This is a genomic window from Flavobacterium anseongense, from assembly GCF_021608185.1.
Taxonomy (GTDB): Bacteria; Bacteroidota; Bacteroidia; order Flavobacteriales; family Flavobacteriaceae; genus Flavobacterium; species Flavobacterium anseongense.
Window position 1 is genome coordinate 171,310 of sequence record NZ_JAKIHN010000003.1, and the last position, 57,671, is coordinate 228,980.

The following is a 57,671-nucleotide window of genomic DNA, read 5'->3' on the forward strand; positions in this document are numbered from 1 at the left end:
AGTTTGGTAACAGTATAAAAAAATAATTAATTGAACCATATAAGGCATATAAGTCCATTTAAGTTATTCTTATCTGATTTATATGCCTTATATGGTTTAAAAACAATTGCATTATGAAAAAAATAATTCTCCTTTTACTGCTTTCCGCTTCTGCATTCGCGCAGATTGACCGTGTTGAACCGCCCTTTTGGTATTCCGGAATGAATTTGTCAAGCGTTCAGATCATGTTTTATGGTAAAAACATTGCGCAATATGATGTTACTATTTCAAATAACATCGTTATCGAAAATATCAAAAAAACAGAAAATCCAAATTATGTTTTTGTAACTATTGACACTAAAAATGTAGCTGCTTCTGAATTAACGTTTAGCTTCAAAAGCAAAAACAAAGTAGCTTTTACCAAGAAATATGAGCTGAAATCGAGAAGAGAAAATTCCAAATTCAGAAAAAGTTATGACTCATCAGATATGATTTATTTGATAATGTCCGACCGATTTGCTAATGGAAATCCAAACAATGACAGCGACAAATCAGTAACTGAAAAATTCGACAGAAGCAATCCTAACGGGAGACATGGCGGCGATATCGAAGGCATTATCAAAAATTTAGATTACATAAAAGAACTTGGCGCAACTGCCGTTTGGCCAACGCCACTTTGCGAAGACAACGATGCCAAAGGTTCCTATCATACTTACGGGCAATCCGATGTTTATAAAATCGATCCACGTTTCGGAACTAATGAAGATTACTTGCGATTGAGTGCCGAATTACACAAGCGAGGCATGAAAAACATTATGGATTATGTAACCAATCATTGGGGTTGGCAGCATTGGATGTACAAAGATTTACCAACGTATGATTGGGTGCATCAATTCCCAACCTTTACAAACTCTAACTACAGAATGACAACTCAATTCGACACAAACGCTTCGGCTATTGATGCTGAAAATTGTATGGATGGTTGGTTTGTCCCTTCGATGCCCGATTTAAATCAATCAAATCCTTTAGTGCTGAACTATCTGACTCAAAATGCGATTTGGTGGATTGAATACGCCGATTTGGATGGATTTAGAGTGGATACCTATTCATACAATGACAAAGAAGGCATTTCAAAATGGACAAAAGCCATTACTGATGAATATCCTAATTTTAATATCGTAGGCGAAGTCTGGATGCACGACCAGGCACAAATGGCTTTTTGGCAAAAAGACAGTAAAATTGGCGCCATTCAAAGTTATAATTCCAATCTGCCAAGCGTAATGGATTTTACGTTACACGATGCTTTTGGCTCTGTTTTTAATGAAGATAAAAGTGAATGGGATAAAGGAATGATAAAAATCTATGACAATTTCACAAACGATTTTCTGTATCCAAACATCAATAATATAATGGTTTTTGCCGAAAATCACGACACCAATCGTTTTAATCAGGCATATAAAAAAGACTTTAAAAAGTATCAGATGGCAATGGCTTTATTGGCTACTATTCGTGGAATTCCACAATTGTATTATGGTTCCGAAATTGGTATGGATGGCGATAAAGGCAAAGGTGATGGTGATATTAGAAGAGATTTTCCAGGTGGCTGGAGTGGTGATAGAAATAACGCTTTCACCAAAGCCGGAAGAACAGAAGAACAAGAGAAATTCTACAATTTCACAGCCAAATTATTCAACTGGAGAAAATCAAAAGATGTGATTCATTTCGGGAAAATGAAACACTATGTTCCCGAAAATAATGTGTATGTTTATTTCCGTTATAACGAAAAAGAAAGCGTTATGGTGATTATCAATAACAGCAATGAAAGTCAAACTTTCAAAACCAAACGATTTGCCGAAAGCATCCAAAACTATCAAACCGGAAATGATATTCTTTCCGGAAAAACAATCGATTTAAAAAACGATATTACAGTCGATGGAAAATCAACTTTGATTCTAGAATTGAAATAAAATAATGAAAAAACTATTTATACTTTTACTGATAACCACGGTTTCATTTGCCCAAAACGCAAATAGAAAATACATCTCCCATTCCTGGAAAAACAACATCCTTGAAATTAAAACATCGGATGGTTTGTATTTGATAAAACCGTATTCGGATAAGATTGTCGAAACTTCATTCATTCCAAATGGGGAAAATTTCAATCCTAATTCGCATGCTGTAGTTAAGACACCTGAAAAAGGCTGGGGAAGTTTTTCAAAAAATGACAATTCGCTATCGCTGATAACAAAAGGAATTACAGTTGTTGTAAACAAATCGCCTTTTAAAATTACTTACTCCAATCTTGGAAAAGTGCTGTTATCCGAAAAATCAGGCTACACCAAGATCAACGATTCCACTCAAACTTTATCTTTCAATCTCGACAACTCAGAAGCACTTTATGGCGGTGGCGCTAGAGCTCTTGGCATGAACCGTCGTGGCAATCGACTGCAATTATACAATCGTGCTCATTATGGTTATGAAACCAAAGCCGAGCTGATGAATTTTTGTATTCCTTTAGTAATGTCATCAAAATTGTATGCCGTACATTTTGATAATTCAGCCATTGGTTATCTGGATTTGGATAGCAAAAAAGACAATACCTTAACCTACGAAACCATTTCGGGAAGAAAGACTTATCAGGTTATCGTTGGCAATACTTGGACCGATTTAGTTTCGAATTACACTGATTTAACGGGAAAACAACCACTGTTGCCACGTTGGGCTTTGGGTAATTTCTCGAGCCGCTTTGGCTATCATTCGCAGGAAGAAGTTGAAAATACGATTAAGAAATTTGAGCAAAATAACATTCCGGTTGATGCTATTATTCTCGATTTATATTGGTTTGGAAAAGGAATAAAAAACACGATGGGAAATCTCGATTGGGACAAAGACAATTTCCCAAATCCTGATAAAATGATAACTGATTTGAATGCCAAAGGTGTAAAAACAATTCTGATTACCGAGCCTTTTATCCTGACAACCTCATCAAAATGGCAGGAAACTGTCGATAAAAATGTATTGGTAAAAGACAAATCCGGAAAACCGGCAACCTGGGATTTCTATTTCGGAAATACGAGCGTTGTAGATATTTTCAAACCGGAAGGAAAAGATTGGTTTTGGAATGTTTACAAACGATTAATCAACCAAGGCGTTGGCGGCATGTGGGGCGATTTAGGTGAACCTGAAGTTTTTCCATCAAAAGTCATAACTGCTGGCGGAAAAGCTGATGAAGTGCATAATATTTACGGACACAATTGGGCCAAACTAATCGCTGAAGGTTATAAAAAAGATTTTCCAGCCCAACGACCATTTATATTAATGCGTGCCGGATATTCGGGTTCGCAGCGTTTCGGAATGGTGCCTTGGAGCGGTGACGTAAGCAGAAGTTGGGGCGGATTGCAAAGCCAAATGGAAATTGCACTTCAAATGGGAATGCAGGGTTTAGGTTATATGCACTCAGACCTTGGCGGATTTGCCGGCGATTATTTTGACAACGAATTGTATTTGCGTTGGCTTCAATATGGTGTCTTTAATCCAATATTCCGTCCGCATGCACAGGAAGATGTTGCTTCGGAAGTTGCCCGAAAAGATGTTGCCACAATGGCAAAAGCCAAGAAGCTGGTAGATTTGCGTTATCAATTAATGCCTTACAATTACACTTTGTCTTTCGATAACAATCAAAAAGGAACGCCATTAATGCGTCCGCTGTTTTTCGAAGAATGGGATAATAAAACCCTGACATCTGTAGCCGGAACTTATTTTTGGGGTAATGACTTTTTGGTTACGCCAATTACAAAAGCAGGAGTAACATCCACGGAAGTGTATTTTCCAAAAAGCAGCAATTGGTTTGATTTTTATACCAACGAAAAACACACAGCAGGAACAACCGAAAGCATAAATATCAACGAAGATTATATTCCAACCTTTGTTCGTGGCGGAAGTTTTATCCCAATGATTGAAACCATTCAGAACACATCGAAATATTCGTTGGCCAATTTTAAGCTTCATTATTATTTTGATGAAAGTGTTAAAAGTTCTTCGGGCAAATTGTATAACGATGACGGCGCAACACCTAATGCTTTTGAAAAAGGTCAATATGAAATAATTAATTTCAACAGCACTAACAATAACAAATCATTAGTTATTAAATTGGCTACTGTCACAGGAAAAAACTATACATCAACTGATAAAAATGTATCGGTATTAATCCACAACATCAAAGCCAAACGGATTTTTGTTAATGGTCAGGAGCGCGTTTACAAAACCTTTCACGAACCTTTACAGGTAAACGTTTCCATCACCAAAGGAACAACTTCAGAAGTTAAAATTGAATATTAAAATCATGAGAAAGACAAGCCTTCTAATAATAATTACTATTCTTTTCAGCGGAGCGACATTCAGCCAAAAGAAAAAAATCGAAACTCCAAAAACCCCTTTTGTTTGGGAAGCCGCCAATGTCTATTTCATTGTAACCGACAGATTTAACAACGGTGACAAAACCAACGATCATACTTTCAACAGAAACAAACCAACCGGAAAACTGCGCGGTTTTGATGGCGGCGATATTCGGGGTATTATTCAAAAACTGGACGAAGGGTATTTCACTAATCTTGGAATCAATGTCATTTGGATGACGCCAATTGTAGAGCAAGTCCATGATGGCGTTGATGAAGGAACCGGATTTACGTATGCCTTTCACGGTTATTGGACACGTGATTGGACTGCGCTTGACCCAAGTGTCGGCACCAAAAAAGATTTAGCAGAATTGGTTCAGAAAGCACATGCCCGTGGCATCAGAATTATGCTTGATGCTGTTATTAATCACACCGGACCGGTAACTCCGGAAGATTCTGTTTATCCGAATGATTGGGTTCGTACTTCGCCAAAATGCACTTATAAATCATACGATACTTATATCAATTGTACGTTGGTTGACAATCTTCCCGATGTGAAAACAGAAAGCAATGACAATGTTGAATTGCCAACTTTTTTAGCCAACAAATGGAAAAAAGAAGGCCGTTATGATAAAGAAGTAGCTTCGCTTGACGCTTTTTTCAAAAAAACGGGTTATCCAAGAGCACCGAAATATTATATCATGAAATGGCTGGCGGATTACATAACTGAATTCGGAATTGATGGTTATCGAGTAGACACAGCCAAGCACACAACTGAAGATGTTTGGGCTGATTTCAAAAAAGTATGTGACAGGGCTTTCGCCGAATACAAAAAAAATAATCCAAAAAAAGTCTTGGATAACAATCCGTTTTTTACCGTTGGAGAAGTTTATGGATATAACATTGGTAACAAAAAATTCTATGACTTCGGCGATAAAAAAGTCAATTATTTCGAAAATGGGTTTACAGGTTTAATCAATTTTGATTTTAGAAACGAAGCCAAAATGAACTATGAGGAATTGTTTTCCAAATACTCCGGCATCTTGCAAAATGACTTGAAAGGCAACACGGTGATGAACTATGTTTCCTCTCATGATGATGGTTATCCCTTTGATAAGAAAAGAGAAAAGACCTTTGAAAGCGGCACCAAATTATTATTGGCTCCGGGAATTTCGCAGGTTTATTATGGTGACGAAAGCGCACGTTCGCTAGATATCGAAGGAACTCAAGGCGATGCCACTTTGCGCTCGAATATGAATTGGGACGACATTGCAAACAACGCAACAACTAAAGAAGTTTTATTGCATTGGCAGAAATTAGGCAAGTTCAGAAAAAAACATCCTGCTGTTGGTGGCGGAATTCACACTCAAATTTCGGCTTCTCCTTATGTGTTCAGCAGAACATTTACCAAAGGGAAATATTCGGATAAAGTTGTGGTTGGATTGGATTTAGCCAAAGGCGAAAAAACTATTTCAATTGGAACTGTTTTTCCAAACGGAAGCAAAGTAAAAGATGCTTATTCGGGGAAAACAGCAACGGTTGTTAAAGGAATGGTTTCTCTGAATACTGATTTTGGAATTTTGTTATTAGAAAAACTATAAGATGCACAAAATTGGTCATCGCGGTGCGAAAGGACATGTTGCCGAAAACACTTTGGCTTCTTTCCAAAAAGCGATTGACTTAAACGTTGACGGAATTGAACTCGATGTCCATTTAAGTTTGGATGGAAAAGTAATGGTGATTCACGATGATACTGTTGACCGAACAACTTCAGCAAAAGGTTTGGTAAAAGATTTCAGTGCCAAAGAATTAAAGGAGTTTGGCATACCAACTCTGGAAACTGTCTTTGAACTAGTTAATAAAAAATGCTTTATCAATATCGAACTCAAAACCTTTGAAACTGCCGATAAAGTTGCTGTACTAATCGAACGTTATATTTCAGAAAAGCATTGGAAATACGAAGACTTTATCGTTTCGAGTTTCGATTGGAATGCCTTGCAGCAGGTTCATTTTCTGAATGATAAAATCCGAATTGGTGTTTTGACAGATACTGATTTAGATTTAGCATTGGCTTTCGCCAAATTCATAAAAGCCTATTCGGTTCATCCGTATTATCATTTGCTGACTGCAGAAAATGTTAGCCAGATGCAATCCAAAAATTTTAAAGTCTATCCTTGGACCATCAATGAGCAAGAAGATATTATCTTTGTTAAATCGTTAAACGTTGACGGTATCATTACAGATTTTCCGGATAGAATATGAACTCAAACTTCGATATTATAATTGTTGGTGGTGGCGCAGCTGGTTTTTTCACGGCAATTAATATCGTCGAAAATAATCCGAAGCTTAAAGTTGCTATACTTGAAAGAGGCAAAACTGTTTTGGAGAAAGTACGTATTTCGGGCGGTGGACGATGTAATGTTACGCATGCCTGTTTTGTTCCGAATGATTTAGTGAAGTTTTATCCGCGTGGCGAAAAAGAATTACGTGGGCCTTTTCATCAGTTTTGCTCTGGCGATACTATTGAGTGGTTTGAGAAGCATGGTGTGGAATTAAAAATCGAAGATGATGGACGTATGTTTCCTGTTTCGGATAATTCTCAAACCATAATTGATTGTTTTCTTTCGGCAACACAAAAATTGGGAATCCAAGTATTGACAGGTCAAAGCGTACAATCAATATTCCATGCTGATGCGTATTGGAAAGTGGAAACCAATCACCAAACCTTTGTTTGTCAAAAACTGATTATGACTACCGGAAGCAATCCTAAGATTTGGGATATGCTTACGCAACTTGGACACAATATTGTTTCGCCAGTTCCTTCCCTATTCACATTTAATATAAAAGATGCCCGCATAAAAGATTTGATGGGCGTTTCGGCTTTCGCCAAAGTAAAAGTAAAAGGCAGTAAACTTGAAGCTTCGGGGCCATTATTAATAACGCATTGGGGAATGTCAGGTCCAGGAATTTTGAGATTATCTGCTTGGGGTGCCAGAGAATTATTTGATAAACATTATCAATTTATAATTCAGGTGAATTGGCTTAACGAAGTCACTTTCGAAGAAGCTATAGATTCTTTAAAAGAACTCAAACAAGAACATGCTAAAAAAGCTGTAAGCAAAAAATCCCCATTTGAGTTTCCCAATCGTTTGTGGGAAAGTTTGGTACTAGCTTCAGAAATAGACAGTGAAAGAAAATGGGCAGATTTATCCAAAAAAGAATTAAACAATTTAGCCAACCAACTTACCAATGGTGAATTTCAGGTAAATGGCAAAAGCACTTTCAAGGAAGAATTTGTTACCGCTGGCGGTATTGATTTAAAAGAAATCAATTTCAAAACCATGGAAAGTAAACTGCATGAAAATCTTTTTTTTGCTGGAGAAATTGTAAATATCGATGCGATTACGGGTGGATTTAATTTTCAAAATGCCTGGACTTCGGGTTTTATAGTAGCGCAAAGAATTACAGAAGATTTCCTATAATTTAATGTTGTAGTTTGTTCAAAATCAGTTAAATTTGGTTTCCTTAAAACTAAATCATGAAAAAACCATTACTTCTATTGTTGATTTTTTTCAGTATTTGTATTAATGCCCAAACACCTGCTGTTCCTCCACCATTATTGGCTTGCGATGATAATAATGATGGCTTTGCAGTTTTTGATTTGACCTCAATAATCCCAACGATTGGTCTACCAAATCCTGCGGCACTTGTTGTGACTTATTACACCACTCCTACTGACGCCGAGAACCAGACCAATCCTATAGTCAATCCGACCAGTTATGTAAACCTTTTTCAAGGTCAATTTATTCACTTACGCATTTTAGACACTACTGATGGTCAGATTTATTATTCAACCTACAATCTTACAGTAATGCCATCACCCCCTGCTAATCCGGCAGAATTGGCTTTTTGTGATATGATGGAGTTGCCAATCTATAATTTGTCCGATGCTAATACTCAAATTACCGGAGGAGCGACCGGGTTTACCATTACGTATCATGAAACGTTGACCGATGCTGAAATAGGGGCTAATCCGGTTGGTCCGGGTTATATCCCAATAAATCAACCAATACAAACACTTTATGCTAATGTTGTAAATCCGACAACAGGTTGTCGCAGTATTACAACCCTTACTTTGAATACTCATAATTGTGCTCCGTGTACGAGCTCTGCCCCTACGAATTTGAGTGCTTCCAACATCACGGATACTACATTGACGTTAAACTGGCAAACCACCTTCGGAATGGGAACACAGGCAAGTCTGATTGCAGCGGTTCCTTATGGATCACCTCCTCCCGCTTCGTATGAAGGTACCATTACCGTTACATCAATAGGAAATACCTTTACAATTAACAGCTTGGTGTCTGAGAGCTGCTATTCGATTTACATGAAAGGTTTTTGCGGTAGCTCAGGTTATAGTAACTGGTCGGAACCATTAGATATCTGCATGCCAAATTGTGCTAGTGCCGGCGCCTGTACACAGGCATTGGTTTTGAATGCTTTTTTAGACAGTAACGGTAATGGTATAAAAGATTCAGGCGAAGTTAATTTTAATAATGGTTCTTTTGTATACCAAATAAATGATTCTGGAAATAATCTATACGGGGCCTCTAATAATGGTTCATACTACATATATGATGCAAATCCGGGAAATTCTTATGACATTAGTTTTTCAATAAATGGCAGTTGGAATCTTTATTACAGTTCATCAACTACATATACTAATATAACACTTCCAACCGGTAGCGGTGCCCAATATTTAGATTTCCCAATATTGGAAATTGCTCCTTTTGTAGATGCTGCTGTTTATCTTAATCCAACAGGGCAACCCAGACCGGGATTTACTTATAGCAATACGATATGGTATCAAAATCTTGGTTCACAAAACATCACTAACGGAACAATTACATTTACCAAACACCCAACTTTGAGTATCACGTCTATATCTCAACCCGGAACAACTGCAACAAGTACTGGGTTTACCTATGATTTTACGAATCTAGCTCCTTTAGAATCAAGATTTATTACAATTTACTTGACTGTACCCACTATTCCTACTGTCAGTCTTGGTGATTTAGTAACCAACAGCGTTTCTGTTCAAATTGCCAATGATACCAATGTTTCCAATAACACTGCAACAATGACTCAGACAATTATTGGTTCATATGATCCAAATGATAAAATGGAATCGCATGGCGGAAAAATTGTTTATGCTGATTTTACATCTAATGATTATCTGTATTATACCATTCAGTTTGAAAATACCGGAAGTGCCAGCGCCGAATTCATAAGAGTTGAAGACGCGCTAGACAGCCAATTAGATGAGAGCACTTTTGAAATGCTCAATGCCAGCCATACTGTAAATACAAAACGTATCGGCAGTCAATTGACATGGCATTTTTATAACATCGATTTACCACCAACTTCATCAAACCCAAGTGGAAGTCACGGTTATATTACATTTAAAATAAAACCTAAAACAGGTTATGCGATTGGTGACATTATTCCAAACACGGCTTCTATTTATTTTGATTATAATCCACCAATAGTAACGAATACATTTGACACCGAATTTGTAGAAACATTAGGCAATCCGACTTTCAATGCCAATACAATTTCTTTATATCCAAATCCGGCAAATGATAGCGTTACCATTTCAAATTCTAACAGCAATGACAAAATAGCGACTGTTGTGATTTATGAAGTATCCGGAAAAAGAGTTTATACTCTAAATAAAAATACACTTAGCAATATTAGCATTGATGTATCTCATTTTGCCAGAGGATTGTATTTAGTAGAATTAATTTCTGAGGACAATACTAAAATCACTAAGAAGCTATTATTGAAATAGTTCACTATATTTGAATGTCAAAAAACCAAACAAGCATGAAGAAAATTCTACTCCTAACTTTTTCCCTTTTTTTAGGAACACTAACTGCTGTTCATTCGCAGGGATGTGGAGGTACTTTTACCGATCCTGCAGGTCCTACTGCTAATTATGCATTTAACAGCGATTACACCGTTACCTTTTGTCCTGAAAATCCGGGCGATGTAGTAACAGTGACTTTTACATTATTTGATATAGAAGCTGAATGGGACGCCCTATATGTTTTTGATGGGCCATCAATAGCATCTCCTCAAATTTCAAGCGCAAATCCGGCAGCGGGTGTTCCGGGAGGCTTTGCTGGTGGGTATTGGGGAACTGCAATTCCTGGTCCATTTACTTCAACGAGTGCGGATGGTTGTTTGACTTTTAGATTCAGAAGTGATAATATCATTAACAAAGCCGGATGGATTGCCGAGGTATCTTGCGGACCGCCAACGACATGTCCTTCTCCCGTAAACCCAATCGTAACATCAATAACTGCAACGAGTGCTGTTTTAGGATGGACAGATACTAGTGGAGCTACTTCATGGGAAGTATTTGCACTAGCTTGTGGTTCTGCTCCTCCAACTGCCTCAAGTGTTGGACAAGTTGTTTCTGTTAATCCATATGTAATAACAGGGTTAACCCCAGGAACATGTTATAATTTTTATGTTAGGGCTATTTGTTCTCCAACGGACAACAGTACTTTGTGTGTTTTTAATCCTGTAACTACAGCTACTCTTCCTCCTATTTGCGGTGGACAATTTATTGACAATGGCGGTTTAGCCGGAAATTATACTAATAGTTCTGATAACACTACTACTATTTGTCCAACCATTACCGGCGATGTGGTCACAGTAACCTTTACATCATTTAACATCGAAACCGGTTACGACGCTTTATATGTCTTTAACGGAAACTCATTAGCATCAGCACAAATTGCAAGTTCAAATACGGGAGGAAATGTTCCGGGTGGATTAGCCGGAGGATATTGGGGAACCACTATTCCTGGCCCATTTACTTCAACTAGTGCGGATGGTTGTTTGACTTTCAGATTCAGAAGTGACACTTCTATTAACAGAGCCGGATGGGTTGCCAATGTCACTTGTGCACCACCACCAGCTTGTAGTCTTCCAACAGCATTAACCATTAACAATGTTACTTCTGATTCTGTTACAATAAACTGGACACAACCTCCAAACCCTGATTCGAGCGTTGCCTCTGCTTGGCAAGCTTTATTATTACCTTGTGGACTTGAACCATCGCCTAGTTCGACAGGCTTTTTTGAAGTAGCAACAAACCCTTTTACAATTACAGGATTAAATCCAACGACCTGTTATGCTATTTATCTTAGAGCTGTTTGTTCGACTTCACCTTTAGTAGTTTGTCCTTGGGTTCCTTTTAATCCTGTTACGACGATTCCGGCTCCACCCGCTTGTGGAGGTCAATTTTTTGACAATGGTGGTAACGGTAATTATGCTAATAATTCTGATAGTATCAATACCATTTGCCCAACAATACCCGGAGAAATTGTAACTGTAACATTTAGTTCATTTAATACTGAAACCAATTGGGATGCTTTATATGTTTTTGACGGAAACTCAATAACATCACCACAAATTGCAGGTATGAATCCTGCAGGGAATGTTCCCGGTGGATTAGCAGGCGGATTTTGGGGAACTACAATTCCTGGGCCTTTTTCTTCAACAAGTCCTGATGGTTGTTTGACTTTCAGATTTAGAAGTGATGGCAGCGTTACTTATCCTGGTTGGGTTGCCAATGTTACCTGTGCACCCGATGCTGATAAAATACTTTTGGTGGCTTTTGTAGATCAAAATAGTAATGGCATTCGTGATACCGGAGAACCGCTATTTCCTAATGGTTCGTTTATTTATCAGCAAAACAGTGACGGAATAAATGTAAATGGTTATTCTCCAACAGGTCAATTTGCTTTGTATGATTCCAATCCTGCAAATACATATGCTTTTAGTTATCAAATCCAGCCTGAATATGCTGGCTATTATGATTCGGGAACAACAACTTATAACAACATTAGTATTCCTGTTGGAAGCGCTACACAATTTTTATATTTTCCAATTACGCTAACAAATCCTTATAATGATGTAACCATATCAATTGCTCCAATAAGTCCGCCGAGACCTGGATTAAGTTATTTAAACCAAATCACCTATAAAAACCTGGGAGTAGCAGCTACCGGCGGAACAATAGCTTTTGTAAAACCACCTGAAATTACTGTTTTTGGAACTACCCAAACCGGAACAGTAACGAATGGAACGGGTTTTACTTATGCATTTACCAATCTTTTACCAGGTGAAACCAGGATTTTCTATGTTACTATGACTGTGCCAACTACACCAACGGTAAGTTTGGGAGACTTGCTTACAGATAGTGTTACCATTTCGGCTCCGGCCAATGATATTGATTTGACAAACAACGCAAATACCAATTCTCAAATTGTGGTTAATTCTTATGACCCTAATGATAAAATGGAATCCCGTGGTAAAAACATTCCGATTAGCTCGTTCGCTGAAGATGATTACTTCTTTTACACCATTAGATTCCAAAACAACGGAACAGCAGATGCTCTTGATGTCAGAGTTGAAGATGTGCTCAATTCACAGATAGATGAAGAGACTGTAAGAATGGTGAGTTCAAGTCATAACTATACCATGAAAAGAATTAACAATCAACTCGTTTGGAATTTTAAAAATATTCATTTACCACCTTCAAGTGTTAACCCAACAGGCAGTATCGGTTATATTCAGTTTAAAGTACAGCTCAATCCGGGGTTTCAAGCGGGCACAATAATTCCGAACAACGCCTCAATATTTTTTGACAGCAATCCGGCGATTGTAACCAATACGTTCTCTTCTAAATTTACCGTACCATTAAGTATAGCTGATTTTGATGCTAACAGCCTGGTTTTATATCCAAATCCGGCAAAACATGCGGTTCAAATTGGATTAATGAATAGTAATGAACAGATAAACAAGCTAGTTTTTTATGATGTGTTGGGGAAAGTGATTAAAACAGTTTCTTCTATCGTTACGGAAAGTGTGACTGTTGATGTTTCGGATTTGGCAAAAGGAGTTTACCTAGTAGAAATAGGATTGGATAACAATCTGAAACTGACTAAAAAACTTATTATTCAATAATTTATAAGTAAATATAAAAGTCCCGTCTCGTTAAAAAAGACGGGGTTTTTTATTTATTCAACCACCAAATACTTCCGTTTAATATGGTGGCAAAGCTTACCCATGCCAAATAAGGAAGTAATAAAAGTCCGGCTGTTTTGTCAATCTTTTTGAACAAATTATAGGTTTCTATAATCATTAACCAAAGCAAAATGATTTCGATTAGAGCTAAAAATGGATTATGCAAACCAAAGAAAATGTACGACCAAAGCGCATTCAAACCAAACTGTATAGCAAAAAAGCCAAGTGCTTTTTTAGTTGTTTGTTCATCAGAACCTTTTGTCCAGACTAAGCCAGCGGCAATTCCCATCATGATATACAACAAAGTCCAAACGGGTGCAAAAATCCAGTTCGGTGGATTAAAAACAGGTTTTATCAAAGTTGGATACCAAGTGGTAATACTATCTCTTGTCACCATTCCTGATAAATAACCAACTGTTACACACACTACAACAACCGAAACTATTTTTAAAATCTTTTGCATTTTTGTTTTGTTTGAATTTTATTCAAATATAATAAACAAACTGGTAAATCTTTTTACAAAAAAAGTATCTTTGCTCACTCGAGACCTTTTTTAGGTCGAACTGAACGAAGTTAAATTTCAAACGTATGTCCGAAAAGGATTTTATTTCAAAACCATTTTCATCTACAATCGAAAACGGAAGTTTTCAATGGAGCGCACCAAGTAATATTGCTTTGGTAAAATATTGGGGCAAAAAAGAAAATCAGATTCCGGCAAATCCTTCTATTAGTTTTACTTTGAATAACTGTAAAACGATTACCAAATTGGCTTTCGCCAAACACATCGACAAGCTCAGTGTGACAAATAATGGGTTTTCATTTGACTTATTATTTGAAGGCAAACCCAAAGAAGATTTCAAACCCAAGATTCAAAAGTTTTTCGAGCGTATTGAAATCTATTGCCCTTTTCTAAAAGACTATCATTTTACGATTGATACCGAAAATACATTTCCACACAGTTCGGGCATTGCTTCTTCAGCATCAGGCATGGCGGCATTGTCTATGAATATTATGAGTTTGGAAAAAGCATTAAATCCAAACATGACCGAAGAATACTTTTACAAAAAAGCTTCTTTCCTCGCACGATTGGGTTCGGGAAGTGCGTGTAGAAGCATAAAAGGAAGTGTTGTTGTTTGGGGAAATCATGCTGAAATTAATGGCAGTTCTGATTTATTTGGCGTCGAATTCCCATCAAATATACATCCTAATTTCAAGAATTATCAGGATACGATTTTGTTGGTTGACAAAGGTGAAAAACAAGTTTCGTCAACAGTTGGTCATGATTTGATGCACAATCATCCATTTGCCGAGCAACGTTTCGCGCAAGCGCATCACAATTTATCAGCCATAAAAACTGTTTTAGTAAACGGAAATTTAGATTCGTTTATCGAAATAGTAGAAAGCGAGGCCTTGACATTACACGCGATGATGATGACATCGTTACCGTACTTTATTTTGATGAAACCAAACACTTTGGAAATTATCAATAAAATCTGGAAGTTTAGAAATCAAACGAATATTCCTATATGTTTTACGCTTGATGCAGGAGCAAATGTCCATGTTTTGTATCCCGAAAACGTTAGAGAGGAAGTATTGCAATTTATTGCAGCCGAATTAGTTGGCTATTGTCAAAATGGTAACTATATTTGTGATGAAATTGGAACAGGAGCAATTAAAATATGAAAGGACCACTTTTTTACTCAAAAATTCTTCTCTTCGGAGAATACGGAATTATAAAAGATTCAAAAGGTTTATCTATTCCTTATAATTTTTACAATGGCGCTTTGAAAGTGGATGAGAATCCATCACAGGAAGCTATTAAATCCAATGCAAGTTTGAGACGATTTGTCACTTATTTGGAGCAACTTCAAAACGAACAAGCTGAATTAGTAACTTTCAACTTAGATGCCTTAAAGGCCGATGTTGAACGTGGCATGTATTTCGATTCGAGCATTCCACAAGGCTATGGAGTTGGAAGTAGCGGTGCATTAGTTGCTGCTATTTATGACAAATATGCCAACAACAAAATCACTGTTTTAGAAAATCTTACCAGAGAAAAGTTGTTGCAACTCAAAGCTATTTTTTCTCAAATGGAATCCTTTTTTCACGGGAAAAGTTCCGGACTTGACCCATTAAACAGTTATTTGAGTATTCCAATTCTTATTAATTCAAAAGATAATATCGAAGCTACCGGAATTCCGTCACAAAGCACAACCGGAAAGGGTGCTGTGTTTTTGTTAGATTCAGGAATCGTTGGCGAAACAGCTCCGATGGTAAACATTTTCATGGAAAACCTAAAAGAAGAAGGCTTTCGTAAAATGCTTAAAAATCAATTCGTGAAATATACCGATGCCTGCGTGGAAAATTTCCTTGGCGGCGATATGAAATCACTTTTTGCAAACACCAAACAATTGTCTAAAGTTGTTTTGAATCACTTTAAGCCTATGATTCCGGAAGCTTTTCACGGAATTTGGCAACACGGAATAGACACTAACGATTACTACTTAAAACTTTGTGGCTCTGGTGGTGGTGGCTATATTTTAGGTTTTACTGAAGACTTAGAAAAAGCAAAAAAATCCTTGAAAGATTATAAATTAGAAGTGGTTTACCAGTTTTAATTTTCTCAAAATGCTAAGCCGAAAAACCAAACATTTGCTGCTGAAAATTGTCAGTATGCTTTCGGTAGTTCGTGGCTACAACATTGCCATTATTGTTTTGGCTCAATATTTATCAGCCATTTTTATTTTAGCGCCTGAAAAAAAACGCGCACTCGATGTTATCCTCGATTTTAATTTATTTATGATTGTCATCGTTTCCAGTTTGACGATTGCTTCGGGTTATATCATCAATAATTTTTACGACAGTGAGAAAGATTTAATCAATCGCCCTAACAAATCGCAACTTGATAGATTAGTAAGTCAGAAAACAAAACTTAACGTTTATTTTACCGTCAATTTTATTGTTTTTCTGTTATCCTTTTTAGTTTCGATTCGCGCTGTTTTATTTTTCTCAGCCTACATATTTCTAATTTGGTTTTACTCTCACAAACTCAAAAAAATGCTGGTTGTCGGAAATTTGACTTCGGCTTTTCTGGCCGTTTTACCTTTTTTCGCCATTTTACTTTATTACAAAAACGTCTATCCGCAAATTTTTGCACATGCTTCTTTTCTTTTTCTTTTGCTGCTAATCCGTGAAATAATAAAAGATTTGGAAAATATAAAAGGTGATATTGCCAACGATTATCAAACTATTCCGGTAATGTTCGGCGAAAGCACTGCAAAAAAAATAATAACACTGCTAACCGTTTTGACCATAGTTCCGATTTATTTCCTAGTCGAAATTTTTGAAGTTGGTTATATGGATATTTACTTTTATGTTAGTTTAATTATCTTGATTTTCTTTCTGCAAAAACTCTGGAAATCTGACTCCAAACCCGATTATTTAAAACTGCACAACATCCTCAAATTCCTAGTCGTTTCGGGTGTTTTTTGTATTGTTTTAATCAATCCTGAAGTCTTGGTTCACGGTAGAAGATTGCTTCGATTTTAGCTTTATTCCAGCCCAGATAGGAACGGCATCCTTTTGTCTCGTTTCTAAAACGAGACAAAAGATATAGTGGATAGCTGGAAATAGCTCCTAAAAAAGCATCTGAAATACGTATCTTTGCTGCAAATTAAAGAATTATGAATAATAAGGAAGGCAATAACAAACGAAACAGCTCGCGACCAAACAGTTCGCGACCAAATTCGAATAAGCCAAAACCTGCTATGCCGAAACGCGCTCAGGGACCAAAAAAGGCTAAGCCAACTTCTGATGCTGCTCCAAAAAGAGCTCCAAAATCGGCACAAAATAATGTGGCAAAGCCATTAAAGTCGGACGATATTCGTTTGAATAAGTATATTGCTAACTCAGGTGTGTGCTCACGTCGTGATGCTGATATTTATATTCAGTCGGGCAATGTGAAAGTGAATGGCGAAGTAATTACCGAAATGGGTTATAAAGTAAAACCCGGAGATGTTGTGAACTTTGACGGTGCCACTTTAACTCCGGAGCGCAAAGAATACATTTTGTTGAACAAGCCAAAAAACTTTACTACTTCAAACGAAGATGATGCCGATCACAGAAATGTATTGGAATTAGTTCGAGCAGCAACCAATGCCAAAATTCAGCCTATTGGGAGAATGGATAAAAACACCACCGGTTTGTTAGTTTTTACCAATGATACCGATATGATTAGAAAATTTAGTCTGCCTAATCAAAAATCGACAAAGATTTATCAGGTTACTTTAGACAAAAATCTGAAGTTCGAAGATTTGGAAAAAATCTCCAACGGCGTTACGCTTGACGGACACAAATTATATGTTGACGAAATCACCTATGTTGAAAACGAACCCAAAACCGAAATTGGTTTGAAATTGAGAACGGCAAACGTAAAAGTTGTCCGTGCTATTTTTGAAAGCTATAAATACAATGTGATAAAAATTGACCGTGTTTCTTTTGCCGGTTTGACCAAAAAGAATTTGCCACGTGGCAACTGGCGTTTCCTTACTGAACAGGAAATTATCAATTTGAAAAACGTTTAGAAAAGTATATTTTTAACCAAACGAAAATCCTCTCGTTTTACGGGAGGATTTTTCATTTAACAAAACTATGTCAGCAGAAAAAAACTTATCGATTGCTATGCTTTGGTTTGAAGCATTTAATGCTCATAATCTTGAAAAATTATTATCATTATATGATGACGAAGCGCAGCATTTTAGTCCAAAACTAAAAATCCGGCATCCCGAAACTAACGGTTTGGTTTCCGGAAAAGAAGCGCTTAGAACCTGGTGGAAAGATGCTTTTGACCGATTGCCGAGTTTGCATTATAAAGTGACTTCATTGACTTCGAATACGGACAGAGTCTTTATGGAATACGTTAGAAATATTGACAATGAAGACACTTTGCTCGTAGCTGAAGTATTGGAAATCAAAGACGGAAAAATCATAGCTTCGAGAGTTTATCACGGCTAATTTTATCATTTCATTAACAAAACAATTCGGTAGAAACCAATAGTTTTACCAAACTAATTACTTCAACATGAAAAACTTAAACACAATATCAGTAATGATTTTCCTTTCATTGCTTTTAGTAAACTGCAAATCAGAAAAGAAAGAGCAAGATTTTAAAGCAATAACCGATGCCTATTTTGATGGCAAAAACGAATTAGATCCGCTTGGTGCTACACAAAATGGTCAAAACGAATACAACGACCAATTGGTATTTGAAATGACTGATTCGTATCGTAAAAAGCAAGCTGCATTTTTTGATAAATTCGAAAATGAGTTGACAACTGTTGACACCACTGCTTTATCAGCTGAAGAAAAGACCAGTTATGATGTCATCAAATGGGAAATTGCTATTGGGAAGGATTTATTAAAATATGACACCAATCTAATGCCTATTCACCAATTTTGGGGAACAAACTTAACCATAGGACAATTTGCCAGTGGTTCAAGTGCTCAGCCTTTTAAAACGGAGAAAGATTATAAAAACTTCTTAAAGAGAATGGATTTATTTTCGGTTTGGATGGATTCAGCGATGGTTTATATGAAAAAAGGAATTGACAAAGGAATTGTTTTGCCAAAATCTTTAACCGTTAAAGTGATACCACAATTCGAAAGTATGGTGACACCAAATGTGGAAGACAATCTTTTTTATTCGGCTTTAAAAGCATTTCCAAAAGAAATTACACCTGAACAACAGGATGCTTTGAAAAAAGAATATGCTGCAACTATCAAAGAAAAATTAGAACCGCAATTCAAAAAAATTACAGCTTTTTTGAAAGATGAATACCTTCCGGCTTCAAGAAGCACTAGTGGAATTGGCAGTTTACCTAATGGCGCTGCGCTATACAAAGTCTATGCAAAACAATGGACAACCACAACCAAAACTCCGGAAGAAATTCACGCACTTGGTTTAAAAGAAGTAGCCAGAATAAAAGCCGAAATGGAAAAAGTAAAAGACCAAGTTGGTTTTAAAGGAACTATAAATGAATTTTTTGAGCATGTTAGAACGAAGCCTGAATTGATGTCGTTCAAAACACCTGAAGAGGTAATTGCTAACTTCGAGAAAATTCATAAAACCATCAAACCTAATGTTGACAAATTGTTTTCACTGCAGCCAAAATGTCCTTTCGAAATAAAAAGAACAGAAGCTTTTAGAGAAAAAACTGCAAGTGCAGAATACAATCAAGGTTCAGCTGATGGTTCTAGACCAGGTGTTTTTTACGTGCCGATTCCGGATGTAAAAACATACAATTTCTATGGTGATGAAGATTTGTTCCTGCACGAAGCTATTCCGGGACATCACTTCCAGATTTCATTGCAACAAGAAAATAAGGAATTACCGGATTTCAGAAAGTTTGCTTGGTTTGGTGCTTATGGTGAAGGCTGGGCATTATATACTGAAAGTTTAGGAAAAGAATTGGGATTATATACTGATCCGTATCAATACTTTGGAATGTTAGGAAATGAAATGCACAGAGCTGTGAGATTAGTTGTTGATACCGGAATACATTCAAAAGGATGGACACGAGAGCAGGCAATCAAATATTCGTTAGATAACGAAGCCGAAAGCGAAGCCTCAATTATTGCAGAAATTGAGCGTTATATGGCTATTCCGGGACAAGCATTGTCTTATAAAATGGGGCAGCTGAAAATTTTAGAATTACGCAAAAAAGCGCAAGACAAGATGAAAGATAAATTTGACATCAAAGTTTTCCATCAAAAAGTATTGGAATCGGGTGTGTTGCCTTTAGCACTTTTGGAAAAGAAAATAAACAGTTGGATAGAAACCAGTAACTAATTAAAAAAGTCCCGATTCATCGGGACTTTTTAGTTTTTAACATTCAGGTCAAGACTTTTATAATTTATCGGATTTCCGGATACATCATAAAAATCATATTTGTATTTGAGGACACCGTCTATTTCTTCAATGTTTATTTTCATTTGATAGAAACCTTGATTCCATTCGACAACCACATTATAAGTGTAGTCTCCAACTCCAAAACTCCCAGGCAGATTACTAGTGTAGATTAACTTTTTTGATTTAAGATTAAGTGTCTGCAGCTCGATGTTTTCGTAAGTTCCGATCTCATCGCCATCGACAGAATGGCCCATATAATCATATTTTCCGCTGGACTTGGTTTTTTTACCATTCTCTTTTGGGTCGTTATAAATATCTTTTATCGAGAAGATTACATCCTTTAAGGAGTTTTTTCCAACGTTTAATAAATAAAATCGTAGCTGATGGTGATACATTAATTTGTGGACTTTTTTTCCGTTTTTCCCTGTGGAATTGCCTTCACTCAAATCATTATCCACTATTTCTATGATGGGTAGGTTTTGACCAAAAGACTGACCAAAGGAACTCGACTCTAGTCTTTTAGTTCTTTCTTCTGCTTCTTCAACAATTTTGTCTTTCTCTACAATTTCAGCATGTAATACCTCGATTTGTTTGATAGCTTCATCTAGTTCTTTCTGCTTTTGAGCGGCAATAGAATTGCTTGTGTTCTTATAAAGTAAGTATACAGAAAACGCTAATAAAACAAAACCGAAAAATGCTAAAATAGCGGTTATCATAAGCTTTCTACCTTTCATTAGGATTATAGATTTAAATCAAAAAGATTTTTATGTTGTAAAAATAAATCAATTTACAAAAATTAAAACACTCCAAAACAATAAAGTGTAAACATATTATTAACCAATTAATAACAAAAAAACCTAAGAAAAAACAACACTCCCCAGATAGGCAACCTCTTTGTGGATAACGGTTCGCGACTTGTGACTATATTAAAAAAGCCTCAACAAAAATGTTGAGGCTTTTTAAGTGCGGGTAATAGGACTCGAACCTACACGCCTTGCGGCACCAGATCCTAAGTCTGGCATGTCTACCAATTTCACCATACCCGCAAAATTGTGAGTGCAAATATAGACATTACTTTGTAAATACCAAAACTGAAATCCCAAATTCCAAAAAACATATTTAGCTGCCTTAATTTGGAATTTGGAATTTTAAATATTGGAATTTCTATTCGTATCTTTGACGGTATTAATTAACAACTACAATGGACAACATAAAAAACTACGTTCAGCAAAATAAAGAACGTTTTATCAATGAATTAATCGAATTATTAAAAATTCCTTCTGTAAGTGCCGATAGCGCTTATGCTCATGATGTCATAGCTACTGCCGAAGCGGTAAAAGCTTCGCTTGAAAAAGCAGGTTGCAAGCATGTTGAAATTTGCGAAACTCCCGGCTATCCAATTGTTTTTGGTGAACATATCATCGACAAAAACCTACCAACCGTTTTAGTTTACGGACATTATGATGTACAGCCACCAGATCCGATGGATTTGTGGACATCACCTCCATTTGAACCTGTAATTAAAGTTACCGAAATTCATCCTGAAGGTGCCATTTTTGCTCGTGGTTCCTGCGATGATAAGGGTCAGATGTATATGCATGTGAAAGCCTTTGAATATATGATAGCTAACAATTGTTTGCCTTGCAACGTAAAATTTATGATTGAAGGTGAAGAAGAAGTTGGGTCGAAAAGTCTGAGTTGGTTTGTAGAAAGAAATCAGGAAAAATTAAGCTGTGATGTAATTTTAATTTCGGATACCGGAATGATATCTAACCAACAGCCAAGTATTACTACAGGTTTGCGTGGTTTGAGTTATGTTGAAGTAGAAGTTACCGGTCCAAATCGCGATTTACATTCCGGATTATATGGTGGCGCAGTAGCCAATCCGATTAATGTGTTGACCAAAATGATTGCTTCACTTCACGATGAAAACAATCATATTACCATTCCGGGATTTTATGATAAAGTGGAAGAATTGACTGCTGCTGAAAGAGCCGAAATGGCAAAAGCTCCATTCAATTTAGACAATTATAAAAAAGCATTGGATATTGAAGACATATACGGAGAAACAGGTTATGTAACCAATGAAAGAAACTCTATTCGCCCAACCTTAGACGTAAACGGAATTTGGGGTGGTTACACTGGTGAAGGTGCCAAAACTGTAATTGCCAGCAAAGCTTATGCGAAAATTTCGATGCGTTTGGTTCCAAATCAGGATTGGGAAGAAGTAACTGAATTGTTCTCCAACCATTTTGTGAGTCTTGCACCAAAATCGGTTAAAGTTAAAGTTACGCCACATCATGGCGGACAAGGTTATGTAACGCCTATTGACAGCATTGGATACAAAGCAGCAAATAAAGCTTATACGGAGACTTTTGGCGTTCCGGCTATTCCGGTTCGTTCCGGCGGAAGTATTCCGATTGTAGCGTTGTTTGAGAAAGAATTAAAAAGCAAAACTATCTTAATGGGATTCGGTTTGGACTCGGATGCAATTCATTCACCAAATGAGCATTTCGGAATTTTTAATTACCTAAAAGGAATTGAAACCATTCCATTATTTTATAAATATTTTGTAGAACTATCAAAATAAAACACACGAATCCGTTTAGAAATAAGCGGATTTTTTATTTTTAAAAAAAAATAATCTTTGGATTTCAAAAAGATTTTCATCTCTTTTCTAATGACATTGGTTTTTGCCTCGTGTAAAACCAATAGAACCATCAATCATCATCGTGAGGGAAAATGGGTATATAAAGACACTGTCAACGGAATTCTATACAAATCAAAAGGAAGGTACAAAAAGAGTACTGAAATTAAAACCTGGAAATATTACGAAGACCGCAAGCTTGTTAAAACTGAGAAATATCAGGATACTATTTGCCATATCAAAACCTTTGACAATAAAGGACGTATAAATTCAATAGGAAAATCGGTTATTTCGGAAGAATCCGATGGTACACGTTGGTATCTGACCGGCGATTGGATTTTTTTTGATGATAGTGGTAAAATCATTGGCATTAAAAACTACAAAAAAGGCGAATTGGTTTCAGAAATCGAAATGTAATACTACTAAAATCGGTTTTTAGAATTTAAAAAACAGCACCTTACAATAAACTTCAACTTTTGGCGTTATATTTGTATAATCATCATCAATCAAAATTAATCATCATGTTAAAACGTTTTTTCCTCCTATGTTCAGGTGCCGATAGTGACATCGTGAACTCTTGTTCCAACGGCGAACAAAATAAGTATGCCGGCATTGGCGCCACCGTTTTCTTTACAGCAGTTATGGCATTTATTGCCAGTAGTTATGCTCTTTACACCGTTTTTGACAATCCCTATATTGCTATTGCATTCGGAATAGTTTGGGGATTTTTAATTTTCAATCTCGACCGATTTATTGTTTCAACCATCAAGAAAAGAGATAGTTTTCTGGATGAATTAATTCAGGCTTCACCGCGAATTGTATTGGCAATTATTATTGCTATCGTGATTTCAAAACCATTGGAAATCAAAATTTTTGAGAAAGAAATCAGCACTGTTATATTGAAACAGAAAAACGAAATGGCGATTGCTAATAAAAATCAGGTTGCCAATTATTTCAAAACCGATGTCGATAAAAACAAAGCCGAAATGGACAGTTTAAAATCGGGCATTGCCAAAAAAGAAAAAGAAGTCGCCAGCTTGTATCAATCCTATATTACTGAAGCAGAAGGTTCAGCCGGAACAAAGAAAATGGGAAAAGGTCCAATTTATAAAGAGAAAAGAATCGCTCATGATTTGGCTGTCAAACAATTGGATTCATTGAAAATAAATAACGCTAAAATCATTGCTGATAAAGAAGCTAGAGCCAAAACGTTGCAAACAGATTTGGATAAAAAAGTTACAGAAACCCAACCTATCATTGATGGCTTTGATGGCTTAATGGCTCGAATTAATGCTTTAGGAAAACTGCCTTTACTTCCATCATTATTCATTATGCTGCTGTTTTTAGCGATAGAAACATCGCCAATCATAGCTAAATTATTATCGCCAAAAGGGGAATACGATTTCAAGCAGGAAGATTTAGAAATGGGCATCAAAAATGTAATATCACAAAATCGCTATCAAAGTGAATTGCAAAAGAAAACCGATGCTGAGATTTATGATAAAGTCTATGCCGACATTCGGGAAGATAAAGAACTATACTACTACAAAAGGAAAGGCGCAACCGAATTACTTAAACTTCAGGCGGATGGTTTTGTAGAGAAGCAGAAGAAATCCATGTAAATATTAAGGGATTAGGGATAAGGAGTAAGGGATAAGACTTTTGCCTTGTCCCTTATCCCTTTTAACTTTTCTCTATTTCGTCACGTAACTTTTTAGTCAAACCTTTATAAACCAAATCATAGGATTGATTGATTAGTTGAGAAATCATCTTATCCGAAACATCACCGTTAAAGTCAACTGTTATCCAGTGAATTTTACTCATATGATATCCTGGATTTATCGCTTCATATTGCGCACTAAGTTCCGCATTATTTTCCGGTTCTCCTTTGAGGTTCAAAGCCGGAGTTCCTTTTTCCCATTCTTTAAGCGAAGTCAGGCAAAACATTTTTCCTCCAACTTTAAACACTAACGTATCTTCATCAAATGGAAAATGTTCAGTCACTGCTTTTTTGGATAGGCAGAATTCATATAATTGTTGAATGTTCATGTATTTTAGTTTTTAGTCACAGTTTTCAGTCGCAGTGGCTGTCAACTGCGACTGAAAACTGAAAACTATTTAATTTTCTCCATCATCTTTTCAGGATGCGCCAATGGTGTAAATCCAAATTTCTCATATAAAAAATGAGCGTCAGAAGTTGCCAATCGCCAGATTTTGACTTGTTGTAATTGAGGTTCTTTCATCATGGCATCAATCAAAATAGAAGAGTAGCCTTTTCCGCGATGGGTTTCATCAATAAAAACATCCATCAGATAGGCAAAAACCACATAATCGGTAACCACTCTGGCAAAACCAATTTGCTCATCATCCAAATAAATTCCGAAACAAAAAGAAGCATCAATTGTCGTTTGCACTTCATCAATTGTTCTTCCTGCTGCCCAATAAATATCCTTCAAAAAGTTTTGAATAAACGGAACATTTAGTTTGCTTTTATCTGTAGAAACTACAATCATATCTGGTACAAAATCGGTTTACTTGGTGAAGCATCATTTTCAAAAGAAGCGATTTGCAAATTCAAAATATAACTCCCGTCTTTGACTTCATCATCTACAAAAATCATTTCTGTAATTGTACAATCCAATCGAGCGTCAGCATTGAGATTATTTACATCTTTAACATTCCAAAAGGCTTTGTGCGCTAATAATCTTCCTTCATCTTCTTCCCTGTCAACACTTGGTAAATCAATCAGCAAATGCTTAATCCCGCTTTCGCGGATGAATGTCGCTACTTCTTCCAGTAAGTATGGTGGATTCGTATTCGAATAATTTTTATGTTTTTTGGATTCTAAATTTGGTAATGTTCTGATGATGATAGCTTCAGGAGTTTTACCCTTCAACGCTTTTTCGATTTGATTTTTGGTAATTGCCAAATCGTTTCCAATACTTTCAGGTTCAATAGAAATCAATTCTGCCGTAAAGAAAAACTGTTTCAGGCATTGATTGATGCTGTAAAACTCGCGTGTAATGTGTCCGAGACATTCGGTGTGCGTTCCGTGTCCGTGTGGATTAAAGAAAATATTGTTGAAATTAGTCGAACTTCCTTCAGAAACTTGTCCAATCCAGTCACCAAAACGAACCGGTTCAATTTGAGGTTTTTCAATATACCATGCAATCGGATTGGCATCTGTATTGGTTAACGGAATAGAAATATCAATAGGTTTTGACAAGTCGATTTCGAAGGTGTTGTTGATTAGTGCTTTCATTTATGCTGAACTTGTTTCAGCATCTCATCCTTAAGATGCATTTACAACTCCAAATATAAATCTTTTAATTCTGGATTGGAAACTTTTACTAAATTCCATTTCCATTCATTGTGCCAATTTTTAAATTGTTTTTCTCTAGCAAACGCATCATGAAAATCATCAAACTCTTCAAAATAAATTAAAATTGTAGTATTATACTTTTTGGTAAAAACTGCTCCAGTACCATTTCTATGACAATCAATTCTAGATTTCAAATCTTTTGTAGCTCCAACATAAATGACAGTGAAATTCTTGTTCGTCAAAATATATGTAAATCCTTTTATCATAATCGCTGTTAATTCAAAAGATGCTGAAACTAGTTCAGCATAAACAAGTCGGACGCAATTCCGTCACTTAAAAACTTGCCACTTTTAGTTGTTCGCAAAATATTTTCATCCACAAAAAGCAAATGGTCTTCAATATATTTGGCGGCTTGCTGGTTTAGATAATCCAAATAAGTTTTACCAAATTCACGCTCAATCCTGTCTAAAGAAATGCCCCAAATAGTTCGCAAACCAGTCATTACATATTCGTTATAACGGTCTGTTTTGGTTAAGACTTCGGTTTCTGATGGCAATTGATTTTCGGCAATTGATTTCAGGTATTGCGTATTATTCGACACATTCCAACTTCTGGAAACACCGTCATAACTGTGCGCCGAAGGACCAATTCCGATATATTTTTTGCCCAACCAATAACTCGAGTTGTTTTTGGAAAAATAATTCTCCTTTCCAAAATTCGACAGTTCATAATGAATGAATCCGTTTTCTTCCAATTTGTCAACCAGCAAATGAAAATGTTCCTGTGCTACTTCATCATCAGGCATTGGAATAATTCCTTTTTTGATGAATTTATCCAAAGCTGTTTGGGGTTCAACAGTCAAAGCGTAGCTCGAAATATGCGGCACGTTAAAGAACAAAGCGATTTCTATATTTTGCCTCCATTTCTCGTTTGACATATTTGGCACTCCATAAATCAAATCAATAGAAATATTATCAAAATATTGTGTAGCAATTTCTAAACATTTCTTTGCTTCTTGCGAATTGTGAGCGCGGTTCATCAACTTTAAATCATCTTCAAAAAAAGACTGGATTCCGATGCTTAATCTGTTAATTTGGTTATTGGATAATTCGGTTATTCGGGTTTCCGTTAAGTCATCCGGATTGGCTTCAACAGTGATTTCGGGATTTTCAATAACCTTATAGTTTTGATAAACCGAGTCAATCAACAATCTTAAATCTTGAATCTCCAATATCGAAGGCGTTCCACCGCCAAAGTAAATCGTTTCGACAACCTCATCTTTGAATTCATTTTTGCGCAATGCTATTTCTTTGGTTAAAGCCAAAACCATTTCATCTTTCTTCTTTAATGAAGTCGAAAAATGAAAATCGCAGTAATGGCAAGCTTGTTTGCAGAAAGGAATATGGATGTAGATGCCTGACATATATTAGTTTTCAGTCTCAGTCTCAGTCGGCAGAACTGAAAACTGCGACTGTGACTGTAAACTATTTTTTAATTCGTTCTTCATTCTGTTTTACAAACGCATCCCAGCCGGTGTAACTTTTTGTTCCGGTAACTTTCCCTGAATTGAAAAAATGACAAACCGCTGCTGCCAAACCATCTGTTGAATCCAGATTTTTGGGTAATTCCTTTAATCCTAAAAGTTGTTGGAGCATTTTGGCAACTTGCTCTTTGCTTGCATTTCCATTGCCAGTGATGGCCATTTTAATTTTCTTTGGTTCGTATTCGGTAATGGGAATTTGGCGTGACAAACCCGCAGCCATGGCAACGCCTTGTGCTCTTCCGAGTTTTAGCATAGATTGTACATTCTTTCCGAAAAATGGCGCTTCAATAGCAATTTCGTCGGGATGATGTGTTTCAATCAGTTCAATCGTACGTTCGAAAATGACTTTCAGTTTGGTATAATGATCATCATATTTGCTCAAAATCAATTCGTTCAACTGAATGAATTCCATTTTTTTATTAACGACTTTGATCAACCCAAAACCCATAATAGTAGTTCCCGGGTCAATTCCTAATATGATGCGTTCGTTTGCCATTTTGGTTGTCAGTTGTCGGTTGTCAGTTGGTGGATGTTCGTTTAATTCAAATTTTCAAATCTTCAAATCTTCAAATTGACTACTTTTGCAACAATGATTACAATTCCACACAAAGCTAAGCAATTCATCGTTTTTCTAATCAAAGTTTTGATTGTAACTGCTGCTTTTTATTTCATTTACGATCAATTAGCGAATAATGACAAACTCGACTGGGAGAAATTCACAAGTTTAGTCAAAGAAAAAGCAAGCGTTTGGGGAATTCTATTTTTACTTGCATTCAGCATTGCCAATCGCTTTCTTGAAATTTTAAAATGGCAAAATCTGGTTTCTTTTTTAAAACCCATTTCACTTGGCGAATCGACCAAGCAGGTTCTCGGAGCATTGACAGCCGGAATTTTTACGCCAAATGGCCTCGGAGAGTATGCCGGAAAAGCATTGTATTTTGACAAAAAGAAAACCAAAAAAATTATTTTTCTAAACCTTATCTGTAATGGAGTTCAAATGATTTTAACTGTGATTTTTGGAACTATTGGATTATTTATTCTAGGTTATTGGAAATGGGGATTTGCAATTATTGGAATTTCTTTTCTCTTGCTTCTTGCTTCTTTTCTCTCAAAAACCATTAAGATTAAAGGCTATTCCATTGAAAAACTCCTTCACAAAATCAACGAAATTCCGAAACGAATTCACACTAAAAACAATCTGTTGGCACTTTGCCGTTATTTGGTTTTTTCGCACCAATACTATTTTTTATTTCTCGCTTTTGATGTAGATTTACCTTATCTAACGATGATGGCAACCATAGCGTCAGTGTATTTTTTGGCTTCGTCATTGCCGAGTTTTCAGTTTCTGGACTTTGCTGTAAAAGGAAGCATGGCGGTTTTTTTCTTCGGAAAATTGGACATAAACGAATGGATTGTTATTTTTATTTCCACTTTGATGTGGTTTTTAAATGTGGTGTTGCCTGTCGTTATCGGAAGTTATTATGTAATGAGCTTTCGCTTAAATTCCAATAATAAAATTCCAAATTCCAAAATTTAAAAGTTATGATAGCACTTCTTTTTTGCGCGATTTTATTAATTTATGTTGCTCTTATTGTTCAATTAATTTTTGGATTCAACAAAGTGAAATCTTTTGAAGTAACCGATTTGACTCCGAAAACTGCTTTTACTATTGTTGTTCCTTTTCGGAATGAAGCTAAAAATTTACCAACGCTTTTAGAATCGATTTCCAATTTGAATTATCCGCATAAAATGATTGAAATTATCCTGGTCGATGATTTCTCAACCGATAATTCGGAACGCATTTGCATTCAATGGCGAATGAAATACGAGCATTTGGATACAACATTATTGGAAAACCTTCATCTTTCCTATTCGCCCAAAAAAGACGCTATCGGTCGGGCGATGCCTATTGCAAAACACGATTGGGTTGTTACGACTGACGCTGATTGTATTTTGAATAAAAATTGGCTGCTGACATTTGACAATTACATCCAAAATAACAATCCTGAAATGATTGTTGGAACCGTAATGTACAAAGCTAAAAACAATTGGTTTCACCATTTTCAGCAATTGGATTTGATGAGTTTGCAAGGTGTAACTATCGGAAGCTTTGGTATTGGAAAACCCTTTATGTGCAACGGAGCGAACTTTGGGTACACAAAGAAATTCTTCTATGAAATTGGTGGCTTTGGAGGCATAAGTGATACCGCAAGTGGCGATGATGTATTCCTGTTACAAAAAGCGGTCAATACAAATCCTGATAAAGTTCATTATTTAAAAAACACGGATTCGATTGTAAAAACCAGACCAGAAAACGATTTGTTCAAACTCTTTATGCAGCGTGTTCGCTGGGCAGGAAAATCAACTGGTTATAAAAGTAGTTATGCTAAATTTTTGGCGGTTGTTGTTTTGCTAATGAACTTTAGTTTGGTTGTTGGTTGTTGGTTGTTGGTTGTTGGCAAAATAGACTGGAGAGTAGTTCTTTTTGTTTTTGGCGTGAAGTATATTATTGATTACACTTTACTTTATAAATCGAATTCTTATCTCAGAAACGGTAAGTTTTTTGTACCGATAGCGAGTAGTGTAATTTATCCTTTCTTTTCAAGTTTGGTTGGAATTTATTCGTTGTTTGGAAGCTTTAGATGGAAAGGAAGAAAGTTTTCCAACTAGCCCCGATTGCAGCAAGCTACCATGTAGCGCGGAAAGCGGGAAATAGCTCCTAATTATTTTACTCCGATTTAATTATCACCGGAAGCACAAATTGTGTTTTTACCGGAATTCCTCTTTTAATCGCCGGATTCACTTTTGGAAAATCGACTAAGCGGACACGTAGAATGCTGTCGATTTTTATGGTGTCGTAGGCCACCGAATCTTTTGGGAATTGTGGTTCGAATTCCATATCTGCATTAGGCAAAACGGTCACTTTGACTTCAATCGTGTCGAGTTTTGGGAACATAGTTGATAGTGTATCAACTGCCAGTTTTTGTTGAATGGTTGCTGTTAAAAACTCGAAAAAACATTGCTTGCGTAGGGTTGCATCTGTTAGTTTTTCACAATCGGCCACCGATGGATATTCATCCACTTCGTTCCAATTGATTTCCTTCAATTGCTTGTCGAGTAGCTCTTTTTCATTCGGTACTTTCTTTTCAAAGTATTGACACGATTGAAGAAGTAACAACGCTACTATTGGTAAAAGTTTTTTCAAGTTTTTACTTTTTGGAATTTAAATAATCGGAATAACTTTTATCAAACCACTCTTTTTTGGTGCGTTGTGCATCTTCTTTTTGGTCTTTATACAAAAGTCCAAGCTTTTCGGAATAGATGGCTATTTTGATTGTATAGGTATAAAACTCTTCCTGAGTAAGTGTCAACGAAGTGTCTTTCTGCTTTTTAAAGAATTCGAAAAACAAAGCGTCAAAATCGTTTTTATCATAGGATCGCACTTCTTTTTTATACTTCTTATAAAGGTCTTCTTTGAGTTGAGCATCTGGGTCATTAGTTGCTTTCTCCTGTGCAACTACGTTATTTGTTGCAACCAAAAGTAAAAAAGTAAAAAAGGCTATTTGGGTTATTTTCTTCATATGCTCAAAAGTAATAAAAAAAATGAAAGTTCCTAAAAGCAAAAAAGCCATCCATCTCGTCAATAAGACGAGAGAAAGCTTTTCATCTCGTCAGAATGACGAGACTACTAAACCGCGCTACATTACTTGTTGAATTTTGAAATCAGATATTCTATTGAAGCTCTATTTAATTTCTTCAATCTTTTCTCTTCTATCAATGCTTCTCTCTTAGTCTCATGGCTAAGATAATATAATAATTCCCAATCATTAGCTTTAGAAGTATATGGGCTTTTACCAGAATTATGGTAAATTAATCGTGTTTCAATGTTTATAGAAAATCCTTTGTAATATATGTTCAAAGATTTCGAAAAAAGGATATAAGTATAAAACATAGTGCAATATAAAGCAAAAAAGCCATCCACAATAAAGTGGAAAGCTTTTCATTGGTCTAACTACTAAACCGCGCTACGAGTTACAAAGTCGTAGCAAACAACACAACTAATTTTGAATGACTCACTAAATTTGTGAATGCATTTCATTTGCTTTTTTGGGCAAAAAAGCACTTTGTTTCCAAAGTGCTCTTCCCAATTTCGCGGTCTGGACGGGACTCGAACCCGCGACCCCATGCGTGACAGGCATGTATTCTAACCAACTGAACTACCAAACCTCTGCGTTATTGCGGTTGCAAATATACAATCGTTTTTCAAATCTGCAACTATTTTTTTAAAAAATAAAATGTGTAAAAAACAATTCTAACCAAACATTTGTTTTTCAACCAAATAAGTAGTCAGAATCTTCTCGAAACTTTCTTCCACAGCCACAGGAACATACTTAATTCTGTTTTGTGCGCAAGTCATGGCCAATGTTTTGAAGTAATCATTCACCTTTTCTTCATAGGCATCTTTGACACTATCGGCAAAAATATTAATGGTTTCTCCCGTTTCTAAGTCGATGAACTTTCGCGGAGCGTTATCAAAATTGAAATTGATTTCGGTTTTTTTATCGATAACATGAAAAACAACGACTTTGTGTTTGTTGTGTTTCAAATGCTGTAAAGCATTGAAAAGCGCCTCATTATTACCTGTTTGAAACATATCGGTAAACAATATAATCATCGAACGGCGATGAATTTTTTCAGCAATTTGATGCAAAAAGGTAACTGTATCAGTGCTTTTAGAATTTTTTGGCTTTTCTAAAAGCTCTTCCAGTTTATTCAAAATCATGCGGTGATGACGATCGCTTCCTTTTTCCGGGGCATAATATTCAAAAGTATCTGAATAGACGCTTAAGCCAACAGCATCGCGTTGTTTTTTTAATAAATTCATTAAAACGGCTGAAGCTAAAACTGAAAAACCAATTTTGTTATGATAAAAAGGTTCCTCATTTTTTAGCTTTGGATAATGCATCGACGAAGAATTATCAATAATCAAATGACAACGAAGATTGGTTTCTTCTTCATATTTTTTGGTGTACAACCTGTCGGTTTTGGCGAATAATTTCCAGTCGATATGCTTGGTGCTTTCACCGGAATTATAGACTTTATGTTCGGCAAATTCGGCAGAAAAACCATGAAACGGACTTTTATGCATTCCTGAAATAAATCCTTCCACAACTTGATTTGCAAGTAATTCGAGATGTTTAAAGCCTGATACTAGTTCTTTTTGTTCTTCGATCTTCATAACCCAAATATAGGGATTTGGAAATTTTAAAATTTGAAAATTTGGAAATATTTATGATGAAAAATACAAAATGTGAATTTTAGCCCCGATTGGAGCAAACTACCGTGTAGTGCGGAAAGCGGGTGTGCATTTCCTATGAAAGAAAATGTGATGCTCCTAATAAAAAAAGCCCAACTTTCGTTGAGCTTTTAAAGTATTGTGTGATTATTGATTACAAAAGTGCGTCAATAGCATCTGTGTAGGTTTTCTTTGGAGCAACGCCAACCTGACGTCCAACTACTTCTCCGTTTTGGAAAACTAAAACCGTTGGAATGTTACGAACTCCGTATTTTGCAGCGAACTCCTGATTGGCATCAACATCAACTTTTCCTACTGTTGCCTTTCCTTCATATTCTGTTGCGATTTCGTCGATAACCGGTCCAACCATTCTGCATGGACCACACCAAGCTGCCCAAAAATCCACTACTACCGGTTTATTTGATTTTAATACTACTTCATCAAAAGTAGCATCTGTTATTGCTAAAGCCATATTTTATATTTTTAAATTAGTGTAATTATTTGATGCCAAAATTAGGCATTTTATTTGGCATGAATGTTATAAAAAAATCAGTTTTGATTATGAAATTATTGTCAGAACTGATACTTAGTTTGGGAACTTGTCCAACTATGGCTCTTATTCTTTAACAATGCGTTTTACAACATTTTTTGTACCATTAGAAACTTTAACCAGGTAAACTCCGGCTTGTAAATGTTGCATGTTCAGAGTTTGCGTAGTTTCTTTTACCTTTTTTGTACTGATCAATTTTCCTGAAATATCATATAACCTAATAAAGGTATTAGTAGTGAATTCTTTTCCTAATTCAATAGTCAGTAAATTGGTAACTGGGTTAGGATATACCCGAAAAGCTTCAAAATTTGTTTCAGGAAAACCAAGAGGTGCGCTTTGACAAACATCAAGTCGATCCAGATTTGCTGCTCCGGAACTGGTTAGAGCTACAAACCTAATCGTGTTATTTCCCTCTATTAGACTTAAACTAAAAACAACTGAATTCCAAGTGGTAAATGACCCTGTATTTGGAAAACTCAAACTGCTTATTTGTTCACTTCCGTTAACCAATACACTTACTGTGCGATCAACGGCACTACCGTTTGCATGACGGAATTTAAGATTGTGTACTCCTGCTGTAGAAACATTTACGACAATTTCGTACCATGCACCAACAGCGTTTGGTGTATTTACAAATCCGGTTCCTGTAAATCCGGCATTATTACTATCAATAGTTCCTCCTGCAATCATAGTTCCTGTTTCGGCTTGGTATTCTGTCCAGGTACAATCAGCATCACAGGCTGTATTTCCGGTATTTCCTCCAACGCAAATGTTGCAACCATCAATAAAAGCTGTTCCATTCTGAACACCATTACAATCTATGACACAAGGTTGCAAACCAGTATTTCCTCCTACACATATTCCGCATGCATCAAGATACGCTGTTCCCATATTGTCTCCATTACAATCATTACCAATTCTTCCAACTCCTGCATAAAGAGGTACAACAGTTTTTACGTCTTCGGTAACACTAGTTAAGACAGTTGAATAATCATAAGGAATAGTGGCAATACAATTACCCGGATATGCTCTTGCGGTTCGTGCTATTTCAATATTATCTATTCTTTCTGTAAATCCAGGATAATCATTAGGTGTATAAATTGAATAGTGCAAAGGTTCATAATAATTTTTTTCAACACGAACACAACTACCATTTCTAATCTCGGAAGCATCAACTGCTCCTACTACATAATTATTAAAAAAATGCCCTGTCGCTCCTCTATACATTGGAATACGATAGTGAACTTTGTTATAATAATTATGGTGGTACGTTATTTTTCTGTCAGCCCATAGGTCAGTTTCACTAGCACCAACCAAATTCGATTTATGATGATCATGCATATAACACCATGAAACGGTTATAAAACCGGACTGTCCTTTAATATCAATCAAGCCATCATATAAGTCTATATTAGGCTGAATATCCGGATCTATAGAAAATAATTCACAGTGGTCAATCCAAATATTGGTACTTGCACCTCTTATTCCGATACAATCGCCTCCATTCACCAAAATTTGAGGTAATCCATTATCTCCGGTAGCCGAATAAACTCCGGGCGTATCTACTCGAGTTGTTACTCCTGTCATTGATATTTTTAAATTCTGAATAATAATATTACTGTGGTTATTAATATCTAAACCCACACCAAACAAATAGGCCGTATTTCCGACACCAATTATTGATTTATTGGAACCTACAACAATTGTCCCTCCATTTGCTCCGTTTGAGATGGTGCCGTTAACCATAATGGTATAAGCCGTAGTGCTTTCAGCATAGGATTTTAAATCGGCATAATTGCTTACACTTACTACTGAACCTGCTTGTCCTCCGGTAGTTCCTCCGTTTTGGGTTGCAAAGCCAACCAAATCAAAATTAACCTGGGCAGTTATTAAACCCGGAATAGATAATACTCCAGTAAAAATTAAAAACAGCACTGTTTTTTTCATATCAACTTCATTTTATAATTGTTCCCTTATGTATTTTGCTTTCTAATGTTTAATAATACGTTTCACAACATTGTTAATACCATTGGTAACGCTGACTAAATATACACCAGCGTTTAAATTTTTTAAATTCAAAGTATGAATACTTCCCTCAATCTTATTTTTCAATATTAATTTCCCGGTTATATCATATAATTGTACTATTGATTCTTGTACAAATTCTGGAGCTATTTCAATAGTTAGTAAATTGGTAATTGGATTAGGATACAAATCAAATTTAAATGCCTGATTTACAGTTTCCGTGCCTAACAATGTACAGTCAAAAACATCCAGACGATCTAAATTTGCTGCACCGGAACTGGTTAGCGATACAAATCTCACGGTATTATCTCCTGCGTTTAAATTCAAACTAAAATTTGATTTATCCCAAGTTGTCCATGCTCCGGTATAGGGAAAGCTTAAGTTATTTATTTGAGTAACTCCATTAACAACGACACTTTGTGTACGGTCTATTGCAGCCCCATTACCGTATCTAAAACTACAATCATATAAACCTGCAGAAGGTACGTTAACGGTAATTTCGCACCATGCACCAATAGCATTTGATGTGTTTACAAATCCGGTTCCTGTATACCCAACATGATTGCTATCAATAGTTCCTCCCGGACTTATGGTACCGGCTTCGGCTTGATATTCTGTATGTGGACACAAAATAGTAACCGTAATAGTACTGCTAGCTGTAAGTCCACCATCCATTGTGGTTGCTGTGATAGAAACAACACCTGGAACTATTCCGGTAACTAAACCTGTGGCACTTACTGTAGCAATAGCAGTATTACCAGAAGACCATGTTACTGCTGTATTTGTAGCATTTGAAGGACTTACCGATGCTGCTAATTGAATAGTATCGCCTTCGCGTATTGATCCGGTAGTTGGCGATACAGAAATGCCCGTTACCGAAACTGGTAAAGAAGTCGCACAACTGCATTGCGTTGGATTATCCATCGTTGGTCCTGCTCCACATTCTGAATTTGTAACTAACGATTTTACATCATCAACGGGATTAATAGTATAGGCATAAGGAGGGATGAATGCGGTATATCCACCAACACTTACATCGCCTGTATTTCCTGTGCATGAAACAAATCTACAACCTATTGTAAAAATACCAGCTTCCGCTCCCGGAGTAATAAGGTCAACAGGAGTGTTTATCCCTTCAAAATAACTACCTTCTTCTCTGACATTAGACATAAATCCTGCTCTTGCACCGCTAGAATTCGAATAATAACAATTCAATACATGTATCTTTCCGTATCTGGTTCGAGGTGTACGGGAATCAACATCTTTCCACCAGCAATTGGCAAAAGTGACATTCAGTTTTCCCCAACTTTCAGGCTCAGTATCACTCGATCCAATAAGATTAGAAAAATTATGAATTCCAGCAGCCGAATAAGTAAATATACACCAAGTAACAGAAACATTATCAGAGCCTCTAACTACATCAAAATTCCCATCCTCACCATCCATAATTTTACAATGATCTACCCAAATTCTTTTAGAGCCAGTAATATTAACAGCATCCCAATTCTGGTTTCCATTAGTATTACCAGGTCCTGTTATTGTTAAATTCCGAATAATTATATTATTTACACCATTCATTTGCCAAGAACAACGAACTGTTACACCCCCATATCCAATTATTGTTTTATCTGACTTTATATAAAGGACATCTCCTGTATTACCTACATAGCCCGCACCAACATCATTCACAATATAAATAACTTTTGGTCCTATAGATTCTGCTGCAGTTTTTAAATCGGCAAAAGTAGTTACTTCAATAGGAGTTTCATTCCCACCGCCAGTTGGAGGACCCACATAAGTTTGACCATCATAATTTGCCCAACCAATAGAAGAACAAGCGTCTTGTGCAATCATTGAAACTGAGAATGATAGTACAAAACCAATTAATACTACTTTAATCGACTTCATTTTTATAGAGATTTTAGTTCAAATTTTTAAAGGTTAAATCCTTTTTTTTGAACGAATTGCTTCAAACATACTAATTTTTGAAAGATAAAAAAAGAAAAACAATAATTAAAATTAGATAAATAATCTGAAAATCACGAGGTTTTTAGAAGTCCAAATAGATGTGTTCAATCTGATTTTCTGATTTTAATTCAACCTAAATTTTACCTGCATTTTCTCCAACTCAATCAGTAATTCGTTGGATATTTTAATTTTCAATTTTCGGCTTGGTAATGAAACTTTAGTCACGACTTGAATTTCTTCTTCAACAACCGGAATTTCAATATCAATTTCTTCAAGGCTTTCAACTTCAAAATTTTCTTCATCAACCGCTTCAACTTTCGGAAGAATTTCAGGAACTGCTTTTGCTTTATCAAACTCGACGATTTCAAAAGTTACAGAGTTATCACCTTTATTTGATTGGAAAACCTTATTTAATTGTTCAATTGCATTTTTATGTAGCTCATTAATATCCATTTGAATACTCAGTTTTTTGGCAAACTGTGGCAGTACATCCTGCAATTGTTTTACATCTGTAAATTGAATTCTTGGCTCTGATTTTTTTCCGGTTTCCCGATTTACCCAACCGTCTTTTATGGTTACTTTAAAGTAAACAAATTGGTTGTTGACCAAGAAATGGCGGTACTTTAAATACTCTTCATCAAAAATTCGAAACTCGTGGCTTTCATCGTAACCTTCTAAAGTGAACATCGCCCAATCTTTCCCGTTTTTGGCTGTTCGGTATTGAACGTTGGTTACAATTCCGGCAAAAGTTAGTGTTTTGCCAATGTAATTCCCGAGGTCTTTTAAATTCTCCAGCTTACTGTTACAGAAATATTTCATTTCAAATCGGTAATCATCTAACGGATGTCCCGATATGTAAATTCCAACCACTTCTTTCTCTTTGGCTAATTTTTCCATCGTGTTCCATTCCTCGCATGGCGGAACAATAGGTTCTGCAATTTGAACATCGCTGCTTTCACCGAACAAACTTACCTGAGATGAATTTTCATTTTCCTGAAATTTAGAACCATATCGAATTGCTTTTTCTAAAAATGTAATTCCTTCGCCTTCAATATGGAAATATTGCGCACGATGTGTGTTTTGAAAACAGTCAAATCCGCCGGCTAATGCCAAACTTTCAAATGCTTTTTTATTGGCGGCACGCAAATCAATTTTTTTAGCTAAATCGAAAATTGATTTATAAGGCTCGTCTTTTCTATTTTGAACAATTGTATCTACAGCATTCGCACCAACGCCTTTAACAGCGCCCATTCCGAAACGAACGGCGTAATTATCGTTTACTGTGAATTTATAAAACGACTCATTCACATCAGGTCCAAGAACCTGCAATCCCATTCGTTTGCATTCCTCCATAAAGAACGAAACCTGCTTGATGTCGCTCATGTTGTTGGATAAAACCGCCGCCATATATTCAGCCGGATAATTGGCTTTTAAATACGCCGTTTGATAGGCAATCCAGGCATAACAAGTTGAGTGTGATTTGTTGAAAGCATATTCGGCAAACGCTTCCCAGTCTTTCCAGATTTTTTCCAGTTTTTCTGCCGGATGTCCATTGGCTTCGGCTTGTGCGATAAATTTTGGTTTCATTTTATCCAAAACATCTTTCTGTTTTTTTCCCATAGCCTTACGCAAAACATCGGCATCACCTTTAGAGAATCCTGCCAATTTTTGGGACAGAAGCATTACCTGCTCTTGGTATACGGTAATTCCGTAGGTATCACTAAGTAATTCTTCGCATGCTTCTAAATCATATTCGATTGGTTCTTCCCCATTTTTTCTTTTGATAAAACTCGGAATGTAAGCAATTGGTCCCGGACGATAGAGCGCATTCATCGCAATCAAATCGCCGAAAACTGTAGGCTTTAATTCCTTCATGTATTTCTGCATTCCGGCACTTTCGTATTGGAAAATCCCCACTGTTTCACCACGCTGGAAAAGCTCATATGTCTTCACATCATCTATCGGAAATTCATCTGGATTTAAATCTTTTCCTGTTCTGTATTTTACCAGTTTTACAGTGTCTTTAATCAGCGTTAGGGTTTTCAGTCCCAAGAAGTCCATCTTTAATAATCCGGCACTTTCTACTACTGAGTTGTCAAATTGGGTAACAAATAAATCCGAATCTTTGGCGGTTGCAACCGGCACGAAATTGGTAATATCACTTGGTGTGATGATAACACCGCAGGCGTGAATTCCGGTGTTTCTTAGATTCCCTTCTAAATGTTTTGCCTGATTTATAGTATCGGAACACAAACTTCCTTCTTTGGAAAGTGAAATTAATTCTCTTACTCTGTCAAACTCTTCAGGTCTTAATGTCTTTTTGATTAAGGCTTCGTCTTCGGATAAAAGTCGGGCTAAATTCCATTTTGACGGCATCATTCCCGGAATTAACTTGGCTACTTTATCGGCTTCAAAAAGCGGTAAATCCATAACTCTTGCGGTGTCACGAATACTTGATTTGGTTGCCATTGTTCCGTATGTGATGATTTGTGCCACTTGTTTGGAACCGTATTTCTGGATTACATAATCCATTACTTTGCTTCTTCCTTCGTCATCAAAATCGATATCAATATCGGGAAGTGAAACCCTATCCGGATTAAGGAAACGCTCAAAAAGCAGGTTGTATAGCAAGGGATCGATATTGGTAATTCCGAGACAATACGCTACAACAGAACCAGCGGCAGAACCACGACCCGGGCCTACAGAAACTCCCATATTTCGGGCTTCGGCGATGAAATCCTGCACGATTAGGAAATACCCCGGATAACCTGAATTTTCGATTGTCAATAATTCAAAATCAATGCGTTCTTTAATTTCAGGTGTGATTTCGGCGTATCTTCTTTTCGCGCCTTCATACGTTAAATGATGCAGGTATTTATTTTCTCCACGTTTGCCGCCATCTGCTTTATCTTCTTCTACTAAAAATTCATCTGGAATCTCAAATTTTGGAAGCAAAACATCGCGTGACAAATCGTAGATTTCAATTTTATTTACGATTTCTTGTGTATTGGTAATCGCCTCAGGTAAATCATGGAAGAGCTTTTTCATTTCTTCTCCCGACTTAAAATAATATTCCTGATTGTCTAATCCGTAGCGATAACCTCGACCTCGACCAATTGGCGTTGATTGTTTTTCGCCATCTCGAACGCACAATAAAATATCATGAGCATTCGCATCTTCTTTATTGATATAGAAAACGTTATTCGTTGCAACGGTTTTTACATTGTGTTTTTTTGCTAATGCAATCAGCGAAGTATTTACCCGATTTTCGTCTTCTTGTTTGTGACGCATCAATTCGAGATAGAAGTCGTCTCCAAACTGTTCTTTCCACCAAAGCAACGCTTCTTCGGCTTGGTTTTCACCGATGTTTAAAATCTTACTTGGAATTTCTCCATATAAATTTCCGGACAAAACAATAATATCTTCTTTGTATTGCTGAATGGTTTTTCTATCAATTCTTGGTACATAATAAAACCCCTCGGTATAAGCTATGGACGATAATTTGGCCAAATTGTGATAACCTTTTTTAGTTTTAGCTAAGAAGACAATTTGGTAACCATTGTCTTTTCGTGATTTGTCTTTTAAGTCATCACAAACGTAAAACTCACAACCTACAATAGGTTTGATAATAGTTTCCGTTGGTGCTTCTCCGGCTTCTTCCGAAGCTTTATTTTTGGCTGCGGCCGATTTATTATGGTATAAAATATCACGAACGAAATGAAAAGCACCCATCAAATTAGCATGATCCGTCATGGCAACAGCAGGCATTTTATTGGCAACAGCCGCTTTTACCAAATCGGCTACGCTGATTGTGGATTGCAACACTGAAAACTGGGTGTGATTGTGCAGATGAACAAAATCAACATCAGCTAAACTGTGATGAACTCCCTTTTCTTCCTGTGTTGGCGTTACAACTTCTTCTTTCTTTTGAAACTGTTTGCGAATTTCTTCTGAAGCTTGTTTCAGATTGATGTGTTTCAATCCGATTAGTTGAATTTCCTTTGGATTATTTTTACTGAATCTTTCAAAATAATCGGCAGGAACATCTAACTCTTCTTTGGTAAAAATTTCTCTTTTGATCAATTCCAGAAAGCAACGTGTGGTTGCCTCAACATCGGCAGTTGCATTATGTGCTTCCGCAAATGGCGTTCCGAAAAGATATTGATGTAACTCGGTTAAAGTTGGCAATTTGAATTTCCCGCCACGACCACCGGGCAGTTTTAAAAGCGAGGCTGTAACTTCGGTACAGGTATCTAAAACCGGCATCGAACTCATTTGAGATTGCACTCCCATTCGGTAAAATTCGCATCCCATAATATTGACATCAAAGCCAACATTTTGTCCGACGATGAATTTTGATTTTGATAAAGCGGTATTGAATTTTTCTAAAACTTCTCTTAATTCTATTCCTTGGGCTTCGGCTAATTCGGTTGAAATTCCGTGAATTCTTTCTGCATCAAAAGGAATATTAAAACCTTCGGGTTTGACTAAATAATCCTGATGCTCAATAAGATTTCCCAACTCATCGTGCAACTGCCAGGCAATCTGGATGCATCTTGGCCAATTATTGGTATCGGTAATTGGAGCCGACCAACTTCTTGGCAAACCGGTAGTTTCGGTATCGAAAATTAAATACATGCAAGCAAGGGATTAGGCAAAAGGCATTAGCCAAAAGCAAGTGTTATGATAAAAACAAAAATACATTTTAGCCGTCAAAAAATGAATTTTAGTTATCAACAAAAAACAAAAAAGCCACCTCAATTGAGATGGCTTCATTATTTATTATAGTGTGTAAACTAGTATCTTCCTCTGTCTCCTCCACCGCGAGAGTTTCCTCCACCGCTGTAACTACCACCTGAACGGTTATTGTTAAAAGATCTTCTTTCTCCTTCCGGTTTTGGTTCCGATTTGTTAACTACGATAGTACGCCCTTCAACTGTTGCTCCGTTTAATTCATCAATAGCTTTTTGAGCTTCTGCATCATTAGACATTTCAACAAAACCAAATCCTTTACTTCTTCCAGTAAATTTATCAGTAATAATTTTAACAGAGTCAACTGTTCCATAAGCCTCAAAAGACTCTCTTAAATCTGCTTCGTCAATACTGAACGGAAGGCTTCCAACAAAAATATTCATATTATATATTTAAAATTCGTTTACAAATGTAGTTTAAAAAAAGCGTAAACTGCTATTAATTTGGACTTTATTATTTAATTAACAGAAAAACAAAAAAGAGGCATCGAAATGCCTCTTTTATTGTAATTGAAAAATACCTAAAGCCTAACCAAAATAAAAACCGAATGTCCACTGGACATTTCCTTAATATCAAAGGTTTTAGTTTTATTTGTTACTCAAAATTATATTGATGGATAAATCGGTATTTTATAGAATTCCCCGTACTGGAAATTTAATATGGGATTGCCAAAAGGATTTCCGTTTGAATTGGCTGCATTGAATTTAAATTTACCTGTAATCGTGAAATTCACCTGATCATATTCTGTGATTTTAATTTCACCATTACTGTTTTGAACATTGGTAACTCTAATTCTGCAATTAACATTTCCTCCGGCAACAGTAATTAAATCTCCCGCTAAATAGCCACTACCACGAGTAGCAATCGTTACGGCAGTAACAACTCCAGAGGCATTGACAGTAGTATTAACTGTTAATCCGCTTCCTGTTCCGCCAGTTGTAGCAACAGCAGTACCACTGCTATAACCGGTTCCTCCATTAGTTAAACTTATGCTTCCCGTTGGACCCGGAACAGCAATGGTAGCATATTCTAATTCTATATCATTAAGATTAGAAGAATAAGTTGCCGAGTTATTGATATTTGTAGTACCTAAAACATACGTACCAACGTTAGCACTACTTGTGTTCAAAGTAACTGTTTCATATGTTGTGAGTGCTTCGATACTTAATTTACCCGATGCATCAACATAAGCTCTTGCGTCATTGGCTCTCCAAAAAACGTCGTCTTTTAACCCTTGAAAACCAGGATTATTAAATTTCACATCTTCCTGGCAGGAAGAAAAAGCCACAACAGCGATAAATAGGGACAAAAATCTTTTCATTTTTAAAGTATTACTCCACAAAAATAACTTTTTAAAGTAAAAATGCTAACTAAATTTTAAAAAAATAATGTTAAAGTGAGATGTTGCAGCAAGTTAATATTTAAAAAGATGCGATTCGATTAGTTTGTTTTCAAAAAAAAGTTATCTTTGCACCCTTAAAAATAACGAGGTCGAGTACCTCAAATTAATCAAAAAGATTATGTCAGTAAAAATTAGATTACAAAGACACGGTAAAAAGCAAAAGCCTTTTTATTGGATCGTAGCCGCAGATGCTAGATCAAAAAGAGATGGTAAATACCTTGAAAAATTAGGAACTTACAATCCAAACACCAATCCTGCAACTATTGATTTAAACCTTGACCAAGCGGTTCAATGGTTACACAATGGAGCACAACCAACTGATACAGCTAGAGCAATCCTTTCTTATAAAGGTGCTTTGATGAAACATCACCTTGATGGTGGCGTTCGCAAAGGAGCTTTAACTCAAGAACAAGCTGATGCTAAATTAGCTAAATGGTTGGAAGAAAAAGCCGGAAAAGTTGATTCTAAAAAAGAAGGTTTATCAAAAGCACAAGCTGCTGCTAAAGCGAAAGCTTTAAAAGCTGAAAAAGAAGCTAATGAGAAACGTGCTAATGCCGCTATTGAAGCTGCAAAAGTAGTAGAAGAAGAAGTTGCTGAAGAAACTGCTGTTGAAGCTGTTGCTGACGAAGCTCCTGAAGCTGTAACTGAAGTTGCCGTTGAAGAAACTGCTGCTGAAGTTGCTACAGAAGAAGTTGTTGCTGAAGTAGCTGTAGAAGAATCTCCGGAAGTTGTAGCTGAAGAAGCTCCTGCTGTTGAGGAAGCTCCTGCTGCTGAAGAAGCTAGCGAAGAAACTGAAGCATAATACTTCAAGCAATTATGCGTAAAGAGGATTGTTTCTATTTAGGTAAAATTGCTAAAAAATTTAGTTTCAAAGGGGAAGTACTCATCTATTTAGATACAGACGAACCCGAATTATATGAAAACATGGAATCAGTATTTGTTGAATTCAACAATAATCTGGTTCCATTTTTTATTGAAAACAGTTCATTGCACAAAAATGATTTCCTTCGCGTGCAATTTGAAGATGTGGATACCGAAGCTGAAGCCGACACGCTTCTCGGATGCGGAATTTATCTTCCCTTAAATATGTTGCCAAAACTCGAAGGCAATAAATTTTATTTTCACGAAGTCATTGGGTTCGAAATCGAAGACAAGCGTTTAGGCGTTTTCGGAAAAATTGTTTCCATAAATGACACAACAGCTCAGCCTTTATTTGAAGTTACTAACGGAAGTGTAGAAATTCTTGTTCCGATGATTGACCAGTTTTTGGTAAAAATCGACCGAGAAAACAAAAAGGTTATCATGGATTTGCCGGAAGGTTTAGTTGAAATGTATCTTTAGCTAAATTCCAATATTTAAAATTCCAAATTCCAATAATATGGACAAACCGTATGATTTAGAAGAAAGAACTTTTTTGTTTGCTAAAGAGTGTAGACTATATATTCAAAAATTACCCAAGACTATATCAAATATTGAAGACGGAAAGCAATTAATTAGATCATCAGGTTCTGTTGGAGCAAATTATATTGAGGCAAATGAAAAACTTGGTGAAAAAGATTTATCTTTTCGATTGAAAATTGCAAGAAAAGAAGCTAAAGAATCAAAATATTGGCTTCAATTACTTCAAGAGTTAAATCCTGAGTTTATATTTCTTTCTGAAAATTTAATTTATGAAGTTGAAGAATTGAGAAAGATACTTTCGACTATAATTTCAAAAACATCCTAATTAAACCTGATTTCAAATTTTTGGAATTTGGAATTTTAAATATTGGAATTTTGGCTAAATTTTCATTTAAAAATTTTACCGTTAATCAAGATCGTTGCGCTATGAAAGTCGGCACCGATGGTGTTTTGCTTGGAGCATGGTGTCCAATTGAAAATAATCCTTTTTCCGTTTTGGATATTGGTTCCGGAACCGGGATTTTATCGTTGATGTTAGCTCAAAGAAGCCACGCTGAACAAATTGATGCCATCGAAATAGACGAAAATGCCTTTGAACAATGCGTCGAAAATTTTGAAAATTCACCTTGGAGTGACAGATTGTTTTGCTTTCATGCCGGGTTGGACGAATTTATGGATGAACCCGAAGACGAGTACGACATTATCATTTCAAACCCGCCGTTTTATACTGAAGATTACAAAACCGAAAATGAGCAACGGGATTTAGCCCGATTTGCTGATGCTTTACCTTTTGAAGATTTGGTTGAAGCTGCTCATTTATTACTTTCGGAAAACGGTATCTTCTCGGTTATCATTCCGTTTAAAGAAGAAGAAAAATTCATTTCCTTAACCAAGGATTTCGAATTACATCCTTTTAAAATTACCCGCGTAAAAGGAACACCATCTACCGAAATCAAAAGAAGTTTGCTCGCTTTTTCCAGAATTAAAAAAGACATTGCTGTTGACGAATTGATTATTGAAACCGCACGTCATCAATATACCGAAGACTACATCGCTTTGACAAAGGATTTTTATCTGAAGATGTAAGTTCAACTTTAACAAACCATTCTGAATTTAAGTGACGGGATTTGACTAACTTTATATTTAATGTCAAACCCTTATTTAAATGCCATGTCAAAATTTATTTCCATATTATTTTTATCGATTTCCTTTGTATGCTTTTCTCAAGAACAAAAACTCATTCATGGTAAAGTTTCCTATCAGGATAGTTATCAGAAAAACGTAGAAGTAATCAATTTTACCACCCGAAAACTCACTCAAACCAATACTTCAGGCGAGTTTAAAATTGAAGCTAAAGTCAACGACATCCTAATTTTTATGTCTGATAATTTTGCCGATCAGCAATATACACTGACCGCTAAAGATTTTGAGAAAAACTCGGTGTTTATTAAACTCATCGAGAAACCGTTCCCTTTGGAAGAAGTTGTGATACGACAGGTTAAAGCCATAAAACTTGAATCCACTTCCTATAATGGCATAAAGATGGCGCAACTCGAAAACCAGCAATCAAACCCGGTAAATAAGGATATTTATACCGGAGAAATTCCACTTGGAATGGATTTTATTCAGATTGGAAAAATGATTGGAAAATTATTTAAAAGCAAAAATCCAAAACCTAAAACTCCTGAAGAAAAAATAAGCTTTAAGGAATATGCTAAAGCAAACTTTGACGAAACCTTCTTTTCTAAAACGCTGGAATTAAAAAATGAAGAAGTTCCGAAGTTTCTAAACTATTGTGATGCTGATCCACAATCAAAAACAGTAATCGAAAAAGATGAATTGGCTATTTTGGAATTCCTGCTTACCAAAAAAACCGAATTTAAAAAGATATAACTGACAGCTGGAGATTACTTCAAAATTATAACAATTGTTGATTGAGATTTTAATTAAGATTATGTAGCTTTGCAAACGTTTTCGTAAACCAACATTTTATAAAATGAAACCAGATTTATTTCAAGCTCCGGATTACTACAATTTAGATGATTTACTAACGGAAGAACACAAATTAGTGCGTGATTCGGCTCGCGCTTGGGTAAAACGTGAAGTTTCTCCTATTATTGAAGAGTATGCTCAGCGTGCTGAATTTCCGAAGCAAATCATCAAAGGTTTGGGTGAAATTGGTGGATTTGGACCTTACATTCCTGAGGAATATGGCGGTGCCGGTTTAGACCAAATTTCGTATGGTTTGATCATGCAGGAAATTGAGCGTGGAGATTCCGGCGTTCGTTCGACTTCATCAGTACAATCTTCATTGGTGATGTATCCGATTTGGAAATTCGGAACCGAAGAACAGCGTCAAAAATACTTACCAAAATTAGCCACCGGAGAATTTATGGGTTGTTTTGGATTGACAGAACCTGATCATGGTTCAAATCCGAGCGGCATGACTACCAACTTCAAAGACATGGGCGACCATTATTTGTTGAATGGTGCCAAAATGTGGATTTCGAATGCTCCGTTTGCGGACGTTGCAGTAGTTTGGGCGAAAAATGAAGAAGGAAGAATTCACGGATTGATTGTAGAAAGAGGAATGGAAGGATTTACAACTCCTGAAACGCATAATAAATGGTCACTTCGTGCTTCGGCAACAGGTGAATTGATTTTTGATAACGTAAAGGTTCCGAAAGAAAACCTTATGCCCGGAAAATCGGGATTAGGAGCGCCAATGATGTGTTTGGATTCAGCTCGTTACGGAATCGCCTGGGGTGCTATTGGCGCTGCAATGGATTGTTATGATACCGCTTTACGATATGCTAAAGAAAGAATTCAGTTTGACAAACCAATCGCCGGAACACAATTACAACAAAAGAAATTAGCCGAAATGATTACCGAAATCACTAAAGCACAATTACTAACCTGGAGACTTGGTGTTTTAAGAAACGAAGGAAAAGCGACCACTGCTCAAATCTCGATGGCAAAAAGAAATAACGTTGACATGGCAATTCATATTGCTCGTGAAGCACGTCAGATTCTTGGTGGAATGGGAATTACAGGAGAATATTCAATCATGCGTCACAGCATGAACCTCGAATCAGTTATAACTTATGAAGGCACGCACGACATTCATTTGTTGATTACCGGCGCTGATATTACCGGAATTCCGGCTTTTAAATAAGATTAAACAATAGATAAAATTGATACAAAATGCTTCTCATTTACGGGAAGCATTTTTACTTTTACGTTGTTTTCACAAGAAGCTTTAGGTCAAACTGACAGAAGGTAAATCCTTTGGTGAATTGTAACCGTATATATTAAAAAATTAAGCTATGAACATTTCTATCATCAACCAAAAAATCCAATTACAGAAAGACATTTTACTGCAACATCCACTTTACGAAAAAGTAAAAACATTGGATGATTTGCATCAGTTTTTGGAAGGTCATGTCTATGCCGTTTGGGATTTTATGTCGCTACTCAAAGCTTTACAAAGCAAATTAACTTGTACAACAACACCTTGGTTTGCTTCTCAAAATCCGGATACACGTTATTTAATAAACGAAATTGTCTTGGCTGAAGAAAGTGATTTGACTTTGGACGGAAAGCGCTTAAGTCATTTTGAAATGTATGTAGATGCTATGAAAGATTGCGGCGCACAAACAATACAATTAGAAACATTTTTGCAAAAAGTTATAGAGACCAACAATATATTTGTAGCAATCAAACAAAGTGATTTACATCCAAAAACGAAAGCTTTTTTAGACTTTACATTTCGTGTTATCGAAGAAGGGAAAACACATAAAATAGCCGCTGCTTTTACCTTTGGAAGAGAAGATTTGATTCCGAATATGTTTACTGAAATTCTAAAGAGTTTCCAGCAGAATTTCCCTGAAACTGATTTGTCAAAACTGATTTATTATTTTGAAAGACATATCGAATTAGATGCTGACGAGCATGGTCCGATGGCAATGCAAATGATTACAGAACTTTGTCAGGAAGACGAACACAAATGGAAAGACGTTGAGGAAGTCTCCATTTTGGCGCTCGAAAAAAGAATCGGGCTTTGGGATGCTATAGAAGAAAAAATTACTGCTAATTTAGAGTTAGCCTAACTTATGAAAATCATTTGGAAAATAGTGTTTTTCAGCATAATTGGACTTTTTTTTCAAAATTGCAGCACTGATAGTGCTGCCATAATCGCAACTAAAAACTACAAATATCTGGCACTTGGCGACAGTTATACTATTGGAGAAAGTGTTTGTGAAACCTGTCGTTTTCCGGTTCAACTTAAAGACAGTATTGGGAAATACTTAAATGCAAACGACACTTTTCAGGTCAAAATTATTGCGACAACAGGCTGGACAACAACTAATTTAAAATCGGCAATTGCTGCTGAAAATCCAACCAATGATTATGATTTAGTGACTCTTTTAATTGGTGTAAATAATCAATACCAGCATCAACCTTTTAGTCTTTATGAACAGGAATTCCCGGAGTTGGTAAACACTGCGATTCAAAAAGCTAAAGGTGATAAAAATAATGTAATTGTAGTTTCGATTCCTGATTATGCTTTTACGCCTTTTGGAAATGGAAACACAACCATTTCGACAGAGATTGACAACTATAATGCGTTTGCCGAAAATTACTGTAATGCAAACAACATAACCTTTATCACTATTACTGATATTACCCGATTGGGATTAGTTCAGCCAGAATTAGTAGCTACTGATGGCTTACATCCTTCGTCGGTAGCGTATGCAAAATTTGTCGAGCGCCTTTTGCCTGTGGCCAGAACTAAAATTGCTGATTAACCTTCAATTAATTCTAGTTCATCTCATTTATTATTTCATTAAAAGATATTCTTTTTATATTTGGTTGAAGTAAGTTTATTTAACCAATAAATCATCATAGATGAAAACCATCCGAATAATTCTATTATTAGCTATAATACAGCCTGTATTTTCGCAAAATAATTGGCCTGCTGCAGCTTGGAGTTCCGGCATTAATTTAACAGCTACAATGAGTTCATCAGGAATTGATGAAGCCAGTGGATTATATTGGAATAAAGATACGAATCGTTTGTATCTGGTTCAGAATAGTGGTCGCGTTAGAGTATTACAGTATAATTCGGGGACAAATTCCTTTTCGCAAATTGGCAATAAATCTATTTCCGGCGGACCGGAAGGCATTACAATGGCAAATACAGCTGAAAGTGCATTTTATACTATTGATGAAAATAATTATGAAATCAGAAAGTATACCCATACAAGTGATTTTGGAACAGTTACTCAAGCCAAAAGCTGGGACTTATTACAATCTCCGTCAACAATGACTGACACTGGAAATACAGGACCGGAAGGCATTTGTTTTATTGCCGACGCTTTTTTGACACAGGCAAATTTTATCAGTCAGACAACCGGTTTACCTTATATTTCACAAAAAGGAATGGGTGGATTATTATTTATTGCACATCAAAACGGAGGCTATGTTTGGGTTTTTGATGTAAATCCGAATGTTACTAATGATTTTGCCTTTGTTGGAAAATACAAAACAAACAGAACCGAAAGTTGTGATTTATCATTTGATGGTTCAACCGGACTATTGTATATTTTGCATAACACCGGCGACAATACACTTGAAGCTGTAACATTAGCTTCTACAATAGTCAGCTCAGAACGAAAATTAAATATGAATACCGAGTATTTTCTTCCTACGCCATCCGGAAATACCAATATTGAAGGATTTGCTATCACGGAAAATTGTCCTTCGGGCAATACGGTAAGTGCTTGGGTTTGCAGGGATGCATCAAGCTCGGAAAGCAGTTCCATATTGACCGATGCGCTGCGCTGGTTTTCGCCTTTCACATCTAACTTCGACTGCTCTTCACTGTCGACAGCTCAAAATCAGTATGACCAAATTATTACCGTTTATCCAAATCCGGCGACCGATTTTGTTGTTATCAATTTGTCTAACGAACAAGATTTGCCTGATTCCTTTAGCATTTATAATACCTTGGGACAACGAGTAATTCAGGCTAACATTTCTACATCAAATGATTTAACGGTTGATACTTCTTCATTATTAAATGGCCTTTATTTCATCCAAATAAAGAAAGAAACTACCTCTGAAACATTACAGTTTATTAAAAATTAAGCTTGGAACTGGTTTTTTATTGCTCTGGTGCAATTTCTATTTCCAATCCATCTATGGCTTCCGTAATTGAGATTTGACAACCAAGCCGGCTGTTTTCTTTTACATGATAAGCTTCCCAAAGCATGGCTTCTTCATCGGGATTTCTTTCTAACGAAATAACATCGTTCAAGACATAACACTGACAAGAAGCGCACATTGCCATGCCACCACAAATCCCAATAGTTCCTTCTTCGGCTAGTTCGTAGGCACGAATGAGCTCCATGACGTTCATGTTCATATCCGTTGGTGCCTGTACTTCGTGAGTTACGCCTTGGCGGTCGGTAATTTTTATAGTAACGTCTTGTGACATTTATTCGATTGATTTTACTACGGCTTTTTCAGCTTCTTTTCTTGTTCCGTCAAATCCGTCAACTCCGGAAACTGTGGTGTATTTTAATACATATTTTTTTCCGGGATTAATCCGGTTGTAAACACTTTGACACATTAAAGTAGCTTCGTGGAAACCACACAAAATTAGTTTTAATTTTCCGGGATAGGTATTGACATCACCTATAGCATAAATCCCGTCAATGTTGGTTTGATAATCTAAAGCGTTATTGACTTTGATAGCATTTTTTTCTATTTCTAAACCCCAATTGGCAATAGCGCCAAGTTTTGGTGTTAATCCGAAAAGCGGAATAAAGTAGTCGGTCGCCACGTTCATACGGGCACCATTAATTTCGATGTCAACTGATTCAATTCGTTCCGAACCTTTGAAACCAATAACTTCGGCAGGTGTTACTAATTTAATTTTTCCTGAATTTTTTAATTCCTGCACTTTTTCAACCGAATCTAAAGCGCCACGAAATTCATTTCTTCGGTGAACTAAAGTAACTGAAGCTGCTACATCGGTTAGGAAAATACTCCAGTCTAAAGCAGAATCTCCTCCACCTGAAATCACAACATTTTTCCCTCTGTATTTTTCAGGATCTTTTATAAAATAATCTACACCTCTATCGTTTTGTTCGTAGAATTCCAGATCTTTAAGGATAGGTTTTCTAGGTTCAAAAGTTCCCAACCCACCGGCAATAGCAACAGCTTTAGCGTGATGTTTTGTTCCCTGATTTGTGGTAACTATAAAAGTTCCGTCTTCTAATTTTTCGATGGTTTCGGCGGTTTCGCCTAAGGTGAATCCGGGTTGGAATTGTTTGATTTGCTCCATTAAATTGGAAACCAAATCGCCGGCTAATACTTCGGGGAAACCCGGAATATCGTAGATAGGTTTTTTTGGATACAATTCAGAAAGCTGCCCGCCAATTTGTGGCAGTGCATCAATAAGATGGCATTTAAGTTTTAATAATCCCGCTTCGAAAACAGCGAAAAGTCCGGTTGGTCCGGCACCGATTATTAGTATATCTGTTTCGATCATTTTTTGAGGTTCTGAGGTTCTGAGGTTCTGAGGCACAAAGGTCTTTTAACCGGAACACTTATTTTATGATTTTTATCATTGTTATAAAAAATGCGTTAGGGATTGCAGTGGAAATCCTTTTTATAAATTACCGCGGGTTAAAACCCGTGGGAATTTATAAAAAGATTGCAACGGAAAGCCCGACCCGCAGGGTAACGCCCAATCCTTCGACAAACTCAGGATGACGTTAGGCAATATTTACAACCGTTTCTATTTGTGGTGCGTACTTTTTAATCGTAGTTTCTACTCCTGCTTTCATCGTACTGATACTCAAACTACATGAAGTACACGCTCCTTGCAAACGCACTTTTACGTGCTTTTCATCTTCAATGGAAACCAAGCTAATGTCACCGCCATCAGAGTTCAGAAAAGGTCTGATTTCATCCAATGCTTTTTCGATGTTTAAAGTCAATTCTTCGTGTGTCATCTTATTTTCCTTTAACGGCTGAGCAACCAGCCATAGTTGTTATTTTGATAGCTTCTGTTGGTGGCAAACTTTCGTTTCTGTTTACCGTTTCCTGAACCACATTTCTTGTAATTTCTTCAAAAACTCTTTCAATTACCGATGCGGTTTGCAAGGCTGCAGGACGACCGTAATCTCCGGCTTCGCGTATACTTTGCACTAACGGAACTTCACCTAAAAATGGCACTTGTAAATCTTCCGCCAGGTTTTTGGCTCCTTCTTTTCCGAAGATGTAATATTTGTTGTTTGGCAATTCTTCCGGAGTGAAGTAGGCCATATTTTCTATAATTCCGAGAACAGGAACGTTTATGCTGTCTGATAAGAACATCGAAACTCCTTTTTTGGCATCCGCCAAAGCTACGGCTTGCGGCGTACTCACAACAACAGCTCCCGTAATTGGCAACGATTGCATGATTGACAAATGAATATCGCCTGTTCCTGGTGGTAAATCGATTAGCATGAAATCCAGTTGTCCCCAATCGGCGTCAAAAATCATTTGGTTTAAGGCTTTGGATGCCATTGGCCCACGCCAAATAACCGCCTGGCTTGGCGCCGTAAAGAATCCGATGGAAAGAATTTTTATTTCGTAGCTTTCGATTGGTTTCATTTTGGATTTGCCGTCAACCTCAACCGAAATTGGTTTTTCGTTTTCCACATCAAACATAATCGGCATACTTGGACCGTAAATATCGGCATCTAAAACTCCGACTTTGAATCCCATTTTGGCTAAAGTCACGGCTAGATTTGCAGTTACTGTAGATTTCCCAACGCCACCTTTTCCTGAAGCTACGGCAATAATATTGCTGATTCCCGGTATTGCTTTTCCTTTGATTTCGTTCGGATTTTGGGTTGGGGTTTCCACTTTGATATTCACTTTCACCACAGCGTCAGGTGAAAATTTTTCGTGGATTAGCTTTTTGATATCCTCTTCTGCACGTTTTTTAATGTGCATAGCAGGAGTTGCAATGACTAATTCAACCACCACTTCGTTGCCAAAAGTCAGGACGTTTTTTACCGCGCCGCTTTCAACCATATTTTTTCCTTCGCCGGCAATGGTAATGGTTTCCAATGCTGAAAGGATTTCTTTTCTATCTAATTTCATTTCTTTATTAATGATTTACAATCTTTTATTAAGACTGAATACAGATTGCAAAGATAGTTTGAAAATAGTTAAAAGGGAAAAGGGAAAAGGGAAAAGTTTTTGATGGTTTGATAATTACAATTTATAGCTGCCTACTGCTACTGCTTATCTGGTTGCCGGTAGGCAGGCTGATCGCTAATCACAGGCTGCCAAAAATGCTTTTCAAAATCAACAATCTGGTTATCGATAACTTTAATACCTTCGTTTTCCAATAGTTGCTGCATTAAATTGGTTCCGTCGAAATGATGCTTTCCTGAAAGTAATCCTTTTCTGTTGACAACTCTGTGTGCCGGAATGTCTTCCATATTGTGCGATGCATTCATTGCCCAGCCAACCATACGCGCAGAACGAGCGGTTCCTAATGCTTTGGCAATAGCGCCATAAGAGGTTACTTTTCCTTCCGGAATTTGTCTTGCGATTTCGTAAACTCTTTCAAAAAAATTAGCTTCTTCCATTATTTATATAACAATTTAAAAAGCGTTATAACCGCCATAAAAGTAGTTACCGAACCAATGATGGTATTGATGTTTCGCATTAAAAATTCGGTTTTCTTTTCAATTTTTTTAAAGGCAACGATGTAAATATAAAAAACGGTAAACGAACCACTCACAACTCCGATTACAAAAGAAGAAACCGGAATTTTATCAAAACTAAAATAGCCCGAAGCCGACAAACTCATGCTCGCAAAAACATAAAATGGAATGGGCAATAAATTTAAAGTCGACAACAACATTCCCAAAAAGAAACGGTTCGATTTTCCTTTGACTTTGCTATCGGTTTTGATTTTCTTTGGTTGTTTGGCAATCCAGAAAAAATAAATACTCAGTAACGAAAAAACAAAAATGCCAATTTCCTGAAGTGTAGAAACAATTTCCTCGTGTATGCTTATAAATCGGGCAAATAATACGGCAATGAAAGTTTGAAAAAATATGATTACCGATGCGCCAGCTGCAAAACTTAAAGCTTCGTTTTTACCTTCCTGCGTACTGATTTTTGCTGCTGTCATATTGATTAAACCCGGAAGAATAACCGCCAAAAAAGCAATGCAAAAACCTAAGACAAGTGGTAAAAAAAACTGCATTTATTTGATTTTGAAACGAATATACGTAATTGCCTTGTTGATTTCCAAATATTGCTTTTCGTAGAATGTTTGGATTGCTGTTACCACTTCCGGTGCACCTTCGTTTTTGTACACATTGTGATTCGCATACAAGACTTCGTGCCCTTCGCCATGCAATAATCCAAGCGTGTAACCGTGCATGAATTCGCTATCGGTTTTGAGATTTACAACGCCGTTTGGCTTCAGGATTTTCTTGTACAACTGTAAAAATTCCGAATTAGTCATTCGGTGTTTGGTGCGTTTGTATTTGATTTGCGGATCCGGGAAAGTAATCCAGATTTCATCGACTTCATTCTCGGCAAAAATGAAATTGATTAATTCAATTTGAGTTCGGACAAAAGCCACATTGTGCATTCCACCATCGACAGCTGTTTTGGCTCCACGCCAGAACCTTGCTCCTTTTATATCGATTCCGACAAAATTTTTATCGGGATAACGTTCGGCCAAGCCAACAGAATATTCGCCTTTACCGCAACCCAATTCAATAATTATTGGATTGCCATTTTTAAAAAAATCCGAATTCCATTTTCCTTTTAATGCAAATTCTCCGCCTACAACTTCTTCCCTTGTTGGTTGAAAAACGTTTTCAAATGTTTCGTTTTCCTTAAACCGTTTTAATTTATTCTTACTTCCCACAAACTTAATTTTTTGGTAAAATTAAGGAAATATAAACTATTCAAAATCTTTTTTACTTTGCAATGTTAAAACCGTAATTTCACTACTTGAAAAATTCGACAAAAAATATTCTGGTTGCCCCTTTAAATTGGGGTTTGGGTCACGCGACACGCTGTATTCCTATTATTCGTGAATTGGAAAAAAATGGTTTTACACCGATTCTTGCTTCCGATGGCGTAGCGTTGCAACTGCTTCAGAAAGAGTTTCCGCATTTGCAATCGTTGGAATTGCCTTCTTATGAAATTGAATATGCCAAAAACGGTGCTGATTTCAAATGGAAATTGATTAAGAACAGTCCAAAAATGATTGATGCTATTTTTACGGAAAAGAAAATTGTCAAAAAATGGATTGCCGAATTTAATTTGCAAGGCATTATTTCGGATAATCGATTGGGCGTTTACAGCAAAAAGATTCCGAGTGTTTTTATGACGCATCAGCTCAATGTTTTGTCCGGAAAAACGACATGGATTTCGAGCAAACTGCACCAACATTTTATCAAAAAGTTTACAGAATGCTGGATTCCGGATATAAAGGAAAACCCAAACCTAACCGGAAAACTGGGACATTTAAAAAACAGCTCACTAAATCTGAAATATCTTGGTCCGTTAAGTCGATTAGAAAAAAAAGACTTGCCGATTAAATATGATTTGATGGTTATACTTTCCGGACCTGAACCGCAGCGTACTTTTTTGGAAGAAAAACTCATAAAGGAAGTTCAATCATTTAAAGGGAAAGTGCTTTTTATCAAAGGAATAATTGAATCTGAACAAAAAACAACTAAAGACAAAAATGTGACCTATTACAATTTTATGACTTCCTCTGAAATTGAAACCGCTTTTAACGAAAGTGAAACTGTGCTTTGTCGTTCGGGTTATACTACTGTTATGGATTTGGCAAAGCTGCAGAAGAAGGCATTTTTTATACCAACGCCTGGGCAATTTGAGCAAGAATATCTGGCAAAAAGATTAAAGCGAAATGGCTTTATTCCTTATGCTAAACAAGACAATTTTATAATAGAAAATTTACTGGAAGTTAAACTATACGGAGGTTTGCCACAGTTAAAAAAGCAAATCGACTGGAAACAATTATTGGTGCTTTTCAAGCGTGAATGAAAATTCAGAACCTTTACCGTATTCGCTTTCTACATAGATTTTTTCGCCGTGTGCTTCGATGATGTGTTTTACGATTGAAAGTCCAAGTCCGGAACCGCCTTCGCTTCTTGCACCGCTTTTATCTACTCTGAAAAAACGTTCGAATAGTCTTGGAATATATTGCTTTTCTATTCCTTCGCCATTATCTCGAATGCGAACAATTATTTTTTCGTTAACCAAATCTTCGATGGTAACTTCGGTTGTGCCGTTTTCTTTTCCGTATTTTATCGAATTCA

55 protein-coding genes and 2 tRNA genes (2 of these 57 only partly in view) are annotated in these 57,671 nt (G+C 36.4%); 29 read left to right on the top strand and 28 right to left on the bottom strand.

Translation table 11 applies throughout. The features are described 5' to 3' along the window. From mdxK to L1S35_RS05895, 8 genes are all read left to right on the top strand, one after another. Positions 1-18 carry the 3' end of a maltose phosphorylase MdxK gene (mdxK, locus tag L1S35_RS05860; RefSeq protein WP_236397763.1) on the top strand. It extends 2,286 nt beyond the left edge of the window, so the window shows 18 of its 2,304 coding nt (coding positions 2,287-2,304); its start codon lies beyond the left edge, outside the window; it ends in the stop codon at positions 16-18. A gap of 95 nt (positions 19-113) precedes the next feature. Next, on the top strand, positions 114-1,946 hold the full coding sequence (locus tag L1S35_RS05865; RefSeq protein ID WP_236397766.1) for a glycoside hydrolase family 13 protein: 1,833 nt from the start codon (positions 114-116) through the stop codon (positions 1,944-1,946). A 4-nt stretch (positions 1,947-1,950) separates the two neighbouring features. Further along, positions 1,951-4,317, top strand: coding sequence for a glycoside hydrolase family 31 protein (locus L1S35_RS05870; protein ID WP_236397769.1), 2,367 nt, complete (start codon positions 1,951-1,953; stop codon positions 4,315-4,317). A gap of 4 nt (positions 4,318-4,321) precedes the next feature. Further along, complete coding sequence (locus L1S35_RS05875; RefSeq protein ID WP_236397772.1) at positions 4,322-5,974, top strand: alpha-amylase family glycosyl hydrolase; 1,653 nt, start codon at positions 4,322-4,324, stop codon at positions 5,972-5,974. A gap of 1 nt (position 5,975) precedes the next feature. Then, entirely contained in the window at positions 5,976-6,635 is a 660-nt protein-coding gene (locus tag L1S35_RS05880; protein WP_236397774.1) for a glycerophosphodiester phosphodiesterase, read from the top strand. Then, positions 6,632-7,855, top strand: a complete 1,224-nt coding sequence (locus tag L1S35_RS05885) for a BaiN/RdsA family NAD(P)/FAD-dependent oxidoreductase (RefSeq protein WP_236397777.1) — start codon at positions 6,632-6,634, stop codon at positions 7,853-7,855. The genes L1S35_RS05880 and L1S35_RS05885 overlap by 4 nt, the downstream gene beginning before the upstream one ends. Before the next feature lie 56 nt (positions 7,856-7,911). After that, on the top strand, positions 7,912-10,224 hold the full coding sequence (locus L1S35_RS05890; RefSeq protein WP_236397780.1) for a T9SS type A sorting domain-containing protein: 2,313 nt from the start codon (positions 7,912-7,914) through the stop codon (positions 10,222-10,224). Between the two features lie 35 nt (positions 10,225-10,259). Then, complete coding sequence (locus L1S35_RS05895) at positions 10,260-13,415, top strand: DUF7619 domain-containing protein (RefSeq protein ID WP_236397781.1); 3,156 nt, start codon at positions 10,260-10,262, stop codon at positions 13,413-13,415. Positions 13,416-13,464: 49 nt separating this feature from the next. Here L1S35_RS05895 and L1S35_RS05900 read toward each other — a convergent pair whose 3' ends face one another. Beyond that, positions 13,465-13,938: a TspO/MBR family protein gene (locus L1S35_RS05900; RefSeq protein WP_236397784.1), complete on the bottom strand. Its 474-nt coding sequence runs from the start codon at positions 13,936-13,938 to the stop codon at positions 13,465-13,467. Between the two features lie 125 nt (positions 13,939-14,063). Here L1S35_RS05900 and L1S35_RS05905 point away from each other — a divergent pair, with 125 nt between their 5' ends. From L1S35_RS05905 to L1S35_RS05930, 6 genes are all read left to right on the top strand, one after another. Next, entirely contained in the window at positions 14,064-15,158 is a 1,095-nt protein-coding gene (locus L1S35_RS05905; protein WP_236397787.1) for a diphosphomevalonate decarboxylase, read from the top strand. After that, complete coding sequence (locus L1S35_RS05910; protein ID WP_236397788.1) at positions 15,155-16,093, top strand: mevalonate kinase family protein; 939 nt, start codon at positions 15,155-15,157, stop codon at positions 16,091-16,093. Before L1S35_RS05905 ends, L1S35_RS05910 begins: the two co-directional genes overlap by 4 nt. A 10-nt stretch (positions 16,094-16,103) precedes the next feature. Continuing rightward, positions 16,104-17,024 (top strand): geranylgeranylglycerol-phosphate geranylgeranyltransferase, encoded by a 921-nt coding sequence (locus L1S35_RS05915; RefSeq protein ID WP_236397791.1) that lies wholly within the window; start codon positions 16,104-16,106, stop codon positions 17,022-17,024. Positions 17,025-17,158: 134 nt separating this feature from the next. After that, positions 17,159-18,058, top strand: coding sequence for a pseudouridine synthase (locus tag L1S35_RS05920; protein WP_236397794.1), 900 nt, complete (start codon positions 17,159-17,161; stop codon positions 18,056-18,058). Positions 18,059-18,125: 67 nt separating this feature from the next. Continuing rightward, the gene (locus L1S35_RS05925; protein ID WP_236397796.1) at positions 18,126-18,488 is read left to right on the top strand and encodes a nuclear transport factor 2 family protein; all 363 of its coding nucleotides are present in this window, start codon (positions 18,126-18,128) and stop codon (positions 18,486-18,488) included. A gap of 67 nt (positions 18,489-18,555) precedes the next feature. Then, positions 18,556-20,322 (top strand): DUF885 domain-containing protein, encoded by a 1,767-nt coding sequence (locus L1S35_RS05930; protein ID WP_236397799.1) that lies wholly within the window; start codon positions 18,556-18,558, stop codon positions 20,320-20,322. Between the two features lie 29 nt (positions 20,323-20,351). Here the strand turns inward: L1S35_RS05930 and L1S35_RS05935 are convergent, their stop codons facing one another. Together L1S35_RS05935 and L1S35_RS05940 are read right to left on the bottom strand one after the other, a co-directional pair. Continuing rightward, positions 20,352-21,116, bottom strand: coding sequence for a PilN family protein (locus tag L1S35_RS05935; protein ID WP_236397802.1), 765 nt, complete (start codon positions 21,114-21,116; stop codon positions 20,352-20,354). Positions 21,117-21,346: 230 nt separating this feature from the next. Continuing rightward, a tRNA-Leu gene (locus L1S35_RS05940) sits at positions 21,347-21,428 on the bottom strand. 155 nt (positions 21,429-21,583) lie between these two features. On the opposite strand from L1S35_RS05940, the gene L1S35_RS05945 reads away from it, so the two are divergent. The 3 genes from L1S35_RS05945 to L1S35_RS05955 all read left to right on the top strand — a co-directional run bounded on the left by L1S35_RS05945 (position 21,584) and on the right by L1S35_RS05955 (position 24,651). Continuing rightward, positions 21,584-22,972 carry a dipeptidase gene (locus L1S35_RS05945; RefSeq protein WP_236397805.1) on the top strand — a complete coding sequence of 463 codons (1,389 nt, stop codon included), beginning with the start codon at positions 21,584-21,586 and terminating at the stop codon, positions 22,970-22,972. 57 nt (positions 22,973-23,029) lie between these two features. After that, a complete protein-coding gene (locus L1S35_RS05950; RefSeq protein WP_236397808.1) occupies positions 23,030-23,446 on the top strand; it encodes a hypothetical protein in 417 nt (138 codons plus the stop codon). A gap of 104 nt (positions 23,447-23,550) precedes the next feature. Beyond that, positions 23,551-24,651, top strand: coding sequence for a DUF4407 domain-containing protein (locus tag L1S35_RS05955; RefSeq protein WP_236397811.1), 1,101 nt, complete (start codon positions 23,551-23,553; stop codon positions 24,649-24,651). A 61-nt stretch (positions 24,652-24,712) separates the two neighbouring features. Here L1S35_RS05955 and L1S35_RS05960 read toward each other — a convergent pair whose 3' ends face one another. The 6 genes from L1S35_RS05960 to ruvC form a co-directional block, all read right to left on the bottom strand. Then, complete coding sequence (locus tag L1S35_RS05960) at positions 24,713-25,078, bottom strand: MmcQ/YjbR family DNA-binding protein (RefSeq protein WP_236397813.1); 366 nt, start codon at positions 25,076-25,078, stop codon at positions 24,713-24,715. Positions 25,079-25,143: 65 nt separating this feature from the next. Beyond that, the gene (locus L1S35_RS05965; protein WP_236397816.1) at positions 25,144-25,542 is read right to left on the bottom strand and encodes a GNAT family N-acetyltransferase; all 399 of its coding nucleotides are present in this window, start codon (positions 25,540-25,542) and stop codon (positions 25,144-25,146) included. After that, on the bottom strand, positions 25,539-26,291 hold the full coding sequence (locus L1S35_RS05970) for a cyclase family protein (RefSeq protein WP_236397818.1): 753 nt from the start codon (positions 26,289-26,291) through the stop codon (positions 25,539-25,541). The genes L1S35_RS05965 and L1S35_RS05970 overlap by 4 nt, the downstream gene beginning before the upstream one ends. A 41-nt stretch (positions 26,292-26,332) precedes the next feature. Continuing rightward, positions 26,333-26,617, bottom strand: coding sequence for a GIY-YIG nuclease family protein (locus L1S35_RS05975; RefSeq protein ID WP_236397821.1), 285 nt, complete (start codon positions 26,615-26,617; stop codon positions 26,333-26,335). A gap of 29 nt (positions 26,618-26,646) precedes the next feature. After that, the gene (gene hemW, locus L1S35_RS05980) at positions 26,647-27,774 is read right to left on the bottom strand and encodes a radical SAM family heme chaperone HemW (protein ID WP_236397823.1); all 1,128 of its coding nucleotides are present in this window, start codon (positions 27,772-27,774) and stop codon (positions 26,647-26,649) included. A gap of 61 nt (positions 27,775-27,835) precedes the next feature. Then, entirely contained in the window at positions 27,836-28,390 is a 555-nt protein-coding gene (ruvC, locus tag L1S35_RS05985; protein WP_236397826.1) for a crossover junction endodeoxyribonuclease RuvC, read from the bottom strand. A 93-nt stretch (positions 28,391-28,483) separates the two neighbouring features. Here ruvC and L1S35_RS05990 point away from each other — a divergent pair, with 93 nt between their 5' ends. Both L1S35_RS05990 and L1S35_RS05995 read left to right on the top strand, forming a co-directional pair. Next, positions 28,484-29,431: a lysylphosphatidylglycerol synthase domain-containing protein gene (locus L1S35_RS05990; protein WP_236397829.1), complete on the top strand. Its 948-nt coding sequence runs from the start codon at positions 28,484-28,486 to the stop codon at positions 29,429-29,431. A gap of 5 nt (positions 29,432-29,436) precedes the next feature. Further along, positions 29,437-30,564, top strand: coding sequence for a glycosyltransferase family 2 protein (locus tag L1S35_RS05995; protein WP_236397832.1), 1,128 nt, complete (start codon positions 29,437-29,439; stop codon positions 30,562-30,564). 58 nt (positions 30,565-30,622) lie between these two features. Here the strand turns inward: L1S35_RS05995 and L1S35_RS06000 are convergent, their stop codons facing one another. The 11 genes from L1S35_RS06000 to L1S35_RS06050 form a co-directional block, all read right to left on the bottom strand. After that, positions 30,623-31,099 (bottom strand): hypothetical protein, encoded by a 477-nt coding sequence (locus L1S35_RS06000; RefSeq protein WP_236397835.1) that lies wholly within the window; start codon positions 31,097-31,099, stop codon positions 30,623-30,625. A gap of 4 nt (positions 31,100-31,103) precedes the next feature. Beyond that, positions 31,104-31,475, bottom strand: a complete 372-nt coding sequence (locus tag L1S35_RS06005; protein ID WP_236397838.1) for a hypothetical protein — start codon at positions 31,473-31,475, stop codon at positions 31,104-31,106. A 122-nt stretch (positions 31,476-31,597) separates the two neighbouring features. Further along, a complete protein-coding gene (locus L1S35_RS06010) occupies positions 31,598-31,846 on the bottom strand; it encodes a GIY-YIG nuclease family protein (protein WP_255700831.1) in 249 nt (82 codons plus the stop codon). Positions 31,847-32,047: 201 nt separating this feature from the next. Next, a tRNA-Asp gene (locus tag L1S35_RS06015) sits at positions 32,048-32,121 on the bottom strand. An 85-nt stretch (positions 32,122-32,206) separates the two neighbouring features. Then, positions 32,207-33,133 carry a DUF58 domain-containing protein gene (locus tag L1S35_RS06020; protein ID WP_236397843.1) on the bottom strand — a complete coding sequence of 309 codons (927 nt, stop codon included), beginning with the start codon at positions 33,131-33,133 and terminating at the stop codon, positions 32,207-32,209. A 211-nt stretch (positions 33,134-33,344) separates the two neighbouring features. Further along, a complete protein-coding gene (gene trxA, locus L1S35_RS06025) occupies positions 33,345-33,662 on the bottom strand; it encodes a thioredoxin (RefSeq protein WP_236397846.1) in 318 nt (105 codons plus the stop codon). A gap of 144 nt (positions 33,663-33,806) precedes the next feature. Continuing rightward, complete coding sequence (locus L1S35_RS06030; RefSeq protein ID WP_236397848.1) at positions 33,807-35,687, bottom strand: pectate lyase family protein; 1,881 nt, start codon at positions 35,685-35,687, stop codon at positions 33,807-33,809. Positions 35,688-35,729: 42 nt separating this feature from the next. Continuing rightward, positions 35,730-37,673, bottom strand: coding sequence for a pectate lyase family protein (locus L1S35_RS06035; RefSeq protein WP_236397850.1), 1,944 nt, complete (start codon positions 37,671-37,673; stop codon positions 35,730-35,732). Between the two features lie 183 nt (positions 37,674-37,856). Next, complete coding sequence (gene dnaE / locus L1S35_RS06040) at positions 37,857-42,371, bottom strand: DNA polymerase III subunit alpha (RefSeq protein ID WP_236397853.1); 4,515 nt, start codon at positions 42,369-42,371, stop codon at positions 37,857-37,859. A 158-nt stretch (positions 42,372-42,529) separates the two neighbouring features. After that, positions 42,530-42,868: an RNA-binding regulator gene (gene rbp / locus L1S35_RS06045; RefSeq protein ID WP_236397858.1), complete on the bottom strand. Its 339-nt coding sequence runs from the start codon at positions 42,866-42,868 to the stop codon at positions 42,530-42,532. A 221-nt stretch (positions 42,869-43,089) separates the two neighbouring features. After that, positions 43,090-43,806: a DUF6252 domain-containing protein gene (locus tag L1S35_RS06050; RefSeq protein WP_236397860.1), complete on the bottom strand. Its 717-nt coding sequence runs from the start codon at positions 43,804-43,806 to the stop codon at positions 43,090-43,092. A gap of 199 nt (positions 43,807-44,005) precedes the next feature. Between L1S35_RS06050 and L1S35_RS06055 the strand changes: the two genes are divergently transcribed. The 9 genes from L1S35_RS06055 (at position 44,006) to L1S35_RS06095 (ending at position 51,438) form a co-directional block, all read left to right on the top strand. After that, complete coding sequence (locus L1S35_RS06055) at positions 44,006-44,689, top strand: 30S ribosomal protein S16 (protein WP_236397863.1); 684 nt, start codon at positions 44,006-44,008, stop codon at positions 44,687-44,689. Positions 44,690-44,703: 14 nt separating this feature from the next. Beyond that, entirely contained in the window at positions 44,704-45,228 is a 525-nt protein-coding gene (gene rimM / locus L1S35_RS06060; protein WP_236397866.1) for a ribosome maturation factor RimM, read from the top strand. A 37-nt stretch (positions 45,229-45,265) separates the two neighbouring features. Next, positions 45,266-45,613: a four helix bundle protein gene (locus L1S35_RS06065; RefSeq protein WP_236397870.1), complete on the top strand. Its 348-nt coding sequence runs from the start codon at positions 45,266-45,268 to the stop codon at positions 45,611-45,613. A gap of 101 nt (positions 45,614-45,714) precedes the next feature. Then, entirely contained in the window at positions 45,715-46,374 is a 660-nt protein-coding gene (locus L1S35_RS06070; RefSeq protein WP_236397873.1) for a tRNA1(Val) (adenine(37)-N6)-methyltransferase, read from the top strand. 60 nt (positions 46,375-46,434) lie between these two features. Beyond that, on the top strand, positions 46,435-47,181 hold the full coding sequence (locus tag L1S35_RS06075; protein WP_236397876.1) for a BamP family beta-assembly machinery protein: 747 nt from the start codon (positions 46,435-46,437) through the stop codon (positions 47,179-47,181). A 103-nt stretch (positions 47,182-47,284) separates the two neighbouring features. Next, positions 47,285-48,463: an acyl-CoA dehydrogenase family protein gene (locus L1S35_RS06080; RefSeq protein WP_236397880.1), complete on the top strand. Its 1,179-nt coding sequence runs from the start codon at positions 47,285-47,287 to the stop codon at positions 48,461-48,463. A 151-nt stretch (positions 48,464-48,614) separates the two neighbouring features. After that, a complete protein-coding gene (locus L1S35_RS06085; protein WP_236397883.1) occupies positions 48,615-49,397 on the top strand; it encodes a DUF3050 domain-containing protein in 783 nt (260 codons plus the stop codon). Positions 49,398-49,400: 3 nt separating this feature from the next. After that, a complete protein-coding gene (locus L1S35_RS06090; RefSeq protein ID WP_236397886.1) occupies positions 49,401-50,096 on the top strand; it encodes an SGNH/GDSL hydrolase family protein in 696 nt (231 codons plus the stop codon). A gap of 100 nt (positions 50,097-50,196) precedes the next feature. Continuing rightward, positions 50,197-51,438, top strand: a complete 1,242-nt coding sequence (locus L1S35_RS06095) for a T9SS type A sorting domain-containing protein (RefSeq protein ID WP_236397889.1) — start codon at positions 50,197-50,199, stop codon at positions 51,436-51,438. 16 nt (positions 51,439-51,454) lie between these two features. On the opposite strand, the gene L1S35_RS06100 is transcribed toward L1S35_RS06095, so the two are convergent. The 7 genes from L1S35_RS06100 to trmB all read right to left on the bottom strand — a co-directional run bounded on the left by L1S35_RS06100 (position 51,455) and on the right by trmB (position 56,245). Further along, complete coding sequence (locus tag L1S35_RS06100) at positions 51,455-51,787, bottom strand: 2Fe-2S iron-sulfur cluster-binding family protein (RefSeq protein ID WP_236397891.1); 333 nt, start codon at positions 51,785-51,787, stop codon at positions 51,455-51,457. Then, positions 51,788-52,846 carry an NAD(P)/FAD-dependent oxidoreductase gene (locus L1S35_RS06105; RefSeq protein WP_236397893.1) on the bottom strand — a complete coding sequence of 353 codons (1,059 nt, stop codon included), beginning with the start codon at positions 52,844-52,846 and terminating at the stop codon, positions 51,788-51,790. It abuts the gene before it with no gap. A 226-nt stretch (positions 52,847-53,072) separates the two neighbouring features. After that, on the bottom strand, positions 53,073-53,312 hold the full coding sequence (locus L1S35_RS06110) for a NifU family protein (protein ID WP_236397896.1): 240 nt from the start codon (positions 53,310-53,312) through the stop codon (positions 53,073-53,075). Between the two features lies 1 nt (position 53,313). Beyond that, complete coding sequence (locus tag L1S35_RS06115; RefSeq protein ID WP_236397899.1) at positions 53,314-54,450, bottom strand: Mrp/NBP35 family ATP-binding protein; 1,137 nt, start codon at positions 54,448-54,450, stop codon at positions 53,314-53,316. A gap of 137 nt (positions 54,451-54,587) precedes the next feature. Next, positions 54,588-54,944, bottom strand: coding sequence for an MGMT family protein (locus L1S35_RS06120; protein ID WP_236397900.1), 357 nt, complete (start codon positions 54,942-54,944; stop codon positions 54,588-54,590). Further along, positions 54,944-55,570 carry a lysine transporter LysE gene (locus tag L1S35_RS06125; protein ID WP_236397903.1) on the bottom strand — a complete coding sequence of 209 codons (627 nt, stop codon included), beginning with the start codon at positions 55,568-55,570 and terminating at the stop codon, positions 54,944-54,946. Before L1S35_RS06125 ends, L1S35_RS06120 begins: the two co-directional genes overlap by 1 nt. Then, positions 55,571-56,245: a tRNA (guanosine(46)-N7)-methyltransferase TrmB gene (gene trmB, locus L1S35_RS06130; RefSeq protein WP_236397905.1), complete on the bottom strand. Its 675-nt coding sequence runs from the start codon at positions 56,243-56,245 to the stop codon at positions 55,571-55,573. 86 nt (positions 56,246-56,331) lie between these two features. Between trmB and L1S35_RS06135 the strand changes: the two genes are divergently transcribed. Then, positions 56,332-57,396 (top strand): glycosyltransferase, encoded by a 1,065-nt coding sequence (locus tag L1S35_RS06135; RefSeq protein ID WP_236397909.1) that lies wholly within the window; start codon positions 56,332-56,334, stop codon positions 57,394-57,396. On the opposite strand, the gene L1S35_RS06140 is transcribed toward L1S35_RS06135, so the two are convergent. Beyond that, positions 57,370-57,671, bottom strand: the final stretch of a protein-coding gene (locus L1S35_RS06140; RefSeq protein WP_236397912.1) for a sensor histidine kinase. 742 nt of this gene lie beyond the right edge of the window; 302 of the gene's 1,044 nt are visible here — the last part of the coding sequence; the start codon falls outside the window, past its right edge; its stop codon occupies positions 57,370-57,372. The genes L1S35_RS06135 and L1S35_RS06140 overlap by 27 nt on opposite strands.

Coding starts and splice junctions, on each gene's coding strand:
- L1S35_RS05865 (WP_236397766.1), top strand. CDS start 114: ATGAAAAAAATAATTCTCCTTTTACTGCTTTCCGCTTCTGCATTCGCG.
- L1S35_RS05870 (WP_236397769.1), top strand. CDS start 1,951: ATGAAAAAACTATTTATACTTTTACTGATAACCACGGTTTCATTTGCC.
- L1S35_RS05875 (WP_236397772.1), top strand. CDS start 4,322: ATGAGAAAGACAAGCCTTCTAATAATAATTACTATTCTTTTCAGCGGA.
- L1S35_RS05880 (WP_236397774.1), top strand. CDS start 5,976: ATGCACAAAATTGGTCATCGCGGTGCGAAAGGACATGTTGCCGAAAAC.
- L1S35_RS05885 (WP_236397777.1), top strand. CDS start 6,632: ATGAACTCAAACTTCGATATTATAATTGTTGGTGGTGGCGCAGCTGGT.
- L1S35_RS05890 (WP_236397780.1), top strand. CDS start 7,912: ATGAAAAAACCATTACTTCTATTGTTGATTTTTTTCAGTATTTGTATT.
- L1S35_RS05895 (WP_236397781.1), top strand. CDS start 10,260: ATGAAGAAAATTCTACTCCTAACTTTTTCCCTTTTTTTAGGAACACTA.
- L1S35_RS05900 (WP_236397784.1), bottom strand. CDS start 13,938: ATGCAAAAGATTTTAAAAATAGTTTCGGTTGTTGTAGTGTGTGTAACA.
- L1S35_RS05905 (WP_236397787.1), top strand. CDS start 14,064: ATGTCCGAAAAGGATTTTATTTCAAAACCATTTTCATCTACAATCGAA.
- L1S35_RS05910 (WP_236397788.1), top strand. CDS start 15,155: ATGAAAGGACCACTTTTTTACTCAAAAATTCTTCTCTTCGGAGAATAC.
- L1S35_RS05915 (WP_236397791.1), top strand. CDS start 16,104: ATGCTAAGCCGAAAAACCAAACATTTGCTGCTGAAAATTGTCAGTATG.
- L1S35_RS05920 (WP_236397794.1), top strand. CDS start 17,159: ATGAATAATAAGGAAGGCAATAACAAACGAAACAGCTCGCGACCAAAC.
- L1S35_RS05925 (WP_236397796.1), top strand. CDS start 18,126: ATGTCAGCAGAAAAAAACTTATCGATTGCTATGCTTTGGTTTGAAGCA.
- L1S35_RS05930 (WP_236397799.1), top strand. CDS start 18,556: ATGAAAAACTTAAACACAATATCAGTAATGATTTTCCTTTCATTGCTT.
- L1S35_RS05935 (WP_236397802.1), bottom strand. CDS start 21,116: ATGAAAGGTAGAAAGCTTATGATAACCGCTATTTTAGCATTTTTCGGT.
- L1S35_RS05945 (WP_236397805.1), top strand. CDS start 21,584: ATGGACAACATAAAAAACTACGTTCAGCAAAATAAAGAACGTTTTATC.
- L1S35_RS05955 (WP_236397811.1), top strand. CDS start 23,551: ATGTTAAAACGTTTTTTCCTCCTATGTTCAGGTGCCGATAGTGACATC.
- L1S35_RS05960 (WP_236397813.1), bottom strand. CDS start 25,078: ATGAACATTCAACAATTATATGAATTCTGCCTATCCAAAAAAGCAGTG.
- L1S35_RS05965 (WP_236397816.1), bottom strand. CDS start 25,542: ATGATTGTAGTTTCTACAGATAAAAGCAAACTAAATGTTCCGTTTATT.
- L1S35_RS05970 (WP_236397818.1), bottom strand. CDS start 26,291: ATGAAAGCACTAATCAACAACACCTTCGAAATCGACTTGTCAAAACCT.
- L1S35_RS05975 (WP_236397821.1), bottom strand. CDS start 26,617: ATGATAAAAGGATTTACATATATTTTGACGAACAAGAATTTCACTGTC.
- hemW (WP_236397823.1), bottom strand. CDS start 27,774: ATGTCAGGCATCTACATCCATATTCCTTTCTGCAAACAAGCTTGCCAT.
- ruvC (WP_236397826.1), bottom strand. CDS start 28,390: ATGGCAAACGAACGCATCATATTAGGAATTGACCCGGGAACTACTATT.
- L1S35_RS05990 (WP_236397829.1), top strand. CDS start 28,484: ATGATTACAATTCCACACAAAGCTAAGCAATTCATCGTTTTTCTAATC.
- L1S35_RS05995 (WP_236397832.1), top strand. CDS start 29,437: ATGATAGCACTTCTTTTTTGCGCGATTTTATTAATTTATGTTGCTCTT.
- L1S35_RS06005 (WP_236397838.1), bottom strand. CDS start 31,475: ATGAAGAAAATAACCCAAATAGCCTTTTTTACTTTTTTACTTTTGGTT.
- L1S35_RS06010 (WP_255700831.1), bottom strand. CDS start 31,846: ATGTTTTATACTTATATCCTTTTTTCGAAATCTTTGAACATATATTAC.
- L1S35_RS06020 (WP_236397843.1), bottom strand. CDS start 33,133: ATGAAGATCGAAGAACAAAAAGAACTAGTATCAGGCTTTAAACATCTC.
- trxA (WP_236397846.1), bottom strand. CDS start 33,662: ATGGCTTTAGCAATAACAGATGCTACTTTTGATGAAGTAGTATTAAAA.
- L1S35_RS06030 (WP_236397848.1), bottom strand. CDS start 35,687: ATGAAAAAAACAGTGCTGTTTTTAATTTTTACTGGAGTATTATCTATT.
- L1S35_RS06035 (WP_236397850.1), bottom strand. CDS start 37,673: ATGAAGTCGATTAAAGTAGTATTAATTGGTTTTGTACTATCATTCTCA.
- dnaE (WP_236397853.1), bottom strand. CDS start 42,371: ATGTATTTAATTTTCGATACCGAAACTACCGGTTTGCCAAGAAGTTGG.
- rbp (WP_236397858.1), bottom strand. CDS start 42,868: ATGAATATTTTTGTTGGAAGCCTTCCGTTCAGTATTGACGAAGCAGAT.
- L1S35_RS06050 (WP_236397860.1), bottom strand. CDS start 43,806: ATGAAAAGATTTTTGTCCCTATTTATCGCTGTTGTGGCTTTTTCTTCC.
- L1S35_RS06055 (WP_236397863.1), top strand. CDS start 44,006: ATGTCAGTAAAAATTAGATTACAAAGACACGGTAAAAAGCAAAAGCCT.
- rimM (WP_236397866.1), top strand. CDS start 44,704: ATGCGTAAAGAGGATTGTTTCTATTTAGGTAAAATTGCTAAAAAATTT.
- L1S35_RS06065 (WP_236397870.1), top strand. CDS start 45,266: ATGGACAAACCGTATGATTTAGAAGAAAGAACTTTTTTGTTTGCTAAA.
- L1S35_RS06070 (WP_236397873.1), top strand. CDS start 45,715: ATGAAAGTCGGCACCGATGGTGTTTTGCTTGGAGCATGGTGTCCAATT.
- L1S35_RS06075 (WP_236397876.1), top strand. CDS start 46,435: ATGTCAAACCCTTATTTAAATGCCATGTCAAAATTTATTTCCATATTA.
- L1S35_RS06080 (WP_236397880.1), top strand. CDS start 47,285: ATGAAACCAGATTTATTTCAAGCTCCGGATTACTACAATTTAGATGAT.
- L1S35_RS06085 (WP_236397883.1), top strand. CDS start 48,615: ATGAACATTTCTATCATCAACCAAAAAATCCAATTACAGAAAGACATT.
- L1S35_RS06090 (WP_236397886.1), top strand. CDS start 49,401: ATGAAAATCATTTGGAAAATAGTGTTTTTCAGCATAATTGGACTTTTT.
- L1S35_RS06095 (WP_236397889.1), top strand. CDS start 50,197: ATGAAAACCATCCGAATAATTCTATTATTAGCTATAATACAGCCTGTA.
- L1S35_RS06100 (WP_236397891.1), bottom strand. CDS start 51,787: ATGTCACAAGACGTTACTATAAAAATTACCGACCGCCAAGGCGTAACT.
- L1S35_RS06105 (WP_236397893.1), bottom strand. CDS start 52,846: ATGATCGAAACAGATATACTAATAATCGGTGCCGGACCAACCGGACTT.
- L1S35_RS06110 (WP_236397896.1), bottom strand. CDS start 53,312: ATGACACACGAAGAATTGACTTTAAACATCGAAAAAGCATTGGATGAA.
- L1S35_RS06115 (WP_236397899.1), bottom strand. CDS start 54,450: ATGAAATTAGATAGAAAAGAAATCCTTTCAGCATTGGAAACCATTACC.
- L1S35_RS06120 (WP_236397900.1), bottom strand. CDS start 54,944: ATGGAAGAAGCTAATTTTTTTGAAAGAGTTTACGAAATCGCAAGACAA.
- L1S35_RS06125 (WP_236397903.1), bottom strand. CDS start 55,570: ATGCAGTTTTTTTTACCACTTGTCTTAGGTTTTTGCATTGCTTTTTTG.